This window comes from Candidatus Nanopelagicales bacterium (assembly GCA_030700225.1).
GTDB lineage: Bacteria > Actinomycetota > Actinomycetes > S36-B12.
This window is the reverse complement of record JAUYJT010000061.1, coordinates 1-57,671: the sequence shown is the minus strand read 5'-3', so window position 1 is coordinate 57,671 and position 57,671 is coordinate 1. Positions and strand designations below refer to the sequence as shown.

The 57,671-nt window shown below is 64.5% G+C and carries 50 protein-coding genes and 1 other RNA gene; 14 read left to right on the top strand and 37 right to left on the bottom strand.

All coding sequences use genetic code 11. The features are described from left to right. Positions 1–52: 52 nt before the first annotated feature. Complete coding sequence (gene glnA / locus Q8P38_09735; protein ID MDP4014882.1) at positions 53–1,477, bottom strand: type I glutamate--ammonia ligase; 1,425 nt, start codon at positions 1,475–1,477, stop codon at positions 53–55. 329 nt (positions 1,478–1,806) lie between these two features. On the opposite strand from glnA, the gene Q8P38_09730 reads away from it, so the two are divergent. Next, positions 1,807–2,871, top strand: coding sequence for an MFS transporter (locus Q8P38_09730; protein ID MDP4014881.1), 1,065 nt, complete (start codon positions 1,807–1,809; stop codon positions 2,869–2,871). 15 nt (positions 2,872–2,886) lie between these two features. Here Q8P38_09730 and Q8P38_09725 read toward each other — a convergent pair whose 3' ends face one another. Together Q8P38_09725 and Q8P38_09720 are read right to left on the bottom strand one after the other, a co-directional pair. Further along, entirely contained in the window at positions 2,887–5,862 is a 2,976-nt protein-coding gene (locus Q8P38_09725) for a bifunctional [glutamine synthetase] adenylyltransferase/[glutamine synthetase]-adenylyl-L-tyrosine phosphorylase (protein ID MDP4014880.1), read from the bottom strand. Then, the gene (locus Q8P38_09720; GenBank protein MDP4014879.1) at positions 5,859–7,196 is read right to left on the bottom strand and encodes a glutamine synthetase family protein; all 1,338 of its coding nucleotides are present in this window, start codon (positions 7,194–7,196) and stop codon (positions 5,859–5,861) included. The genes Q8P38_09725 and Q8P38_09720 overlap by 4 nt, the downstream gene beginning before the upstream one ends. Before the next feature lie 72 nt (positions 7,197–7,268). Between Q8P38_09720 and Q8P38_09715 the strand changes: the two genes are divergently transcribed. After that, positions 7,269–9,023 carry an NAD+ synthase gene (locus Q8P38_09715; GenBank protein ID MDP4014878.1) on the top strand — a complete coding sequence of 585 codons (1,755 nt, stop codon included), beginning with the start codon at positions 7,269–7,271 and terminating at the stop codon, positions 9,021–9,023. Here Q8P38_09715 and Q8P38_09710 read toward each other — a convergent pair. Then, positions 8,986–10,710 carry an MFS transporter gene (locus tag Q8P38_09710; GenBank protein ID MDP4014877.1) on the bottom strand — a complete coding sequence of 575 codons (1,725 nt, stop codon included), beginning with the start codon at positions 10,708–10,710 and terminating at the stop codon, positions 8,986–8,988. The two genes, Q8P38_09715 and Q8P38_09710, sit on opposite strands and share 38 nt — an antisense overlap. Positions 10,711–10,872: 162 nt before the next feature. Between Q8P38_09710 and panB the strand changes: the two genes are divergently transcribed. After that, on the top strand, positions 10,873–11,742 hold the full coding sequence (panB, locus tag Q8P38_09705; protein MDP4014876.1) for a 3-methyl-2-oxobutanoate hydroxymethyltransferase: 870 nt from the start codon (positions 10,873–10,875) through the stop codon (positions 11,740–11,742). Positions 11,743–11,753: 11 nt separating this feature from the next. On the opposite strand, the gene npdG is transcribed toward panB, so the two are convergent. From npdG to Q8P38_09690, 3 genes are read right to left on the bottom strand one after another with little or no spacing between them, the layout of a single operon-like run. Further along, positions 11,754–12,449 (bottom strand): NADPH-dependent F420 reductase, encoded by a 696-nt coding sequence (gene npdG / locus Q8P38_09700; GenBank protein MDP4014875.1) that lies wholly within the window; start codon positions 12,447–12,449, stop codon positions 11,754–11,756. A gap of 13 nt (positions 12,450–12,462) precedes the next feature. Beyond that, a complete protein-coding gene (locus tag Q8P38_09695) occupies positions 12,463–13,611 on the bottom strand; it encodes a CaiB/BaiF CoA-transferase family protein (GenBank protein MDP4014874.1) in 1,149 nt (382 codons plus the stop codon). Further along, positions 13,608–13,808 (bottom strand): hypothetical protein, encoded by a 201-nt coding sequence (locus Q8P38_09690; protein MDP4014873.1) that lies wholly within the window; start codon positions 13,806–13,808, stop codon positions 13,608–13,610. The genes Q8P38_09695 and Q8P38_09690 overlap by 4 nt, the downstream gene beginning before the upstream one ends. Before the next feature lie 67 nt (positions 13,809–13,875). Here Q8P38_09690 and map point away from each other — a divergent pair, with 67 nt between their 5' ends. The 6 genes from map to Q8P38_09660 all read left to right on the top strand — a co-directional run bounded on the left by map (position 13,876) and on the right by Q8P38_09660 (position 21,065). Beyond that, positions 13,876–14,748, top strand: coding sequence for a type I methionyl aminopeptidase (gene map, locus Q8P38_09685; GenBank protein ID MDP4014872.1), 873 nt, complete (start codon positions 13,876–13,878; stop codon positions 14,746–14,748). 1,484 nt (positions 14,749–16,232) lie between these two features. After that, entirely contained in the window at positions 16,233–17,444 is a 1,212-nt protein-coding gene (locus tag Q8P38_09680; GenBank protein ID MDP4014871.1) for a glycoside hydrolase family 16 protein, read from the top strand. Positions 17,445–17,567: 123 nt separating this feature from the next. Beyond that, positions 17,568–18,647 carry a glycosyltransferase gene (locus Q8P38_09675; GenBank protein MDP4014870.1) on the top strand — a complete coding sequence of 360 codons (1,080 nt, stop codon included), beginning with the start codon at positions 17,568–17,570 and terminating at the stop codon, positions 18,645–18,647. Then, entirely contained in the window at positions 18,644–20,524 is a 1,881-nt protein-coding gene (locus Q8P38_09670; protein ID MDP4014869.1) for a hypothetical protein, read from the top strand. Before Q8P38_09675 ends, Q8P38_09670 begins: the two co-directional genes overlap by 4 nt. Continuing rightward, complete coding sequence (locus Q8P38_09665) at positions 20,521–20,874, top strand: hypothetical protein (protein ID MDP4014868.1); 354 nt, start codon at positions 20,521–20,523, stop codon at positions 20,872–20,874. Before Q8P38_09670 ends, Q8P38_09665 begins: the two co-directional genes overlap by 4 nt. Beyond that, the gene (locus Q8P38_09660; GenBank protein ID MDP4014867.1) at positions 20,871–21,065 is read left to right on the top strand and encodes a hypothetical protein; all 195 of its coding nucleotides are present in this window, start codon (positions 20,871–20,873) and stop codon (positions 21,063–21,065) included. The genes Q8P38_09665 and Q8P38_09660 overlap by 4 nt, the downstream gene beginning before the upstream one ends. Before the next feature lie 29 nt (positions 21,066–21,094). Here Q8P38_09660 and Q8P38_09655 read toward each other — a convergent pair whose 3' ends face one another. Together Q8P38_09655 and Q8P38_09650 are read right to left on the bottom strand one after the other, a co-directional pair. Continuing rightward, positions 21,095–21,979 (bottom strand): glycoside hydrolase family 16 protein, encoded by an 885-nt coding sequence (locus tag Q8P38_09655; GenBank protein ID MDP4014866.1) that lies wholly within the window; start codon positions 21,977–21,979, stop codon positions 21,095–21,097. A 15-nt stretch (positions 21,980–21,994) separates the two neighbouring features. Then, positions 21,995–22,834: a glycosyltransferase family 2 protein gene (locus Q8P38_09650; protein ID MDP4014865.1), complete on the bottom strand. Its 840-nt coding sequence runs from the start codon at positions 22,832–22,834 to the stop codon at positions 21,995–21,997. 243 nt (positions 22,835–23,077) lie between these two features. Between Q8P38_09650 and Q8P38_09645 the strand changes: the two genes are divergently transcribed. Beyond that, positions 23,078–24,226: an ATP-grasp domain-containing protein gene (locus tag Q8P38_09645; GenBank protein MDP4014864.1), complete on the top strand. Its 1,149-nt coding sequence runs from the start codon at positions 23,078–23,080 to the stop codon at positions 24,224–24,226. On the opposite strand, the gene Q8P38_09640 is transcribed toward Q8P38_09645, so the two are convergent. Next, entirely contained in the window at positions 24,210–25,505 is a 1,296-nt protein-coding gene (locus tag Q8P38_09640; GenBank protein ID MDP4014863.1) for a hypothetical protein, read from the bottom strand. The two genes, Q8P38_09645 and Q8P38_09640, sit on opposite strands and share 17 nt — an antisense overlap. 93 nt (positions 25,506–25,598) lie before the next feature. Here Q8P38_09640 and Q8P38_09635 point away from each other — a divergent pair, with 93 nt between their 5' ends. Continuing rightward, positions 25,599–26,945 carry a glycosyltransferase gene (locus tag Q8P38_09635; GenBank protein ID MDP4014862.1) on the top strand — a complete coding sequence of 449 codons (1,347 nt, stop codon included), beginning with the start codon at positions 25,599–25,601 and terminating at the stop codon, positions 26,943–26,945. On the opposite strand, the gene Q8P38_09630 is transcribed toward Q8P38_09635, so the two are convergent. The 5 genes from Q8P38_09630 to Q8P38_09610 all read right to left on the bottom strand — a co-directional run bounded on the left by Q8P38_09630 (position 26,942) and on the right by Q8P38_09610 (position 30,364). After that, positions 26,942–27,160 (bottom strand): hypothetical protein, encoded by a 219-nt coding sequence (locus Q8P38_09630; GenBank protein ID MDP4014861.1) that lies wholly within the window; start codon positions 27,158–27,160, stop codon positions 26,942–26,944. The genes Q8P38_09635 and Q8P38_09630 overlap by 4 nt on opposite strands. Then, entirely contained in the window at positions 27,157–27,810 is a 654-nt protein-coding gene (locus Q8P38_09625; protein MDP4014860.1) for a hypothetical protein, read from the bottom strand. The genes Q8P38_09630 and Q8P38_09625 overlap by 4 nt, the downstream gene beginning before the upstream one ends. 89 nt (positions 27,811–27,899) lie before the next feature. Next, positions 27,900–28,282, bottom strand: an RNA gene (gene rnpB, locus Q8P38_09620) — RNase P RNA component class A. 220 nt (positions 28,283–28,502) lie between these two features. Continuing rightward, positions 28,503–29,219, bottom strand: coding sequence for a C4-type zinc ribbon domain-containing protein (locus Q8P38_09615; protein MDP4014859.1), 717 nt, complete (start codon positions 29,217–29,219; stop codon positions 28,503–28,505). After that, positions 29,216–30,364, bottom strand: coding sequence for a Nif3-like dinuclear metal center hexameric protein (locus Q8P38_09610; protein ID MDP4014858.1), 1,149 nt, complete (start codon positions 30,362–30,364; stop codon positions 29,216–29,218). The genes Q8P38_09615 and Q8P38_09610 overlap by 4 nt, the downstream gene beginning before the upstream one ends. Positions 30,365–30,425: 61 nt before the next feature. Between Q8P38_09610 and Q8P38_09605 the strand changes: the two genes are divergently transcribed. After that, entirely contained in the window at positions 30,426–31,067 is a 642-nt protein-coding gene (locus tag Q8P38_09605) for a LemA family protein (GenBank protein MDP4014857.1), read from the top strand. Positions 31,068–31,073: 6 nt separating this feature from the next. Further along, positions 31,074–32,873 (top strand): DUF2207 domain-containing protein, encoded by a 1,800-nt coding sequence (locus Q8P38_09600; GenBank protein MDP4014856.1) that lies wholly within the window; start codon positions 31,074–31,076, stop codon positions 32,871–32,873. A 19-nt stretch (positions 32,874–32,892) separates the two neighbouring features. On the opposite strand, the gene Q8P38_09595 is transcribed toward Q8P38_09600, so the two are convergent. The 4 genes from Q8P38_09595 to Q8P38_09580 are packed head-to-tail and all read right to left on the bottom strand — an operon-like array spanning position 32,893 to position 35,529. Then, on the bottom strand, positions 32,893–33,810 hold the full coding sequence (locus Q8P38_09595; GenBank protein MDP4014855.1) for an RluA family pseudouridine synthase: 918 nt from the start codon (positions 33,808–33,810) through the stop codon (positions 32,893–32,895). Continuing rightward, positions 33,807–34,373, bottom strand: a complete 567-nt coding sequence (gene lspA / locus Q8P38_09590) for a signal peptidase II (GenBank protein ID MDP4014854.1) — start codon at positions 34,371–34,373, stop codon at positions 33,807–33,809. Before lspA ends, Q8P38_09595 begins: the two co-directional genes overlap by 4 nt. A 41-nt stretch (positions 34,374–34,414) precedes the next feature. Continuing rightward, a complete protein-coding gene (locus Q8P38_09585) occupies positions 34,415–35,143 on the bottom strand; it encodes a TraR/DksA C4-type zinc finger protein (GenBank protein MDP4014853.1) in 729 nt (242 codons plus the stop codon). Positions 35,144–35,202: 59 nt separating this feature from the next. Then, positions 35,203–35,529 (bottom strand): DUF167 domain-containing protein, encoded by a 327-nt coding sequence (locus Q8P38_09580; GenBank protein ID MDP4014852.1) that lies wholly within the window; start codon positions 35,527–35,529, stop codon positions 35,203–35,205. Positions 35,530–35,618: 89 nt separating this feature from the next. On the opposite strand from Q8P38_09580, the gene ileS reads away from it, so the two are divergent. Beyond that, on the top strand, positions 35,619–38,792 hold the full coding sequence (gene ileS / locus Q8P38_09575; protein ID MDP4014851.1) for an isoleucine--tRNA ligase: 3,174 nt from the start codon (positions 35,619–35,621) through the stop codon (positions 38,790–38,792). Between the two features lie 35 nt (positions 38,793–38,827). Here ileS and Q8P38_09570 read toward each other — a convergent pair whose 3' ends face one another. The 18 genes from Q8P38_09570 to Q8P38_09485 all read right to left on the bottom strand — a co-directional run bounded on the left by Q8P38_09570 (position 38,828) and on the right by Q8P38_09485 (position 57,365). Continuing rightward, complete coding sequence (locus Q8P38_09570) at positions 38,828–39,121, bottom strand: YggT family protein (protein MDP4014850.1); 294 nt, start codon at positions 39,119–39,121, stop codon at positions 38,828–38,830. 2 nt (positions 39,122–39,123) lie between these two features. Next, on the bottom strand, positions 39,124–39,618 hold the full coding sequence (locus Q8P38_09565; protein ID MDP4014849.1) for a cell division protein SepF: 495 nt from the start codon (positions 39,616–39,618) through the stop codon (positions 39,124–39,126). Positions 39,619–39,744: 126 nt separating this feature from the next. Further along, positions 39,745–40,458, bottom strand: a complete 714-nt coding sequence (locus tag Q8P38_09560; protein ID MDP4014848.1) for a YggS family pyridoxal phosphate-dependent enzyme — start codon at positions 40,456–40,458, stop codon at positions 39,745–39,747. Next, complete coding sequence (ftsZ, locus tag Q8P38_09555; protein ID MDP4014847.1) at positions 40,455–41,630, bottom strand: cell division protein FtsZ; 1,176 nt, start codon at positions 41,628–41,630, stop codon at positions 40,455–40,457. The genes Q8P38_09560 and ftsZ overlap by 4 nt, the downstream gene beginning before the upstream one ends. A 229-nt stretch (positions 41,631–41,859) precedes the next feature. Beyond that, the gene (locus Q8P38_09550) at positions 41,860–42,654 is read right to left on the bottom strand and encodes a cell division protein FtsQ/DivIB (GenBank protein MDP4014846.1); all 795 of its coding nucleotides are present in this window, start codon (positions 42,652–42,654) and stop codon (positions 41,860–41,862) included. After that, a complete protein-coding gene (gene murC / locus Q8P38_09545; protein MDP4014845.1) occupies positions 42,651–44,096 on the bottom strand; it encodes a UDP-N-acetylmuramate--L-alanine ligase in 1,446 nt (481 codons plus the stop codon). The genes Q8P38_09550 and murC overlap by 4 nt, the downstream gene beginning before the upstream one ends. Next, entirely contained in the window at positions 44,096–45,181 is a 1,086-nt protein-coding gene (gene murG, locus Q8P38_09540) for an undecaprenyldiphospho-muramoylpentapeptide beta-N-acetylglucosaminyltransferase (protein ID MDP4014844.1), read from the bottom strand. Before murG ends, murC begins: the two co-directional genes overlap by 1 nt. Then, a complete protein-coding gene (gene ftsW / locus Q8P38_09535) occupies positions 45,178–46,362 on the bottom strand; it encodes a putative lipid II flippase FtsW (GenBank protein ID MDP4014843.1) in 1,185 nt (394 codons plus the stop codon). The genes murG and ftsW overlap by 4 nt, the downstream gene beginning before the upstream one ends. Then, positions 46,355–47,806: a UDP-N-acetylmuramoyl-L-alanine--D-glutamate ligase gene (gene murD / locus Q8P38_09530; GenBank protein MDP4014842.1), complete on the bottom strand. Its 1,452-nt coding sequence runs from the start codon at positions 47,804–47,806 to the stop codon at positions 46,355–46,357. Before murD ends, ftsW begins: the two co-directional genes overlap by 8 nt. Next, positions 47,791–48,870, bottom strand: a complete 1,080-nt coding sequence (mraY, locus tag Q8P38_09525) for a phospho-N-acetylmuramoyl-pentapeptide-transferase (protein ID MDP4014841.1) — start codon at positions 48,868–48,870, stop codon at positions 47,791–47,793. Before mraY ends, murD begins: the two co-directional genes overlap by 16 nt. Continuing rightward, entirely contained in the window at positions 48,855–50,249 is a 1,395-nt protein-coding gene (murF, locus tag Q8P38_09520; protein ID MDP4014840.1) for a UDP-N-acetylmuramoyl-tripeptide--D-alanyl-D-alanine ligase, read from the bottom strand. Before murF ends, mraY begins: the two co-directional genes overlap by 16 nt. A 5-nt stretch (positions 50,250–50,254) precedes the next feature. Beyond that, positions 50,255–51,766, bottom strand: a complete 1,512-nt coding sequence (locus Q8P38_09515; GenBank protein ID MDP4014839.1) for a UDP-N-acetylmuramoyl-L-alanyl-D-glutamate--2,6-diaminopimelate ligase — start codon at positions 51,764–51,766, stop codon at positions 50,255–50,257. Positions 51,767–51,774: 8 nt separating this feature from the next. Then, positions 51,775–53,601: a penicillin-binding protein 2 gene (locus tag Q8P38_09510; GenBank protein MDP4014838.1), complete on the bottom strand. Its 1,827-nt coding sequence runs from the start codon at positions 53,599–53,601 to the stop codon at positions 51,775–51,777. Then, positions 53,601–54,092, bottom strand: a complete 492-nt coding sequence (locus Q8P38_09505; protein ID MDP4014837.1) for a hypothetical protein — start codon at positions 54,090–54,092, stop codon at positions 53,601–53,603. The genes Q8P38_09510 and Q8P38_09505 overlap by 1 nt, the downstream gene beginning before the upstream one ends. A 152-nt stretch (positions 54,093–54,244) precedes the next feature. Continuing rightward, on the bottom strand, positions 54,245–55,225 hold the full coding sequence (gene rsmH, locus Q8P38_09500) for a 16S rRNA (cytosine(1402)-N(4))-methyltransferase RsmH (GenBank protein ID MDP4014836.1): 981 nt from the start codon (positions 55,223–55,225) through the stop codon (positions 54,245–54,247). Positions 55,226–55,414: 189 nt separating this feature from the next. Next, positions 55,415–55,846 (bottom strand): division/cell wall cluster transcriptional repressor MraZ, encoded by a 432-nt coding sequence (mraZ, locus tag Q8P38_09495; GenBank protein ID MDP4014835.1) that lies wholly within the window; start codon positions 55,844–55,846, stop codon positions 55,415–55,417. 138 nt (positions 55,847–55,984) lie between these two features. Next, a complete protein-coding gene (locus Q8P38_09490; GenBank protein ID MDP4014834.1) occupies positions 55,985–56,809 on the bottom strand; it encodes a class I SAM-dependent methyltransferase in 825 nt (274 codons plus the stop codon). Between the two features lie 19 nt (positions 56,810–56,828). Beyond that, entirely contained in the window at positions 56,829–57,365 is a 537-nt protein-coding gene (locus Q8P38_09485) for a MaoC family dehydratase (protein MDP4014833.1), read from the bottom strand. Positions 57,366–57,671: the final 306 nt, after the last annotated feature.

Here is a 57,671-nt window from a genome sequence, read left to right as displayed (position 1 = left end):
CCCGATCCCGCGTTTCCGCAGGTCAGGGGCCACTTCGGGTCTACGGCGTCTGTCACAGGTCGTAGTACATCTCGAACTCGTGAGGATGCGGACGCAGCCTGATCGGGTCGATCTCGTTGGCTCGCTTGTAGTCCACCCAAGTCTCAATCAGGTCTGAGGTGAACACGCCTCCCTCGGAGAGGAACTCGCTGTCCCCCTCAAGAGCGGCAAGCGCACCCTCAAGCGAAGATGGCACCTGTGGGATGCCAGCGGCCTCGTCCGGCGGAAGCTCGTACAGGTCCTTGTCGACCGGCGCCGCCGGCTCGATCCTGTTCTTGATCCCGTCCAGGCCCGCCATCATCATCGCGGAGAACGCCAGGTACGGATTGCTGGACGGGTCCGGCACCCGGAACTCGATCCTCTTGGCCTTCGGGTTCGCGCCGGTGATCGGGATCCGGATGCACGCGGATCGGTTGCGCTGCGAGTACACCAGGTTCACCGGAGCCTCAAAGCCGGGAACCAGGCGGTGATAGGAGTTCATCGTCGGGTTCGTGAACGCCAGCAGCGCGGGCGCGTGGGCCAAGAGCCCGCCGATGTACCACCGGGCAGCGTCTGACAGCCCCGCATACCCGAGCTCGTCGTAGAACAGCGGCACTCCGTCCTTCCACAGCGACTGGTGCGAGTGCATGCCAGAACCGTTGTCCCCGAACACGGGCTTCGGCATGAAGGTCGCCGTCTTCCCATTTCGCCAGGCGACGTTCTTGATCACGTACTTGAACAGCATCGCCTGGTCCGCCGCGTGGAGCAGCGTGTTGAACTTGTAGTTGATCTCGGCCTGACCCGCGGCGCCGACCTCATGGTGGGCCCGCTCAATCTCAATGCCGACCTTCTGCAACTCGTGCGACATCTCGTCACGCATGTCCGCGAAGTGGTCCACGGGCGGTACCGGGAAGTAGCCGCCCTTGTACCGCGTCTTGTATCCGCGGTTGCCACCCTCTTCGACCCGGCCTGTATTCCAAGCCGCTTCGATCGAGTCGATGTAGTAGTAGGAAGCGTTCTGCTTCGTCTCGAATCGCACATCATCGAACACGTAGAACTCAGCCTCAGCGCCGAAGTACGCGGTGTCGGCGATGCCGGTCGACGCCAGGTATGCCTCAGCCTTCGCCGCCACCTGGCGCGGGTCGCGAGAATAGGGTTCGTCCGTGAACGGGTCGCGGATTGAGAAGTTCATGACCAAGGTCTTCTGTGCCCGGAATGGGTCCACGAACGCCGTCGCCGGGTCCGGAATCAGCTTCATGTCCGACTCATGGATCGCCTGGAAGCCCCGGATCGATGACCCGTCGAACATCTGACCCTCGGTGAAGAACGACTCGTCCACGGTCTCGGCCGGCACGTTGAAGTGCTGCATGACCCCAGGAAGATCACAGAACCGAATGTCGATGAACCGGACATCGTGGTCTTTCACGAACTTCAGCGCTTCATGCGCGTTCTTGAACATTCAGTCTCCCTCACGGTGTTCAGACTGCCGACTCAGATCCGCAGACCCCTGGACGAAGTGTCCGGCCAACGCGGCCAACCACTAGTGTCCCCTCAGTGGCTGCGGTCCAATCTAGGAGGGCGGGGTTTCCCGGCAGTGTCCCGAATGTTTCCGTCGTGTTACGTGTCAGGCCCAGTTGTGATCCCCTCACGATTGGTGCGGGGGCAGGGGCGTTGATGCACCACAGGCGTCCACCGGCGGCGACTTGGACTAAGGGCAGCATCAGAGCCCTCCTGGCAGCCGTTGGGGTGAATCTCGCAGGTGTACTACCTCTGTTCCTCACTGGAGCGATGGCTGTCCAGATCGGCAAGGACATGGCACTCGGCCCTGGAGGGATTGGATTCGTTGTCGCGGCGTTCGCGTCCGTATCCCTGCTGACAAGCGCGCCGTTGGGTCGCGCAGTCGGATCGCTCGGCATCACTACTTCCATGCGCACGGCCGCCGCCGTGTCATGCATGGCCCTGACCGCCGCCGCGGCTGCGCCGACGCCTGTGCTGCTCGCCGCCGCGCTAGCGATCGGCGGCCTGAGCAACTCACTCGGGCAACCCGCCTCCAACGCGCTGGTCGCCGCGAGAGTGCCGACATCAAGGTTCGGCATGGCATATGCGATCAAGCAGTCCGCGATACCGCTTTCGATCCTGCTCGGCGGCCTGGCGGTGCCGGCCATCGCCCTGACTCTGCATTGGCGCGCCGCCTATGTCGCCGCGGCCTTGCTGTCGCTGCTCGCCGGGTTCCTTGTTCCGGCCAACGTCCAGCCTTCCGCTGGTCGCGCCGAGCGGCCCGTCGCGCCTGGGGAGCGCGGCGGAGCCTGGCTGCTCGCGGCGGGACTGGCCGCTGCGGCGATCGCGGCCACGTCAATAGGGGCTCACGCCGCTTCATCTGCCGTGGCGGTCGGCTTCTCGGAATCCACAGCCGGCTATCTGGTCGCCGCGGGAGGGGCCGCCGGACTGGCCGTCCGCCTGGCTGCGGGCTGGCGAGCCGACCGGGTCCAGGGAGGTGCGCTCATCGCGGCCGCCGCACTCTGCGCCGCCGGAGCGGTGGGGTGGCTGATGATGTCCACAATGTCCCCCTGGCCCTTCCTCGTCGGGCTCCTGGCAGCCAACGCGTTCGGCTGGGGTTGGCCCGGCCTGATCCACCTGGCCGTGGCCCGCCGCTTCCCGGAATCCACCGCCGCCGCCAGCGGTATCACTCAGACCGGGGTGTCGCTGGGCCTGCTGACCGGTCCGGTGCTCATCGGCGTTATCGCCACATCTCTGGGGTGGGGTCTGGCCTGGATGACCTCGGCTGCGGCTGCGTTCGCGGGCGCTTCGGTGATGCTGCTCGCCAGGCGAAGGCTGCGCAGAGCCCGCCCCTGACGCGGAGCGCTTGCTTCACTCGCCGTAGAAGATCCTCTCGACTACTCGACGAGCCCGCCGAGCTGTACGCCGGTAATCCTCAACGAGTTCCTGACTCTCCCCCGGGCCATAACCCATGACGTGCGCTGTCCTGGCCAGAGACCGGGCGTCGCCGGGCACAACGTCCCCCGGCCTGCCTGTTGCCAACATTATGGCGTTGCGCACTCTGGCGGCCAGAGTCCAAGCTGACGCCAACTGCTCGGCATCCTGTTCGGCGATCAAGTCGTTGTCCTTGGCGCAGGCCAACGCTTCCAGGGTGCTCGTTGTCCGAAGTCCTTCAACCGCGTAGGCGTGATCCATCTGAAGTAGCTGCACGGTCCACTCCACGTCAGACAGTCCGCCCCGCCCGAGCTTGGTGTGAAGCGTCGGGTCGGCGCCACGAGGAAGCCGCTCGGCCTCCACCCGAGCCTTGAGCTTGCGTATCTCCCGCCGCTGCTCGGACGCCAGACCGCCATCGGGATAGCGCAGCGGGTTGATCACCTGGACGAATCTCTTCCAAAGTCCCCCGTCTCCACATGCTCGCCCGGCCCGCAACAGCGCCTGGGCTTCCCATGTACTCGACCAGCGCGAGTAGTAGGCACGGTACGAATCGAGCGATCGGACAACCGGCCCGTTGCGCCCCTCGGGGCGCAGGTCCGCGTCCATGACCAGCGCGGGGTCGGCCGAAGGCAACGTCAGCAGTCTGGCCATCTCATTGGCCAAACCGAGCGCGATCTGACCAGCTTCCTCATCCTGGACCCCCGAAACCGCCTCATAGACGAACATGACGTCCGCGTCTGACGAATACGAGGCCTCACCCGCCGACATCCTGCCCATCGCCACGACTAGGAATCTCACGGCCGGCTTCCGGCCCTTCCCCGCAATCGACAGCGCCCCAGCCAGCGAGGCCATCGTCACGTCGGACAGTCCACGGCCCACCTGCTCCACATCAGTGAGCCGCAGGACATCGCCGACCGACAGCCGGAACAGTTCACGGCGGCGGATCCCACGAATCGCCTGGATCGCAGCCTCAGGCTCATCATGACGACTCGCGGCTCCAAGGGCCTCGACCTCCATCTGCTCCCGCCCGAACGGAACCAGCTCATCGTCTGACCCCAGAATCCTGACGCCTTCCGGAGCCCGCTGGAGCAGCTCGCTGGCGTATCGACTGCTGCCCAGGACCTTCGCCAGGCGTTGAGCGGTCACCGACTCATCACGCAGCATCCCCAGGAACCATGGCGATCCGCCGAGCGCCTCGCTCACCTGCCGGAAGCCCAGCAGAGCCGCATCCGGATCCGGACCGTCCGCGAACCAGGACAACATCACAGGCAACAGCGTGCGCTGGATGGCCGATCGCCTAGTGATTCCGGACGTCAGCGCTTCGATGTGGCGCAGCGCCGATGCTGGGTCGGCGAATCCAAGTGCCGCCAGTCGCTGGCGGGCGGCATCCGGCGTCAGGCGGGCCTCACCACTGTCGAGGCGGGCAACGGCCTGCAGCAGCGGCCTGTAGAACAACTTCTCGTGCAACCTGCGTGCGTCAAGGGCGCTAGACCCCCAGGCGGACTCCAACTGCGCCTGGGGGTGAGCGCGCATGCCCATCGAGCGGGCGATGCGCCGCAGATCCCGCTCAGACTCCGGCACGAGGTGTGTCCTCTTCAAGCGGTACATCTGGATCCTGTGTTCCATGGTGCGCAGGAACCGGTAGGCGGCAGCCATCTGTGCCGCGTCCTTCAGCCCCACGTATCCGTGGATGGACAACGCCTCGAGCGCCCTCATCGTGTTGGGGCTGCGGAGCATCACATCGCTGCGACCGTGAACCAGTTGCAGCAGCTGCACGCTGAACTCGACATCACGCAGACCGCCTGGACCCAGCTTGAGTTGGCGCGCAGCCGCGGCGCCCACGACGGAGTGCTCCACTCGTCGTCGCATCGCCTGCACGTCATCGACGAAGTTCGGCCGACCGGCCGCGGACCAAACGAACTGCGAGACAGCATCCGCGTACCGACGTCCGAGTTCCATGTCACCGGCGGCCGGGCGGGCTTTGAGCAGCGCCTGAAACTCCCAGGTTTGCGCCCAGCGTTCGTAGTAGCCAACGTGGCTGTCCAGTGTCCTGACGAGCGCCCCGGATTTGCCTTCTGGGCGAAGCGCCGCGTCGACCTCCCACAACGATCCTTCACGCGTAGTCGCGCTGCAGGCGCGCATCAAGGCGGTCGCGAGCCGAGTGCCGTCCCGAACCGCGCCATCATCGTCGCCAGACGTTGATGCCACAACGAACACAACATCCACATCGGACGCGTAGTTCAGCTCGCGCCCGCCGCACTTCCCAAGCGCTATTACGGCGAAACGGCACGGAGGGGAACCGGCTTCCGACTGCGCGATGGCCAGCGCCGTCTCAAGTGCCGCATCCGCGACATCCGACAGATCCTCCGCGACGCTGTCGAAGGGCAACCCCTCAGCCACGTCCGCGCACACAATCCGGATCAGCTGCCTGTGGTACTCCCGTCGCAGCGCGTCGAGCTGCTCTGACCCATGGCCCGCCGCGACGGGCACGGCGCGTTCCGGGTCAGCACCCACCGCCGTCAGAAGCTCGGAGCGGACTCGCCCGGCTCCGACCCGCTTCGCAGGGGCACTGAGTACCTCCCAGTCGCTGGGGTGCCGCACGAGGTGGTCGCCCACGGCCTCCGACACCCCCAGGACGCTCAAGAGTCGGTCGCGCGTGCCCGGGTCTGTCGCCAGCGCAGCGCGAAGCTTCGCGGCTACCTGATCATCGGCCGCGTCGAGCACGCGTGAAAGTGAGAGAAGAGCCAGATCAGGTTCAGCGACGTCAGCGATGGCTTCTAGGACCTCACTGCTGACGCAGTCCGCGAGCGTCGGCGACGCCAACAGTTGCTCCGCGCGATCGGGTTCCACGAAGCCCAGGCGGGCCAACATGCCCCCAGTCGTCGCTGCCCGGGGGTTGGAGCTGGCGTTCACAGCAACGGTAGGTACCTGTCCAACTCGAACTGGGTCACTTCACTTCGGTATTCGCGCCACTCGGCCCGCTTGTTCCGTAGGAAGAAATCGAATACGTGCTCGCCCAGCGTCTCCGCTACAAGCTCGCTATCCTGCATCTGGTCCAGCGCCTCCCCCAAACTCGCCGGAAGCGGCCGCATGCCCATGGCGCGCCGCTCAGCATCGGTTAGCGCCCAAACGTCATCCTCGGCGCCTGGCGGCAGCTCGTATCCGGATTCGATCCCCTTAAGACCCGCGGCCAACATCACAGCCAATGCCAAGTACGGGTTGCACGCCGCGTCCAGTGACCGCACCTCAACCCGCGTCGATCCGCCCTTGTGTGGCTTGTACATGGGGATCCTGACTAGGCCCGAACGATTGTTGTGGCCCCAGCAAACCCCAGCGGGCGCCTCCCCGCCGCCGTACAACCGCTTGTATGAGTTGACCCACTGATTGGTGACCGCGGTGATCTCAGTCGCGTGCTCGAGGAGACCAGCGATGAACGACTGCCCAACCCTCGACAGCTGATACTCCGAACCTGGCTCGTAGAACGCGTTGCGGTCGCCCTCGAACAGTGACAAGTGCGTGTGCATTCCCGATCCCGCGTGGTCTCGGAAAGGCTTGGGCATGAATGTCGCGAAGACGCCGTTCCTCAACGCCATCTCCTTCACCACGATTCGGAACGTCATGATGTTGTCGGCGGTGCTGAGAGCGTCGGCGTAGCGCAGATCGATCTCCTGCTGGCCCGGTGCCGCCTCATGATGGCTGAACTCGACCGAAATCCCCATCGATTCCAGCATGTCAATCGTTGCCCTGCGGAAGTTCTGGGCGACGCCGTGCGGTGCATGGTCGAAGTAGCCGTAGCGGTCGATGGGAACCGGCGCGCTGCCAGCTTCGTGCGGGCCCTTCAGCAGGAAGAACTCAATCTCCGGATGGGTGTAGAACGTGAACCCCAGATCGGCCGCCTTCGCCAAGGTCCGCTTCAGCACATGCCGTGGGTCGGCGTAGGAGGGAGACCCGTCCGGCATGTGAATATCGCAGAAGATCCTCGCCGTCCCACGCGATTCTCCGCCCCACGGCAGGATCTGAAACGTGGCTGGGTCTGGCCGCATGATCATGTCCGACTCGGACACCCTGGCGAATCCCTCGATAGCCGATCCGTCGAACCCGATCCCCTCCTCGAACGCGCCCTCCAGTTCGGCCGGCGCGACCGCCACCGACTTCAGGGTCCCCAAAACGTCCGTGAACCACAGCCTCAGGAAGCGGATGTCACGCTCTTCGATCGTGCGCAGTACGAACTCGGTCTGCTTGTCCATGGACCCATCTTGCCCGCACTACGGCCGGAAGTCGCTGCTCAACCCACTAATGGCACGCCCTAACCTGAAACCGTGCCAGTCCTGCGCCTCGCTCTCGCCCAGATGAATCCCACCGTGGGCGACATCTCGGGCAACTCCGGGATGATCGTCGACTGGTGCCACAGGGCACGGGACGCCGGTGCCGACATCGTCGCCTTCCCAGAGATGTCCCTGACCGGATACCCGATCGAGGACCTGGCCTTGCGGCCCTCATTCCAGGACGCCTCACGGGCCGCGGCGGAGGATCTGACCAGGTCTCTGGGTGGCCAGGGCCTCGGGAATCTGGCTGTCGTGGTAGGCCTGCTTGACCGTAGCGAGCCTCGACAGCGCACGCCGGGACGGCCTCGCAACGACCCGCTCAACGCCGCGTGGGTGCTGCACGACGGTGAAGTCCGTGGCCGGTACGCCAAACACCACTTGCCCAACTATGGCGTCTTCGATGAATACAGGTACTTCGTGCCGGGCGACTCGTCGTGCGTCTTCCGAACCGGGGGCGCTGACGTCAGCCTGGCCATTTGCGAAGACCTCTGGCAAGAGGGCGGTCCGGTCTCGCGGGTGCGCGAGAACAAGTCTGGACTACTGCTCGTCCTGAACGGTTCGCCATACGAGCACGCCAAGGAGGACATCCGGCTTGACCTCTGCCGTCAGCGAGCGGCCGAAGCTGATTGCCCACTGGCTTACGTGAACATGGTCGGCGGACAGGACGAGCTGGTCTTCGACGGGGATTCCATGATCGTGGGCGCCGACGGGCAGGTGCTGGCCCGCGCGCCCCAATTCGCCGAAGACCTGCTCGTCGCCGATGTGGAAGTCGCTCCAGCCACGGCGGATACCCGCCTCGCGGACTCTGGTGAAGTCATCGTGCTCACCGCAGCGCCGCGCCCGGGGACACTCGCGCCGCTGGCTGCGGCGCCGGTCGCGCCCCAGCTCTCGGGCGACGCGCAGGTGTACGCCGCGCTCGTCATGGGCCTGCGCGACTACGTGCGCAAGAACGGATTCGAGTCGGTGGTCCTGGGACTATCCGGCGGAATCGACTCGGCCCTGACCGCGGCTATCGCCTGCGACGCGCTCGGCGAATCGTGCGTCCACGGGGTGGGCCTGCCGAGCCGCTACTCATCGCAGCACTCCCAAGACGACGCCGCCGACCTGGCGACGCGTACAGGTCTGACGTACAGGCAGATCCCGATCGAGCCGATCGTCACACAGATTCACCAAGCGCTGCCCCTGGCTGGTCTGGCAGCGGAGAACATACAGGCCCGAATCCGCGGAGTGATCCTGATGGGAATCTCGAACTCCGAAGGTCATCTGGTGCTGGCCACGGGGAACAAGACAGAGATCTCGGTCGGGTATACGACGATCTACGGTGACGCGGTCGGCGGATTCGCCCCCATCAAGGACGTACCAAAATCAGCGGTGTGGCGCCTGGCCAAGTGGCGGAATGCCGAAGCCGTCCGCCTCGGCCTGACGCCGCCGATCCCGGAGTCCAGTATCGCCAAGGCCCCTAGCGCCGAGCTTCGGCCCGATCAGTTCGACACGGATACCTTGCCGGATTACGCGCTCCTCGATGACGTTCTCGACGACTACGTCGAACACGACAGGAGCGCGGCAGGACTCGTCGCCGACGGATTCGCCCCTGACCTCGTTTCCCGCGTTCTCGGCCTCACCGACGCGGCCGAGTACAAACGCCGCCAGTACCCGCCTGGAACCAAGATCAGCCTTCGAGCATTCGGCCGTGACCGGCGGCTGCCGATAACTAATCGCTGGCGGGAGCATCCGGCGCTAGACCCATGACATTCTCAATCTCCCGCTCGGTGACTTCCTGCGGCTGATCCCACGTGTCACGGGGACTGCGATCCCCCACACGCGGCGGACGGATGCGCGGCAATAGGAACGCCACTAGCAGCGCCGCGATCACAACCATCACAGTCGAAATCGCCACGGCGACTTGCGACGCGCCCAGGAACGCTTCGAACGCCCCCGCTCGGATGAGCTCGATCTGGTCGGTGGGAACGCCGCCCTGGCTCTCCCAAGCAGACAGAATCTGATTCGTGGCCACGACCGACTCCTCGGCTTTAGCCCTGGGGAACTCGGGAGGCAGCGCAGCGAACACCTCCGCGGAGCGGGACGCGTACTGGGTTCCTAGCACCGCGCCGACCGTCGCGACCCCAAGCGCCCCGAATACCTGTCGCACCGTGTTCTGCACAGCCGAACCCGCGCCGGCCCGCGACAGGGGCAGGATGTTCTGCATCACCGACGTGGATGGCGCGATGACGTTTCCCATGCCCAGCCCGAAAGCGAAGAACCCGACGAGGACGAGCACCATGTTTGTGTCCATGTTCAGCCGCGTCAGCGCGGCAAGCGAGGTCGCCACGATCGCCAGCCCAGTCGTCATCACAGCCCGGTACCCGAATCGTTCGACCATCCTGGCGCTGTTGGGAGCGGCGATTAGCTGACCAACGGCGAACGGCATGAACGCCAATCCGGCCTGGAGAGTGCCGTACCCCCGCAGCACCTGGAGGTAGAACGGCAGCGAGAACATGATCCCCGTCATCGCGAAGAACGTCAGGCTGACCGCGCCCAGGCTGACCGCGTAGCCCCTGTTCCGGAAGAGTCCGACATCGAATGACCGTCCAGAACTGCGCCACTCATAGACCAGGAAGCCCACGATCAACAACAGGCCCAAGCCGACCGGACCGAGCACCTCCGGGTTACGCCAACCGCCAACGGACGAGGCGTGAATGATTCCGTAGACCAGAGATAGCAGTCCCGTGAACGACAGGACAAGCCCCACGATGTCCACTCGCTGCCGACGCGGGTTCCGCGTTTCTGGGACGATGCGCAGTATCCCGATAGTGCCAACGATCACTATCGGCACGTTTATCAGGAACACCGAGCCCCAGCTATTCCCAGTCAGCCATCTGGTCCACTCTGGGTGCGCAAGCAACAGCCCGCCAAGCACAGGCCCAAGCGAGATCGCCGCTCCCACCGCTCCAGCCCATGTGCCGATCGCCCGGCCACGCTCGTGCGGCGGGAACACAACCGTGATTATGGCGAGAGTCGCTGGCATAACGGCCGCGCCGCCGACACCCATCAACCCTCGTGATCCCGTCAGCCAAAGCGGAGTCGCCGCGAAGGCCGAAAACGCGCTGGCGGACCCGAAGATCAGCAGACCGACGATCAGGATCCTCTTGCGGCCGAACCTGTCCCCCAGCACTCCCCATGTGAACAGAAGTGCGGCGAACACCACGATGTAGGAGTCAACCGCCCACGTCAGTTCGCTCTGGGTCGCGTGAAGTTCGCCCTGAATGGTCGGCAGCGCGATGTTCAGCACTGTGCTGTCCAGAACCACGACTAGCAAGCTGACGACGAGCACCGCCAGGATCGCCCAGCGGCGAGGGTGCCCTTCGCCGCTGATTGACCAATCCTGCGGCGGAGCCGAGCTATCCGCTACCTCGGGGTGGCGCGACTCAGACTGCATTCGGGGCTCGATTCTCTAGAGCGTGGCCGCCCGCGGCAGCCACCACAGGCTACTGCGCGCTCGGCAAGGCCCCTGCCACCCGACTGGCGCCAGTCAGAATCCGCGAGCGATGGCACAATAGAACCGTCGCGGCGACGATGCGTCGACGGCGCTGGAGGATTGATGTCATTATCGCGTGCCCCAAACCCGGGCGGTTCCGCTCGCGCCCCGAAGGCTCTCTACGGAGGGGTTCAGCAACACCGCATCACGGTTAGGGATCTGGCCGCAGCCAAACTGACCGGTGAGCGGTGGCCCATGCTGACCGCGTATGACGCCACAGTGGCAGGCCTGCTGGACGAGGCCGGGGTACCTGTCCTGCTGGTCGGGGACTCAGCCGCGATGGTCGTGCTGGGTCATTCGTCAACGCTACCTGTGACGGTCGACGAGCTGATTCCCCTCACCGCAGCGGTTGTGCGCGGCAGCACTAGGGCCATGGTTGTCGCGGACCTGCCTTTCGGCTCGTACCAAGAGTCGCCCGCTTTGGCGCTGCGTACCGCGACCAGGTTCCTGAAGGAAACAGGCGCACACGCGGTGAAGCTCGAAGGCGGCCGACGAGTGGTGCCCCAGATCCGCGCCTTAGTCGAGGCTGGCATCCCAGTGATGGCGCATTTGGGACTGACTCCCCAGTCTGTCAACGTCCTGGGCGGCTACAGAGTCCAGGGGCGAGGCGAGGCGGCCCACGATCTGCTCGATGACGCTCACGCCGTTCAGGACGCCGGTGCCTTCTCCCTCGTTCTTGAAGCGGTCCCGCACGATCTCGCCGAGCTCGTTACCAAGGAACTCCACATACCGACGATTGGCATAGGCGCCGGTAGCGGCACCGATGCTCAGGTGCTCGTGTGGCAGGACCTAATGGGACTCACCGCCGGTCCCCCTCCGAAGTTCGTCAAGCGCTACGCCGACCTTCGGACCGTCATGACGGAGGCTGTGGCAGCGTGGGCGGCCGATGTCGTCGCTGGGCGCTACCCGGACCTTGACCACTCCTACGACTGAGTCGGCGCGGGCTACCTCGGCAGGTCAGTGATACGGATTCCCGCGTGTGATTTGTAGCGCCGGTTGATGGAGATGAGGTTCGCCGTCAGCGCTTCGGCCTGACCGCAGTTGCGAAGCCGCCCGGCGTAGACACCACGCATTCCGGGGATCCGGTCCGCGAGCGCGCACACGACATCGGTCGCGCCGCGCACGTCCCCGAGAACCAAGACGTCTGACCGCACCTCGACCCGTTGTCTATCCAGCAGCACTACGGCACTGACGTTGTGGAACGCGCCCACGACGACGCTGCCGACGAGGATCTCCTGGGCCTGCTGCGCAGCTGACCCCTCGGGAACCGGGATCGCGAAGGCCCCGCGCTTGTCGAACCCCAGAGGATTGACGCAGTCGATGACAATCTTCCCCTCTAGAGCCTCGACCATGGTCCTCAGCAGCGACTCATGCCCGCCCCAGGGCACTGCCACTAGGCCTATGTCGCACTTCGCTGCCGCCTCCAGGTTCGACATCCCCGAAACGCCTTGCCCGACGGCTGTTGCCGCAGCCCGCGCCCGGTCCTGGTCACGGGAGCCGATGAGCACGGGAACTCCGGATGCTCCGAGTCGATACGCCAGCCCCATGCCCTGGTCCCCAGTGCCTCCTAGGATCGCGACGGTTGGTTCAAGTGGGAGTCGCCCAGCGATGTTCTCCCATAGCGTCGATGGCTGGTTCATGCCGGGGATCTTGTCACGGGCACATCTGGCTGGCTCGGTCGGCGTCGACGCCCCACGCGATCAGTGCCTCGGCACCGCTGGGCAGGGAGCCCCTCGGGACTGCCATCCCGGGAGTGCGCGAGAATCTCGGCGCTGGCGCTGGCTGAATGGGCGGGCCCTCAAGGAAGGTTCCGCGGGCAGTCATGTGGGGGTGAGTAGTCGCCTCAGCCATTGACCGGACACCGGCGACGCACGCGTCCTTGCCCTCGAAAGCACGATCCCACTCGTCTCTGGGACGCGACGCGATCACTCGCGTGAACACCCGTCTTAGTTCATCCCATCCGTCGGCGTCATACTGGGCGGGAAGGTCCTCATCGGCGAGCCCGAGCCCGGCGACGAACTCGGCGTAGAACTTCGGCTCAAGGCATCCGACCGCCAGGTACTCCCCATCCGAGCAGCGGTACACGTCATAGAAGGGCGCTCCGGTGTCCAGCAGGTTTGTCCCTGGGCGGTCCACCGCCCACATGCCCTGTGCTGCCATCGCGTAGATCAAGTTCATCAGATAGGCGGAGCCGTCGACCATGGCCGCGTCGATGACCTGACCCCGGCCGGAACGCGAGCGCTCGAACAATGCCGCCAGGACGCCGGTGACCAGGAACATCGCTCCCCCGCCGAGATCTCCAACCAGGTTCAGCGGCGCGACGGGTGTCTGCCCCGCCCGTGCGAAATGCCGCAAAGGACCAGCTACCGCTATGTAGTTGATGTCGTGGCCAGCTACGTCCGACATCGGTCCTGACTGCCCCCACCCAGTCATCCGGCCGACGATCAGGCCACGGTTCGCGGCGATGAGATCCGCGGGGTCAAGACCCAGACGTTCCATGACCCCCGGACGGAATCCCTCGAGAAGCACATCGGACGTGGCGGCAAGTTCCCTTACGAGATCAACAGCACTGGGTTCGCGCAAGTTCAGCCTCACCCAGGATCGTCCGCGCAAGTGGATGGCGGACTTCTCGTCGGCCACCCCGATCTCGGGACCGGGAGATTCAATCCTGAGGCATTCCGCTCCAAGATCGGCCAGAAGTCCAGCTGCGAATGGCACCGGTCCGATGGCACCCATCTCCAGCACGCGCAGCCCGACAAGCGGCCCGCATCTTTCGGGCGGCTCCTGGGCTGTCTCGGTCATTCAGACTGCCCCGTCGCGGGGCCCTGCTCCCACTCCTTGTCGCTGCGTTCCCACGCCTCGTTACGCTTCCTCGCCACTTCGAGAGCGCCGGCGGCGTCTCCTTCCGTGTCGAAGGGACCGAGTCGGTCCGAGTTAGGGCAGGCGGCGTCCGGCTCCACCCGGTCATGCTTCAGGCAGTACCACCAGCGCCCGGCCATCGCGATCTCCTCCCCACGGTCCCGCCACTGGCCGGAACCCGCTGGCCAAACTGTGCCACAATCCGGCATGCCCTCCAGCGCGGGTCCCCGTTTGCTCGTCCCCGGTCGCGTCGGGCCGACCCGTGCGGTGCCGCCGGAGATCGAGCGTCCCGAGTACGTTGGCCGTCGCTCCCCCGCCCGATTCCGAGGCTCAGAGATCAGGGACGCCGAGACGATCGAACGCATGCGAGTGGCCTGCCGGGTCGCCGCTGACTGCTTGTACGAGGTCGGACGTGCCGTACAGCCGGGCGTCAAGACCGACGAGCTGGACAGGATCGGTCACGACTACATGACCGACCACGGAGCATATCCGTCGACTCTGGGATACCGGGGCTTCCCGAAGTCACTGTGTACGTCGATCAACGAAGTCATCTGCCACGGAATCCCCGATTCCACTGTCTTGCTGGAAGGCGATATCTGCAACGTCGATGTCACTGCCTACATCGGCGGCGTCCACGGCGACACGGACGCGACGTTCCTGGTAGGTGAGGTGGATGACGAGTCCAGGCTCCTCGTCGAACGCACGCACGAAGCCATGATGAGGGGGATCAGGGTCGTGGCTCCCGGCAGACCGATCAACGCGATTGGGCGCGTGATCGAGAGCTACGCGAAACGTTTCGGGTACCAGGTTGTGCGGGACTTCACCGGCCACGGAATCTCAACGGCATTCCACACCGGCCTGATTGTGCCGCACTACGACGAACCGGGGCGAAGGCTCGTCATGGAGGCGGGAATGACGTTCACGATCGAGCCGATGCTGACCCTGGGGACCTACGACTACGAAGTGTGGGATGACAACTGGACCGTCGTCACCAAGGACCGCCGCCGCAGCGCCCAGTCCGAACACACCATCCTGGTTACACGCACCGGCTCCGAGATACTCACGCTGCCATCTGCCTGACGCGACCCCACCCAGCCCACGCCCTGAGTTGACGTTCGTTGCGGCCGTTTCCGACAAACGCGACCGTTGAGGTACAGGCGCGCCCGTTGCAACGGCAGTTTCCTTACCTAACGGGTGCTTCTTGCGTTAGCGGCCGCTTCTGACAGGGGGCGGGGCAGTGGCTGGACCCAGGCGGCCACGTGTCCACGCCACAGGTGCGACGGTGCAGATCCCCTCTTGACCACGCTCGTCAGCGGTCTTCCCAGCTAACTCCAGCGCCCGACCGAGATTGGAAGGGGACTGGAATCATCTGGTTGCCTTGAACCCGCCACCGTTGAGCTCGCTCCGACTGTCACCCCCGGCCATCTCGGAATTCCGCCGCGCCACCGGAACCACTAGCCCGCGGCGGAACGTTGTCTTCCGAACCAGCCCAGCCACACCTGCGGAACAGGTTAGAGCGCCCGGTACCAGGAGGTCTTCTTTCGGGCTCCCGGCCAATTCAGCGAGATATGCACATGATCGAAGTGGCACGCTGTTGCGTTCCATCTCGAGCCCCCACCGCGTGAGCAGCCCCGGTAGTCGGACCAGCCAGGTCGATATGACGCCCACGACCGGCCCCGCCAGATGATGTACATCACGCCCAACCTGCGAGCCATCTCGCCGCGTACTCCATGTCCGCGCTTGGTCAGCCATCTCGTGAATGCGTCACCCATCGCGGCCTGACGAGGTTTCCGTGAGTTGACCATCCAGTCGAGCGCACGCCCGTCATAGTGCTCACTCGTGTCACCCGCGCACCGACGCGAAATTCCGATGGGAATGCCCGACGCGTAGGTCCTTCGCAGCAAGCGAGCCAGTGCCCGGGTGCCCGGGCGCGCACCGCGCTGACAAGAACGCTGGCCCTGGTATCCGGGGACGCGGTCGACCTTCTTTGACAAGAGTCCCGTTGGTACTACGGGCGCGAGTTGGCGGAGCTGGGCCACTCTCATCGAGCGCACGGCCCGCTTGGCCCGCTTCATCCGCGACGTGGACCACTTGGCGGGGCCCTGATAGGCGGCGGACACTGTGATCGGTCCTTGAGCGGACGCTGGCGCCAACGGAACGCCCGGCAGAAGTGAGGCAGCCATTACTGACGCGGCCGCGGCGGACAGGATTTTCGACTTGCTGGGCATGTTTTCCCTTGGGTCGACGTCCCGGCGGCCATCTGCGACCACCGAGTGCCGGACCGGACTGCGGCACGGCAACTTGAGCAACGTAGGCCAATTCCTGCGACACATCTGCGACCATTCGATGACCAGCTAGAGACATGAATCACACAGAACTACGATGTGTGAGCGAATCCCCCTGGTCGCTCGCACCGAGTCATGTGGCGCCGTTCGTGGTTAGGGTCACCTAACCCACGATTTCCCATCCGCTCTCTCCCCCTGACGTGAATCAGGCCTCAGTACCGGAACTCGATGGGTGCATTGCGCTCAAGAACCCAACCGCACACTGCCGATTAGCCATGCGTGAGCGAGAAACTACGGATTGCGACAGCGTTGTTGGCGAGCACCGCCATCGCGTTCCCTGTTGTGGGGGCCAGCGCGAGCGCGGCGGCTGTGGCGCCAACCCCGGCTGCGGCTGTATCAGCGGACCTATCCGCTGCCAGTCCCACCGGTCGGCGGGTCTACCTGCTCAAGGGCAAGATCGGGCGGGGCAAGTCAGCCAAAGCTAGCCGTGTGGCCGCGAAGAGCGCCGTGTCCAAGCGCAAGACGAAGCGTCGCGTGGTGGCCGGAACGGTCTCGGCGACCGCGAAGTTCGCGAAGGACCGCTGCGCCCCCGTGTCCGTGCGACTTGGGCAAAACGGGACCAAGGTGGCCCGGGAGGCGGGCAGCGGACAGTTGAAGGCGAAGGCCCGCGTGAAGAAGGGAAAGCTCAACGTGGCCGTTACTTCCGCGTCCTGCCGAACGAAATACAAGGTGAAGCTCGTCAACGTCAAGAGGAAGCCAAAGAAGGCGCCACCGGTGCCATCGGGCATGCCGGTAGGCGATCTGCCCGGCTGGAAGAGCGTTTTCGCCGAGGACTTCAACACCACGGCACCGCTCGGTTCCTTCTTGAGCACATACTCCAACTTCGGTGCGTACCCGTACCCGTGGACCGACACCAGCCGCCAAGAGCGCTCCAACCCCGGCTACTACCACCCGGGCAAGACGCTCTCCGTGGCTAGTGGCGTTCTGGACGCGTGGCTGCACTATGACTCGGAACTGGGCCGCTACCTTGTCGCCGCACCGACTCCTAGCCTCCCGGAGATGACGTATGGCCGGTTCAGCATGCGCCTGCGCGCCGAGAAGATCCCCGGGTACAAGATTGCCCCGCTGCTTTGGCCGGACTCTGAGAGTTGGCCGGACGACGGAGAGATCGACTTCCCCGAAGGAGACCTGACCGGAGATCCGCTAAAGGCATTCCACCACTACGCTCGCGCGGCTGGTGGGCAAGATCAGTTCAGCGCAGGTGTGAAGCCGGGCGCCTGGCACGTGTACGAGACGCTTTGGTCGCCGGGCAAGGTCGAGTTCCTGGTAGATGGCAAGTCCATCGGATCCAGCACGAAGTACGTGCCGTCCAAGCCGATGCACTGGGTACTGCAGATGGAAACCCAGATCGAGTCGACCGCTCCGTCGAAGTCGGCCGAGGGTCACGTGCAAGTGGACTGGGTCAAGGCCTACACGTACTCCCCTGCGTAGAGGGGAACGCTCCCCCAGGAACGGGGGCGGCTCTAGCTGTCGCCGTTTCCCATGTGCGGATGGTGGCTTGGCTTCTGTAAGTTTGAGCAAGGCCACGAGTCCCTGACGAGAGAACGGCCAGCCATGAGCGCTGCGGATGCGGGCGATGCCGCGGACGGCTGTTCCCCCGCGAGCGCGGGCATCCCCCCTGTAGAGAACCCACTGAGCAGCTTGACGGCGGGGATCATCGTCTGCGCCTACACCCAGAAGCGGTGGGACGAGCTCGCCTCTGGGGTCAGCGAACTGACAGCGCAGCTCGAGACGGGCGATCAAGTCATTGTCGTGATCGATCACAACGACGCTCTCCTGGCACGCGCACTCGCCGAGCTCGCCCCTCAGGGTTCGAACGTGCTGAGCAGCCAGGGAGCACCCGGACTGTCGTCGGCGCGCAACACGGGAATCGACGCGTGCGGGAACGATCTTGTCCTATTCCTGGATGACGACGCCTTCCCACAACCGGAGTGGATCACCGCCTATCGTGAACGCTTCGCCGAGTCGCCGGACGTAGTGGCCGTGGGCGGCGCGGTCGAACCAAACTGGGAAGGAGGATCGGCCCCGCAGTGGTTCCCGCCAGAATTCGGCTGGGTCGTGGGATGCGACTACACCGGCATGCCGAAATCCGGCGAGTCGATCCGCAATCCAATTGGAGCCAGCATGGCAATCCGGCGGACGTCCTTCGACGTGGTTGGCCGTTTCCGGTCGCAGATAGGCCGTGTCGGCGAGTTGCCCGTTGGCTGCGAGGAGACCGAGCTGTCGATCCGGCTCAGCCAAGCCCTTCCCGGTAGCCGGATCCTGCGCGACACGCGACCCGTCGTGAAGCATCTTGTCCCGAAGTCTCGGCAGCGTGTTTCGTACTTCTGGAGGCGCTGCTATCACGAGGGTCGCTCGAAGGAAGCCGTAGCGGCCCTCGTTGGGACGCAGTCCGGTCTTAGTAGCGAGCGTTCATACGTGGTCAAGACACTTGTGCGGGGCGTCGGGATACACCTCCTCGCGGCTGTTCGTGGCGACTTTTGGGGGGTAACGAGGGCCGCGATGCTGCCCGTTGGACTTACCGCGACGGTCTTGGGGTACATGGCGGGCAAGATCCAGCGGCTTCGGCTCGAGCGGCTGCACGCGAGGGCCGACCGCCGCGGTGGCCGACCGACCGGGACGGGGACTTCTTGAAACGGGATACTGACCTCAGCGCCCGCATGAAGTGGGCGTCGCTGGGCACAGTTCTGGCGGCACTGGGCGTGGGAATTGTCGCACTGAGCTTCAGCGACGAGAGCGCCATTGGCCCGTACGGACTCATCCAGGCGCTGCCCCTCGCCTACTACGTCGCGATTGCGGTCGTGCTCGCCGTGCTGGCCAACTCGCTGCGGTGGCACCGGCAGTGCACGGAAGTGATGGTCACTGGCGTCGTCGCACTGACCGTCCTCGTTCATGGGGCCGCGAGCTTTGTGGAGAGCGAACCGCGTTTCCCGGTGGCCTGGCTCCACTCGAGCTTCACCGAATCGATCATCTCTCTTGGCCATCCCAGCCCATCAATGGATGCCCGATTCTCTTGGCCCGGATTCTTCTCCGGATCCGCGGCTCTGACGGACGCGACCGGAGCGTCCAGCCCGGTCGTCTGGCTGAAGTGGGCTCCAATCATCCTGCTCCTCGCCTACCTGGCGCCGCTGCTCGCGATTGGCCGCGCGACCTTGAAGGGATGGCGCGCCCCCTGGATCGGCGTGATCGTCTTCGTAATGGCCGACTGGGTTGGGCAGGACTACTTCTCGCCCCAGTCCGTCGCGTTCGTTCTCTACTTGACGTTCATCGCCATCGTGCTGACGTACCTGCGTCACCGGGATCCCGACATGTGGTCGATCAGAATCCAGGCCTGGGCTGTCCGCACGCCTCGGCGCGGCTTGGCGTGGCTCAGTTCCCTCGTCCGGTCCGCCGACCGCGGTCACGAGCCACCCGAGACAGCCGAGAGTCACACGACGCGGCTGGCGCTGCTGATCTTGCTGGCCGGCCTGACGTTCGCTCTCGTCGCGACCCATCAGTTGACGCCGCCGGCCCTTGCCGTGCCCCTGACGCTGCTCGCAGTGGTCGGAAGGTTGCGCCCATGGCCGATCGTCGTCTTCATCGGCGTGGCGATGGTCGGGTGGCTCAGCTATGCCGCGGAACCGTTCTGGAGCGGACACTTGGACCAGATTTTCGGGGGGATCGGTCGCGCCGATGCCGTCGTTGAGAGCGGCGTGGGGAATCGGCTCACGGGAAGCAGCGCCCACCTGGAGGTTGTCAACGCTCGACTTGTCTTCTCTCTGCTCGTGTGGGGTCTGGCGGGACTGGGCGCGATCCGGCTTTGGCGCACCGGGAAGGCCGTGAGCTTGCCGCTACTGATCCTCACAGCGGCACCAGCGTTCATCGTCGTTTCGCAGGAGTATGGCGGGGAAGGCATCTTGCGACTGTTCTTCTACTCACTGCCCGGGGCGTCCATGCTGATAGCGGCCCTGGTGTCGCCAGGACCGCCCGCGTCTCGCCCTTACACTTGGGTCGCGTTTGTGGCTGTGATCGCACTGTCATTCCCGATCTTCCTTCTCGCGAAATGGGGGAACGAGTCCTTCGAGCGGATCTCGGACACGGATCTTCAGCTTGACCAGGAGTTCTCGCTGCTCGCACCGGCCGGCAGCACGATCGCCTCGCTGGGGTACGGCGGGCCGACTAGCTACCGTGACATCACCTCGTACAACGAGGCGCCAAACCTGCTCGATTCATGGCCTCTGACAGACGTCAAGCAGGTCAACAAACTCATCGGAGACAACCCGGTCGGAACCTACATCGTCATCTCACGGCCACAGGTCGAATACGGGGTCGAGAACGATGGCCTACCGTCGGACTTCGCGAACGTGTTTGTCGAGATGCTGACTTCCTCGGGCCAGTACAAGATCGTCTACCGGAACCCATCGGGCGTGATCCTCGTGCGTGTGGGTGACAAGTCACCGTCCGTGTCTCCGGGCGGCCCGCCCCAGGCCGCCGCAGCCGGAAGCGCACAGACACCTGGGAGGCAGTCATGAGCGCGGAATCGACGCAGAGGGCCGCGCTGGCTTTGGTCATGTGGGCAGCGGTGTCCGTCCTTCTCGTTGTGATGCAGGCGCCCGTGTGGCTCAGGATGCCGGTTGTGGGCCTGTTCAGCCTTCTCGGTGTCGGATTCGCGACGCTGCTCGTGGTGAGCATCCGGACGGTCGCGCTCGCGATCGCCGTCGCCGTTTCGATCGGGCTTGCCTCCCTCATCCTGTGCAGCCTGATCGTTCTCTACGCCCGCGAGTCGTCGGGGCTGGGTACGCTCGTGCTGCAGGCGGTCATCGTTTGGGCGACGTCGGTGTGGGTTCTGCGCCGTGGAGCGGCGCGAGAGGCGGCGCGATGACAATCCTGATCTCGGAACCGCTCGGTGTCCTGATCACATTCGCCGTCCTCGCGCTTTGCTTCGCCTCCACCGCAGCCGTGGAGGGAGGACTCGGCCGACCGGATCAGCGACGCCAGCTCCTCATCGCCACTGCCTGTTCCGTGCTTGTCTGGGGCGCGATCGTCATCATCCGGTTCATCGAGATCGGCTAGCATGAGCGCGCCGACCTATCAGCCGACTGCTAGCCGTCCCATTTCCAAGCCTCTACCCAGTCCACGTAAACGTGAGCTTCGGCGCTGCGCGACGGAGACTCCGTGTTCAGCAGCGTTTCGAACTGCAACACCCAGTGCATCGGCTTGTCGGGTACGGCATGAGTGCTGGCCCCGATGCTCTCACCGTCGACGAAGAACTCCACCTTGCCCGGCGACCAGGCGATCTCGTAGACGTGCCAATCCTCACCATTCACGCCAGTCGGGATGATGTCCTGCGTCGGCCCTGGAGTCCCAGTCGGCTGGGCGTAGTGAGCGTAGGCGACGAACTCGCGGCGCGCCAGCCCTCCTTCTGGCATGTTGATCTCGCCGTCGGTGGGATAACGATCGGAGTCCGGCCAGAGCATCGGTGCGATTCGGTACCCGTGAACGGCTGGCGCACGCAGCCTCAGCGCGAAGCGTCCATACCTCATCTTGGGTAACTTCGGGTACGGGGCCGCGACCAGCACACGGCCGAGCTCAGCGTCATAGTGCAACCAGGCATCCATGACACCGTCAGCTACGGACAGGGTCTTCCCAGGGTGGTAATACCCGGGGTCGGAGCGCAGGCTCCGGCTGGTGTCAGCCCAGGGATACGGGTACGCGCCAAAGGTGGATCCGTAGGTGACCAGGAACGAGCCCAGCGGCGCGGGAGTATCGAAGTCCTCCCGGTAGATGGGTGTCCAGCCGGTCGTCTCGCTGGAGACCTTGCCACCACCGGATACCGGTCCCGCCACCCCAGCGAGGTTGATCACTCCCACAGACTGGAAGCCACCGGCCAAGATCAGAACCGCTGTCAGGACAAGCAGAATCGCCCACGATCTGGGCAACCCGGTCTTTCTACTGCCGGTGTCGGCGACCCTTCGATCTTCCGCCATCTTGAGTGGCGGCGTTCAGCTTCTGACCCAGCCCGGAATGGCTGGGGCCGGACGGTTCTGCGACTGCCTGCGGTGCGCGAGCCTGCGGATGCGCCTCGCGTACATCCTGTCCTCGAGGATCGTCCGCAGAACCCTGACGCCATCGCGAACCGAGTTGAGGTTGGATGTGCCGTAGTGACGTACACGCTCGAAGCTTGGAACTTCCGTGATGTTCGCCGAAGACAGGGCGAACCGGCCGATGATTAGGGACTCGATCTCGAAGCCGTCGCCGGGCAGCATTGGTTCGTCGGTCTCGGCGTTCGTATCGGGCAGGTCGATCAGGTACAGCTGATCAGCCCAGAACGCGTTGTAGCCGTAGCAAAGGTCGGTCATGTGCCTGCCTATCAGCACATTCGCGAGAGCGTTCAGGCCTGAGTTACCCAACCGGCGGAAGCGTGTGATGTCTTCACTGCCGCCGCCGTCCAGGAAGCGGCTTCCCTTAGCCAAGTCCGCCCCATCCACCAACGCCTGAACGAAACATGGAATCTCAGCGGGATCGGCGGAGCCATCGGCATCGAACATCACGATCACCTCGCCAGTTGCCACCGCGAATCCGCAAGCCATGGCGTTTCCCTTGCCGGTGCGGGTCTGTTCGATGACACGAACGCTTGGCAGAGCCAGGCGCGCAGCTTCGACAGTGCCGTCGGTCGAGTGGCCGTCGACCAGAATCACTTCGTGATAGTCAGCAAGGGCGGGCAAGACGGTGGGGATGTTGGCGGCCTCGTTCATCGCTGGCACGATCACACTTACGCGCGGATTGGAGGGCCGCCTTACGCGCGCCGGACGCCGGCGCTCGTACTTCGGCAGTGCGGACACGGTGTCACCATCCTGTCCAGGTTCGCCGCGTCGACGCCTGGCAGATTTGCGTTTTCCGAACATCTCACTTCTCCAGTTCGATCGTCAGCGATCGGGCGATCCGCCTACGATGAGTCACGTGCGGCTCACCCACAACCAGCGTAGGTGAGCACAGCCTTACAACGCCACCCCTCAGATGTTGCGCTCATCACCGGAAGTTTCGGTTTGGACAGAGCGCGCCGGGACTCGGAAGGGACCGCCTGAATGTCGCGCGAGAAGCCCGCAGTTCTGTTCGTCGACGGACACACGTGGGAAGCGTTCTCCGCTTTGGCAGGAGTCCTGCGTATGCGTGGCTTCGCCGTGCGCCACGTGACCGCCCGCCCGGGCGGGGCCCGCCTGCGCGCACAGCAACAACTCGACGTGCCTCTCTACGGCCGACCGCGCAGACTCGTGGTGCCGGGATCTCGTCCGGGGCAGGCAGCAACGATTCCGGACGCTGATCTTCCCGCGCTAGTGGGGACCGACGTGGTCGATGTTCAAGCGCATGATGATCTGGCGCGAGCGGTGGCCTCGGCGCCGAATCCGGTTGCCGCTCTGGGTCGACGGGTGGGAAGCCAGATCGACCCCGCCGTCTTGTACGACAAGTGGGTGATGGCTGAGACAGTCGCGAGATTCGGCATTCCCACTCCCCGAGTTTGGGACCGGCCGACGGCACGGTCCTTCCCCGTCGTGGTGAAGGCTAGGACCGGATTCGCGGGCACCGCAGTGCGTGTCGCGGAAGACGCTGATCAGCTCGCGCGCGCTTGGGATGACCTGACGTCCTTGTCGGGCGACACGCCTTTCGTCCAGGCGTTCCACGGCACGGGCCTGGTCAAGTCCGGTGGGGTCGCCCGGGAAGGAGACTTGATCGTCTCCGCGGCCTACCTCTCACATCCAGAGCCAACCGATCCCAAAGGGCCGCCGCTTCTGGCGGCTGTGACGTCTCACCCCAGCATCGAGGGTCTAACGCGGCGACTGGTCGAACAGATTGGCTACACAGGCTTCTTCAATGCCGATTGGGTGATCGACGACCGCGGCAACCCCTACTTGATCGATCTGAACGCCCGCGCGTTCGGGTCCTGGCCCGCTTTGCAGGCCTGTGGCGTGGACTTCGTCGGCGCGTACCTCCACATCCTGGACATGGGGCCGCGCCCGGTGCCCGCCCAGGTGCGCCATGGCGAGTACCACCGAGTGCTGCAATTCCCTTTTCCCTGTTCGCCGTCCAGGTCAGCGCTGTTGCTGCGCCGACGGCAGTCGCTCGAGATCATCGAGTACAGACGCGGGTGGCTCGGCAACCGCTGGGCGTCGGTTTCACGAGCGAAAGTGGAGTTGGCGACAGCGCAGGAGTGGGCGCGGCTCAGGATGAGGGCGTAGGCGGACGGTCACCAGTCCAGACCCAGTCGTCGCCGTGACCTGCCTTCACGCGCCGAACTCTGCATATCAGCGGCACTATGCTCACCAGCGCCAGAGAGCCGAAGCCAGCCAGACTGCCCACGCCGGCCGACGCTATTCCAAGCACCGGAGCCAACACGAATGTGCAGCCCATGGCGATAGCCGCGATCGCTCCACTGCCGATCGCCAACCAGCCGATTCGGTCCTCCAACCACAGGAACGCCGCCATGGCCAACCAGATCGCCTGAAGCGGCACGGCGATACCGATCAGACGCAGCACGCCGGTGCTGGCCGATGCGTAGCCGGGCGCCATAATGTGGAGGATCAGTGGGGCGGCGATCACCGTGATCGCCCCTCCGCCGATTCCTATCACGCCGAGCATCACCGCCAGACGCTTCAGGGCCACCATCGTGATCGCATGGCCCTTGCGAACGTCCTGGCTGAAGGACTGTGTGATGTTGACGATGAGGGCGCCGAACGCGACCCCGATCAACCACGCCATCGTCAGGTAGCCGTTCTGCTGCGCACCCAGTGTGGAGATGATGACCAGCGGAATGGCCAGGACCGTCAGCTGACTAGCGACGTAACTCAGGTAGAGCTTGATCATCTGCGGCCAGAGATGCCGCCTGGGCGGAAGCTCGATGCTCTCACCCGCCCGCTCCTGGCGCGGAACCAGCTTGCCAAATGTGAAATACGCGACGGCGACCACGACCAGGACATTCGGAACAATCCACGAGGCGAAGATCCCACTGGCCAAAGCCAGGCCCGCGAATACGGGCAGCAGGGCCATCTTGGCGATCGCGAAGACAGCGTTCTCGACGGTGACGGCAGGGCCCGCCCCCATCGCCAGAAGGATCGCCGCCTGCTCCATGAAGATCGCGAGCGACGGGACCGCGACGATGAAGACCGCGATCGACACTGGATCGGACAGGTAGTCCTCGCCGAGTCCCAGCACCACGAACAGTGCGCCCGCTACGAAGCTCAGTGCGATGACGACGACATGGGCACGAACCAGTATCCAGCGGGTGTGACGGCCAGCCCGGGGAAGGTAGAGCAGCAGCATGCTGCCCAGGTTCAGCGAAGCGAAGGTCGCGACCAGCGTCGCGGACGAGATCTGAGCATTCGCTAGCCCAATCCCGGCCGGATCATAGAGCCGCGCCGCGAGTGCCCAGAACACAACGCCCAGCCCGGAAGTCAGAATGGTCGCCGATGCCAGGCTCGCAGCGTTGACCAGCATTAGCGGTCTGGCTTCCTGCTGCATGGTCGTATCCTGGCACCGCGAGCGGCATCCCGGCGGGCCAAGATACTAGTCAACTGGGTTCGTAGCAGGCTGCGTTCAGCGAGGAGTTCGGGAATGACTACTTCAGCCGGTGCGGGATTTAGGCCCTTGCTCTGTGCAGACCTGGAGCTGTCGAATCCAAGCCAACCTCATGGTGTCCCGGTCGGCGCTGGACTACACCTGACCGTTCGGCTTCATTCCGAGCCGCTGGGCGGGCTACTTGTCGAGCCAGATCGCGTCCCCGCTGGACCGGACGCCTGGCGTGAGGATGCCTGCGGGATGTTTGGCGATGAGATCGCCGAGCACGTGAGGGCGGACGAAATCGAGTGTGCGGACGACCTCGTGACTGCATGCCGGGCGCCGATCAGCGCGTGCGCGCGCAGGCTGGATATCGTAGGCCCAGCCCCAAGCGCAATCGTCGTGGTATGCACTCTGGGACAGCATCCGATGCTGCCCGCCAGCATCCGTGCGCTCTTGGCACAGGACTACGTCGGCGACTTCTCGGTCGTCGTAGTGGACAACGCGCCCTCGTCGGGCGCCGCTGCCCGAGTAGTGGCCGAGATCGCCGACACCCGGCTCCTCCTGCTTCCTGCGCATCGGGTTGGGCTGTCGTTCGCGCGTAACGCAGCACTGTGGTCCGCGCTCGCAGCCGACGTCGATCTCATCGCGTACACGGACGACGATGCCATCGTGGACCTGGGCTGGCTCCGCTCGACGGCGGCCACGTTCAGCGAGGACCTGGGAGTCACCTCTGTGACGGGACTGGTCTTGCCTGGCTCGCTGCTGTCGGAGGCTGAGCAACTCTTCGAGGAGGGCTCAGGATTCACCAAGGGGTACAAGCGCACGGTCTGGAGCACCGCAACGACCGACTCAAGCGTTTGGAGACTCGGGCCCCAAGGCGACGGAGGCGGACTGTTCCCGTTCTCGGCTGGCCTGTTCGGTAGCGGCAATAGCATGGCGTTTCGGACCGAGGCTCTGCGGGCACTCGGCGGATTCGATGAGGCTCTCGGCGCTGGCACTCCGGCTGGCGGCGGCGAGGACCTCGACATGTTCCTGAGAGTGATCGCCAGCGGAGGAACGATCGTCTACGAGCCGCGAGCCATGGTGCGCCACTTCCACCGGCAGAGCGTAGACGCACTGAGCCAGCAGATGTCCGCGTATGGCTCAGGCCTGTCGGCCTACCTGTTCCGCGAGTTCCTACACCTGCGCGGCGCCAAGCTGCGTCTGCTGCGCGTGGTTCCCCGGGGCATTCGGCGTATGTTCTCGCTCAACTCGGAGAAGAACCAATCTCGCACGAACGAGTACCCCAGGGAGTTGGTCAGGGCCGAACGTAGAGGCTTCGTGGCAGGCCCCTGGCTCTACCTGAAGTCACGCCGCCGGGTCCGAAAGTTGGCACGGACGGCCGACATCCAGGCGCCCTAGGCGGATTCTGTGCTCGCGCCGTCCGCGGGCTCCCTGGCCGGTGCGATGTATGCCAGCACGACACCGATGACGGCACCCGCTAACGCGACGAAGCCAAGCCACACCACAGTCATCGGAAGCACGCCGTAGACGAACAGCAGCAGCGAGATACCGATCGCGAATACGAGCCCGGAGAAGAAGCCCAGGATTGGGCGGCGTCGAGTTTTCGTGTTCATGCGACTGCTCCAGGTCCGGGCGGCGGCGGAGGCGGGGGCGGCGGGGGAGGCGGGGGCGGCGAGGCTGGAGCCGCTGCGATGCCAACGACCTTCGTCCCGGCGAACATCGCCACAAGCCCGAGGAAGCCGAGGAGCGCCATCGTGATACCCGCCAGGAACAGCGGCGAGAATGTCGCAGAACCTGATCCGGAGATGTACATGCTGGCGGTGCAAGTGCCGCCAGATCCGCTCACGGTGCCCGAAACCGGAATCCGTGCGGAACCCATCAGGAACCACTTCACAGGAGCTGGGAGCACGGACAAGTCCTGCACACCGCTGGAGCTGTCGTCACCGGCCTCGTTGTCAAACGTGCCGCTGCGGAACGGTATCCCCATGATGGTCACCGACCAGGATCCGCCGGTGATCACGCTCGCGGTCTTACCCTTCCAAGCGACCGAACCACTGGAATCCACTCGGAACGGGTCGTCCTTCGTTCCGCCGGGGCCAGGCAGGGTGACCGTGTCGATTACTCCCCGATCAGCGCCGGAGGAGACCACCTCACCCGAGCAACCGGATGCATCAGCGGCCTGAGCGATCGCTCCAGCTGGGATCAGCAGGGCCACGGCTATGGCAGCTGACACAGCAGCGTTGCGAACTACTCGATATGACATTCGCTCTCCCATCGCCATCGGCTCACGGTAGTTGATGATGACATCGTCGCAGATCTGGCCCCCATCACACCTAGTCAGAGCGTGTTTGGGGGATGAGCCAGCCTATAAGCCGGATCCTGTGCCGACCGAAGCCGACGGCAGCCATCCATCTGCGGCCTCCGTTACCGGAAACCTGATGCGGCCCACCCGCGAACTCGGACGGGACGCCCTCATCGTTCGCGCAGTCAGACCTCTCGGTCTTTCCTCTTGGCCTTGCTCCGGGTGGGGTTTACCTAGCCGACTGAGTCACCCCAGCCGCTGGTGGTCTCTTACACCACCGTTTCACCCTTACCGGCCTAACGGCCGGCGGTTTGATTTCTGTGGCACTGTCCCGCGGGTCACCCCGGGTGGGTGTTACCCACCACCCTTCCCTGTGGAGTCCGGACTTTCCTCGACGCCACGTTTAAGGCGCCGCGACTGCCCGGCTGGCTCATCCTTCGCCAGGATACCGCTCCTGGGCCGTGCCACCACCCCGCAGCGCGGCTCCCCCACTGCGGAAACGGCCGTTCCTGACAAACGCGCCCGTTACGCAAGGAAACTACCGTTGCAACGGGCGCGCCTGTACCCGAAAGGGCGCGTTTGGCCGGAACGGCCGTTTCTGCGGCGGAGGGGATGGAGGGACCCGGACACCGCGACAGCCTCAACGCACAGGTTCACCGCACGAGAACGCAGCCGCATTCCTCACAGAACTCCACCTCGTCGGGCGAGGCAGACCTGATCCGTTCAGCTTCCATGGGCGCGAGATCCAGTCGGCAACCCATGCACCGATTCCCCTCAAGCTCGGCCGCGCCAACTCCCCGTTCAGCCCTGACTCCTTCGTACGCGCCCACCAGCTCGGACGGAATCCCAGACACAAGTTCAGCCCTGTGCGCCGCCAACTCGCGCTCGTCACTGCCGAGCCGGGCCAGTTCGGCATCTCGTGCCTCGACAGCCTCCTTCAGCTCTAGACCCAGCTTCTCGAGCTGCCCGGTACGCTGCGCGATAATCGTGGCCAGGTCCTCCTGCCGTTGCATGAGCTCCAGTTCGGCATCCACAAGCTCGCTCTCTCGCCGCGCCAAGGTCGCCAGCTCGTGTTGCAGATCCTGTTGCTGGCGTGCCCCCACCCCCGACGACGCGATCTCGCGGTCCCGCTTCGCCCGCTGCCGTACTCGGGCCGTCTCATCCTCCGCCCTGGTGACCAGGCGGACAAGGTCCTGGGCCTCGGCGCCGACACGGACCAGCTCGTTCTTGATGTCCCCCTCACGCCCCGACAGATCTCGGACGCGCGGATCCTCCCGCAACTGACGCACCCTGTGGCGTAGCCGCAACAGACTCCCGTCGATGTCCCGCAGATCGAGTAACCGCCGTTGAGCAGACGGATCAGCCTTCATACGGTGCTCCCAACGTGCAGTGTCCAAGGGTCGGTAACAATGTCCGAGACCCGACATTCCAGGTTCACGCCCCCAGATGCCGCCTGCGCACGCAGTAAGTCCGCCGCGTGGCGGAGCCACAGCCACTCACCGGCCCAGTGCGAGATGTCCACCACGGGACAACCTCCATCGGCGAGATGCTCTGTAACGGGATGGTGCCGCAAGTCACCGGTCACATACGCGTCAGCGTTGATCCGGCGCACTTCACCCAGGAGGGAATCCCCGGCCCCGCCGCAAACGGCCACCGTGCGAACTTCCGCGTCAGGGTCGCCCGCGACTCGCACGCCATGGGCCGTCAGGGGAAGCACGGCACTCAGTCTCCTGGCCAAGCCGGTAACCGTCATCGCTGACTCCAGCGTGCCGACCCGCCCGAGTCCCCGGCCGCCAGGCAAGTCGACCAGATCGATGACATCGAAGGCCGGCTCCTCGTAGCTGTGTGCCTCTCGCAGAGATTCGACGACCGCGGGCACCAAGTCGGCATGTGCGACCATCTCGACCCTCCTCTCCGACACGAGCTCTGTCTGACCGACGCTTCCAACGTGCGGGACGGCACCGGGGAGCGGGCGGAACTGCCCTGCCCCGTCAACCCAGTAGGCACACCGGTCGTAGTCGCCAATTCGGCCAGCTCCAGCATCTGCCATCGCATCGATCACGGCCTCGGCATTACCCGGAAGCGCATTGACAACGATCTTGACCATGCTGCGGTCCGGAATCGGACGGATCGGGCGCCTCGAGACGAGCCCGATCGCATCTGCGATGGCATCGCTAACCCCATCGGTGGCAACGTCCGCGTTCGTGTGAACGGTCAGCAGACCACAACCGGCGCGAATCAAGTCATGCACGATCTTGCCCTTGGCGGTAGTGGCAGGTACTCCGTGGACGGGCGCCAAGAGCAGCGGGTGATGGGTCACCAGCAGCTGGGCCCCCGACTCAATTGCCTCGTCGACGACTGGCCGCAATGGATCTACCGCGAACATCACCGACGTCACGGGCTGATGGGGATCTCCGCAAACAAGCCCAACGCGGTCCCATTCCTCGGCGACATTGGGGTCGAAGCGTCTCTCAACAACAGCGACTACTTCGGCGAGCGTCCACACGTCAGTCACCGGGCCACCCTATGCGAGCCGGAACTCACAAGCTCCCAATGCGGCATCAATGTGCTCAGCGGTGGAGAATGACTCACAGAACACCAAGCGTCGAAACCTGGAGGAAGCCGTGGTTTGGGTCATTGTCCTGCTGGCGATCGTGGTGTTGATCGTGATCGTCGGCGTGATCATCTACAACTCACTGATATCGGTGCGCAACAAGGTCGATGAGTCCTGGGCGCAGATCAGCGTCCAGCTCAAGCGGCGGCACGACCTCATTCCCACACTCGTTTCTACGGTGAAGGGCTACGCGACTCATGAGAAGGGCACGCTCGAAGCTGTGACTGAGGCCCGCAACACCGCGGTCCAGGCCGCTGGCTCGCCCGCAGCGGCCGCGGGGGCGGAGAACGCTCTGTCGGGAGCCCTGAAGAACCTCTTCGCACTGTCCGAGGGGTATCCAGACCTCAAAGCCTCAACGAACTTCAGCGAACTGCAGCAGCAGCTCGTGGACACAGAAGACCGCATCGCTTTCAGTCGGCAGTACTACAACGACGTCGTCCGCCAATGGAACACCAAGATCGAGACGGTCCCGTTCAACATCGCGGCATCGGCCATGCACGAAAGCAAGCGCGAGTACTTCGACATACTCGACGTCAGCGGCACTCGTGTCATCGAGACGATGGCGGCTGAGGAGACCATCAAGCCCCCGACTGTCGAGTTCTAGCCCGCCATGGACTGGCTCTGGGTGGCGGTACCGGCCGTCGTAATCGCATACCTGGCATACCGCTCGCGCGTACTACGCATCCTCGCGGTCATCGCTGTGTGGATCGCAATCCTGGCGTTCCCGGCCCTAGTGAACATCACTTCGCAGATCACTTCGTCAGCCAGCACTAGCGACACTTCAATCATCTCGCGCTACGACGTTGCGTATGACCTGTCCCCGACCGGGGATCTGAACTCCGTCGAGACGCTCGACGTCAGGTTCACTGAGACGAAGCATGGCATCTTCCGCTTCTTCGACGAGAAGAACAGCGTCGATCCGAACGTGCGCCACCCCGTCACCATCAAGAAGATCGAGCTGTGCTCAGAGGCGGGGAAGTGCGCCCCCGAGCCGTACACGACCTACTACGAGAACGATTTTCTGGTGGCGAAAATCGGCAGCGCGGCCGTGACGTACAAGCGCGGCACGGTGAATCACTACCGCATCACGACGTCGGCGAAGGGTGCCATCACGACCATCCCCGATTCCCCCGACTACCAGTGGTACTGGGACGTCATTGGGGTTGGGTGGACCATGCCGATGCAGTCGGCAACGATCACAGCCAAGCTGCCGGCTCCGCCGACCGGGTTGCGCTGCATCACCGACACCGGAGAATGCACCCCACAGCTCGCGGGGAAGGACACCTACACGCAGAAGCTTGGTCCGCTCCCCCGCCAGTCCCCCGTTACATGGAAAGCCACATTCGCGCCGACCGGCCTCACCGCGACCCCGGTCGCCGACGCACAGAGACCGCTGGCTCAGCCTCTTGTGCAAGCACTGCTGATCCTTCTTGGCTTCGGAGCGGCGGCACTGCTCTACTGGCAGATCCGCAAGCGCAAGGAACCTGCAGCGAGCCAGGCGCCGTCGTTCGTCGCACCCGGTCCCGACATCCTGCAGTTGACGTGGACCGCGGATGAGAAGCCAGTGGATGACGCTTTCCAGGCTCTGCTCTTGCAGTTGTCAACAGCCGGCGTGCTGAAGCTGACTGTGGACCCAAGCAAGATGAACACCAAGAAGAAGCCTGACTGGATCAACATCGAACGCACTGAAGCCCCCATGCCCACCGACATGACGGGCGCGCTGACGCTCCTGACCAACCTTGGCTTAGGAGTTCCGGGTAGCTCGCAGCGCATCGAGTCGAAATCCGTGGCCATGGGGCAGATCATTCAGTCCACCATGTCCGCGGTTAAGAGTGAATCGACCGCTGCGGCCATCGCGTCCGGCCAGGCCACCAAGTCGGGATCCGGCCAAGCCTTGCACGTGATCTCGGCGCTTCTTCCGTCGATCGCGTTCGTGGCGCTAGTCGCCTCGCAATCCCAAGCCCTGGGCGCGCTGTTCGCGATTCCGGCCATAGCGGGCCTGTGGTCAGGTCGCGACCTCGCCACGACGCTAAGCCCCGAGGGATTGCACAACCGAGACGCGGTTTGCGGACTGCGCACTGCCCTGTCGACCAAGGCTTCAGTTGAGAGATTCGACTACAGCCTGAAGGTTCAGTACTTCCTTCAGTACCTGCCCTGGGCAGTCGCGCTCGGCTGCGCGGACACCTGGGCCGAGGCCTGTAAGCCCGACGTGGGAATGGCGACCGACGATGTTGGGTACCGCAACGCCATGAGCACGTACTACGTGGGCCGAGCGCTCTCCTACGGAGTCGCGTCAGTGTCGACCGGCGCGGTCGCCGCTTACAGCGCGACACAGTCCTCGTCCGGCGGCGGTGGAGGGGGATTCTCATCAGGTGGTGGGTCGGGAGGCGGAGGGGGCGGCTCCTGGTGACTCGGCGCCGCCCGCTGTGTCAGTCCGAGAGACGACGGAGCGCTTCGGCCAGATCATCGGGATAGTCGGACCGGAAGGTGAGCTCCTCGCCGCTCGATGGCTGTCGCAGGGTCAGCTCTGCCGCATGCAGCCACTGCCGAGTCAGCCCGAGACGCGCGGCCAGTTCCGGGTCAGCTCCGTAGGTGAGGTCACCTACGCACGGGTGATGAATCGCTGACATGTGCACCCTGATCTGGTGAGTCCGGCCCGTCTCCAGCCGAACCCTGAGCAGACTGGCGAATCGGAACGCCTCCACAGTGTCGTAGTGAGTCACGCTCGGCTTGCCGCCAGCGACGACGGCGAACCTGTAGTCATGACGTGGGTGCCGCCCGATCGGGGCGTCGATCGTGCCTGACGAAGGGTCCGGGTGCCCTTGGACAAGGGCGTGGTAGATCTTGACCACGGTTCTGTCCCGGAACTGGCGTTTAAGGTCCCTGTACCCGTTCTCGCTGCGAGCGACAACCATCACCCCGCTGGTTCCAACGTCCAAACGGTGAACGACGCCCCGCCGCTCCTCCGCGCCCAACGTAGACAGCTGGTACCCAGCGGCAGCCAGTCCGCCGACAACGGTTGGCCCTTCCCAGCCGGGACTGGCGTGCGCCGCCACTCCGATCGGCTTGTCCACGACTATCAGGTCACGGTCTTCGTAGAGAACTCGTAGTCCCGGTACGGGCTGGGCCTGCTTGGTCGGCGCTGGCTCATCCGGGATCTGCACCTCCAGCCAGTCCCCTGCCTTCATCCGGTCAGACTTCCCGCAAGCCGCGCCGTCCAGACGTACCAGCCCGCGGCCGATCAGATCCACGGCTTTCGATCTGGACAGCCCCAGAAGGCGGGCCAACCCCGCGTCGATGCGTTCGCCCTCTAGCCCTTCCGGCACCGAAAACCGGCGCTCGGTCACCCTGCTTCTCCGTCCGGCGCGGTCAAGACGCCGCCCAGTCCGTCCTGGGCAGGCTCTGGGTCTGAGCTCGCCGGAGCTGCGGGCACCCCGAATACCGTCAGAGCCACCAATCCGCACGCAGCTATGACGACGGACATGTCGGCAACGTTAAAGACGGGCCAGTTCGGAAGCTGGATGAAGTCGACGACGTGACCAATGCCGAACCCAGGGGGTTGGGTCGCGCGGTCCACCAGGTTCCCGGCCGCTCCCCCAAGCAGCAACCCCAGGTCGACTAGCCACAACACTGAAGTGACACGCGTGGCCGCGAATAGGATCCCGATCGCGACGCAAACAGCGATGACTGTGAAGATCCAGGTCTGCCCCGTCCCTATGCTGAAGGCCGCCCCAGAGTTGCGCGCGAATGACAGCCGCAGGAAGTCGCCCAGGACTTCCACTGGCTGATGGCCTTCCAGGTGCTTGATGGCGAGCCACTTGGTGAACTGATCTACACCCACGACGACTACCGCTACGGCCAGGACCCAGGCGAGACCGCGCCGGGTTACTTTGGTGGCCGGGGTGATCATGACTCATCAGACTACGTCAGTTGGCGTGTCAGCTCCGGTGCTCAGCGCCGTTCCTGCTGGCGCTTGCAATCCATACACATCGTTGCCCGCGGGAACGCGCGCAGCCTCAGCTTGCCGATCGGCTCACCGCACGACACGCAGATCCCGAAACCGCCGAAGTTTAGGCGCTCGATAGCCATGCGCACCTGATCGCGCATCTCCCGGACGTTGTCGGCAATTGCCATCTCGCTCTCGCGCCCGTACGACTTGCTTCCAGCGTCCCCGGGGTCGTCTCCGGCCCGGTCCAATCCCTCCGAGATCAACTCGGCTAGGTCGGCGTCAAGCGCCTCGATTTCCTCGTCCAGCCCGATCAGGTCATCGGCCAGTTCCTGCCTCATGGCCTCGATCTCCGCCTTGGTCCATGGCTTCTCGCCCGGACGAGTCGGCAGGAGACCTTTTCCGGCTGGGGCTTTCTTTACCTGTGCGGCTTTCTTGGCGGGTGCGGGTGGGGCTTTCTTCACCGGCGCGGCCTTCTTGGCGGGCGCGGCCTTCTTGGCGGGCGCGGGCGCGGCCTTCTTGGCGGGCGCGGCCTTCTTCACGGGCGCGGGCTTCTTCACCGGTGCGGCCTTCTTGGCTGGTGCGGGTTTCTTCGCTGGCCTGCGCTTCGTGGCCGGTGCTTTCTTTACCGGCGCGGCGGACGTCGTTTCGGTGGCGCCCCGACCACGTGACGCGACCCGGCTGGCGGCACCAGACACCGCTCGGCGCAGACGACCGACGGTCCCGTTGGCCATGACTCTCCGATTCGCCGAACGCAGCAGACCCCGTAGTGTAGGAACTATCTGCCATCCGATCAAGCGGGCGCGCACGATTCCCCGCCCCCGGCGACGCCGCCCGGCTTGCCGGTCAGGTCCTGTCTGCGCAGAGCACGCACCCTGGCCACAATCTCGCCTGGCTCACAGTCGACCTCCCAAAGCTTGATCTTCGACCGTGCTCCGCGAGCCAATCGCACGCGACTGGGCGCGACCCCGAGCGCTCGCGCCAGCGCTTTCCGCGCGGCCTCGCTCGCCTGACCGTCGACGGCACGCTCAGTGACCGCGATCACAAGCTCGCCCTCCGAGCTCTCCCCGCCAACGCGAGCACGTGCCGCTCCCGGCTTCACGCGAGTCGCGATCTTCATCGGTCCGCCTCCTGTGGAGTAGTCTGACCAGTCTGACCGACGCGCAATCGGACCACTTCGCGGGCCGCGATCGGTCTGTGGAGGAGAGCATGTATCGCGAGATGCCCGCGCGTATCGATGACGTGGCCGCCATGGAGAAGGGGATCCTGGACTTCTGGCGCCAAGAAGACATCTTCCGCAAGTCACTGGCCAAGACATCTGGAGCGCAGCGTTGGGTGTTCTACGAGGGACCGCCTACAGCCAACGGAACTCCAGGCACGCACCACGTCGAAGCTCGTGTCTTCAAGGACGTATTCCCGCGTCATCGCACGATGAAGGGATACCACGTTCCGCGCCGGGCTGGCTGGGACTGCCACGGGCTGCCGGTCGAACTCGCGGTCGAGAAAGAACTGGGTTTCTCGGGCAAGGAGGACATCGAAGAGTACGGAGTCGCCGCGTTCAACGCCAAATGCCGCGAATCCGTCCTGCGCCACGTGGACCAGTTCGAAGCCATGACCCATCGGATGGGCTACTGGGTCGACCTCGACGCGGCGTACTGGACCATGGACTCCTCATACGTCGAGTCGGTGTGGTGGTCCATAAAGGAGATCTTCGACAAGGGGCTGCTCGTCCAGGACCACCGGGTCGCGCCCTACTGCCCGCGTTGCGGCACAGGGCTTTCGGACCACGAACTCGCGCAGGGCTACGAAACGGTCGTCGATCCGTCCGTCTACGTTCGCTTCCCCGTGCTCGACGCCAAGTGGCAGGAGCGATTCCCAGGGCTCAACCTGCTGGTGTGGACGACGACCCCCTGGACCCTAGTGTCGAACACCGCCGTCGCCGCGAAGCCGGACGCGGAGTATGTGGTCGTTCGCACGACCGATGGCGAGGTGCTGCTTGTCGCCGCCGCCCTAGCGGATCGGGTAGTCGCAGACACCGCCACCGAGCTCGCCCGGTTCCGGGGCTCTGAACTGGAGCGCATCAGATACCAGCCCCCCTTCTCGCTCGTCGACGTGCCAGACGCGCACTACATAACCAACGGCGAGTACGTCACTACCGATGACGGAACCGGATTGGTCCACATCGCCCCAGCCTTCGGAGCGGACGACCTCGCCGTCGCCCGGGACTACGACCTGCCCGTCGTCAATCCCGTACTGCCTGACGGTCACTTCCGCCCAGACCTGCCGCTTGTGGGCGGCGTCTTCTTCAAGAAGGCGGACGCCCAGCTCGTCGCTGACCTGGACGAGCGCGGCCTGCTTTTCGCCCACGTCCCCTACGAGCACGCTTACCCCCACTGCTGGCGCTGCCACACGCCGCTGCTCTACTACGCGCAGCCTTCCTGGTACATACGCACGACGGCAATCAAGACTGAGCTCCTGAACCAGAACGAGAACACGAACTGGTACCCCGAATCGATCAAGTGGGGTCGTTACGGCGACTGGCTCAACAACAACGTCGACTGGGCACTGTCCAGGGATCGGTACTGGGGCACTCCTCTGCCGATCTGGCGGTGCCCCGATGCGCACATGGTCGCGGTCGGCTCACTGGCCGAACTATCCGAACTATCGGGGCGAGATCTGTCGTCACTCGACCCACACCGCCCCTTCGTCGATGAGGTGACGATCCCGTGCCCCGACTGCTCAGGTACGGCTTCGCGAGTGCCCGAAGTAATCGACTGCTGGTACGACTCCGGCGCGATGCCCTTCGCCCAGTGGGGGTACCGCCCGCTCCCCCACGAAGTGGGGGAGAAGGGGGAGGGGTATCCGCACCGGCAACGGTCTGAATTCTCCGAAAGCTACCCAGCGGACTTCATCTGCGAGGCGATCGACCAGACCAGAGGCTGGTTCTACACGCTCATGGCCATCGGAACCCTGGTGTTCAATCAGTCCCCCTACCGCAACGTCCTGTGTCTCGGCCACATCCTCGATGAGGAAGGCCGCAAGATGAGCAAGCACTTGGGCAACGTCCTGGATCCGATCCCGCTCATGGACGAACACGGCGCGGACGCCGTGCGCTGGTTCATGCTCGCCAGCGGCTCACCGTGGCAGGCCCGGCGCGTCGGCCACAAGGCCATAGCCGAAGTTGGGCGCAAGACCTTCGCGACGTACTGGAGCACGGTCTCATTCCAGGTTCTGTACGCACGCGCCTCAGGATGGGATCCGGCTTCGGCTGACCAGGCGCCACCTGTCAGCCAGCGCCACGTGCTCGATCGCTGGGCCTTGGCCCGGGCGCACCGCATGACTGCTGAGGTGGACGCAGCGCTCGAACGATTCGACAGCCAGTCCGCCGGGCGGGAATTGGCCTGTTTCATCGACGACCTGTCCAACTGGTACGTCCGGCGCTCCAGGCGGCGATTCTGGGTCGGCGACCCGGCGTCCTTGTCCACTCTCCACGACTGCCTGCGGCTGCTGACACTCGCGATGGCGCCACTGGCACCTTTCATCACGGAGCGCCTCTGGCAGGACTTGTTCCGGCTCCCAGGCCACCCCGAGTCAGTACACCTGGCGCTCTGGCCGGAAGTCGACAGATCCGCACTGGATGACGAACTGATAGCTCACATGCGACTCGTGCGCAGGCTCGTGGAGCTCGGACGGACCGCCAGAGGGGAATCGGGAATCGGTACTCGCCAACCTCTGCGCACGGCTTTGATTGGCGCGGCAGGATGGCATGACCTTCCCGACGAACTGCGTGCTCAAGTGGCCGAGGAACTGAACTGTGTTGGCATCGGCGCGCTGTCCGACGCTGGCCAGGATCTCGTGCGAACAACCATCAAGCCGAACTTCAGGTCCCTCGGACAACGCTTCTCCAAAGACACGCAAGCTGTGGCCAATGCCATCCGATCCAGCGACCCTGCGGCGCTCGCCAATGCGCTTCAGACAAGTGGTCAGGCCGAAGTCAGCGTCGAGTCGCTTGGCCCGGTCGCGATCACCGCTGATGACGTCATCACAACCGAAACCCCGCTCGAAGGCTGGGCCGTGGCCTCATCCGATGGGGACACCGTCGCGCTGGACTTGCGCCTGACCGGTGACCTCATCCGCGCCGGCGTGGCACGGTACTTCATCCGAATGGCCCAGGAGGCACGAAAGTCCAGCGGTCTCGATGTGAGCGATCGCATCACCTTGGTGTGGAACTCCGACGACCCAACAGTCGCGGCCTCGGTCGACGAACATCGGGAGAACATCTCGGCAGAAGTTCTCGCAACCGACCTGAAGCAGGGAACGTGTGAGGGCCCGGGATTCCCTTCAACCGAACCTGAATTCACGATCTGGGTCCAGCGGCAGTAGCGGCTGATCCACGGGTGGCGACGCGCTGCGATCCGCTATGCGGCGGCGAAAGCCGACAGGACCGAAACGACGACTCCCAGCAGCACGATCAGCACTAGGAACGACAGATCCAGGGCAACCTGACCGATTCTAATCGGTGGAAGGAACTTGCGAATCACTCGCAGAGGTGGGTCGGTCACCGTGTAGATAGCCTCAGCTATCACTAGCAGAACCCCGCTCGGCTTCCAATTTCGCGCGAAGACCTGAACCCACTCGAAGATCAATCGGCCTATCAATACCAACATGTACAGCCACAGCAGTGTGGCCAGAAGGCCGGCGATCTGTGGCAAGGTCAGCTCTGGTTGAAGAAGCCATCCCGTGCCTGGCGCACAGCCGGGGCATCTCGGACATCCACGTTGGCTGGCGAAAGCAGAAACACCTTCTGAGTGACCCGCTCGATGCTTCCTCGCATCGCGAAGACCAAGCCAGCGGCGAAATCGACGATGCGCTTGGCGTCGGAGTCATCCATCTCGGTGAGGTTCATGATCACGGGTGACCCGGCGCGGAACTCCTCGCCGATCCGCCGCGCGTCATTGTATGAGCGCGGATGGATCGTGTGAATGCTGTAGGGGTCGACCGGAGCGACAGCCGGGGACCTGGCTGGCTTGCGCAGATCGACCGGTTCCAGACTCTGCGTCGCGGTCGCCAACGCGGCGCTAGCCGAGCTAGACCCGGAATCGGAGTAGCCGAACCCGCGGCCATCCTGCCCGTTGTCGTATCCGTCGTAGCCAGGCTCGTCCTCGACAAGTCCGAGGTACACACCTAGCCGCTTCATCGCTGTCGCCATGATCCCGCTCCTCGCGTGGGGAAGTGAGGTGCCACGGTTGCTCCCCGGCCAAACCATAGTCGAGACCTGGACTGACTCAGCCCCGGCCCACCTATGGGGAGGTCGGAAGGATTCCGTGCCACGACGTTACCTGACATTCTCTCGATACCCGCACACCGCCGTGCCAACCCGCACGTGTGTCGCACCCGCGCGGATCGCCAACTCGATATCGCTACTCATCCCGGCCGACAGGCACGCCGCCTCCGGAAAGTCCCGCAGAACCGACTGCCGCAGAACAGCCAGACGCTTGTACGCATCCGCAGGGTCCTGACCCAACGGCGGCACGGCCATCAAGCCGATCAGATCCAGGTGCTGCGCGGACCGCACAGCGGCGCACACGCGCTCTAGATCATCGGCGTTGGCGCCACCCCGTCCGGTGCGGGCTGACTGCGGGCCAGCCTGCAGATTCACCTGCGCGAATACCTTGATACGTCGTCCAACCTTGGCTGCGGCCGAGTCGAGAGCCCGGCACAGCGGTACCCGGTCGACCGAGTGAACGAAGTCCGCGTACCGAACCACCGACGAGGCCTTGTTGCGCTGCAACTGTCCGACGAAATGCCAGTTGATGTCCAGATCGGCACACGCCTCGGCTTTCGTGCGAGCCTCCTGGTCCCGATTCTCCCCGAAATCGCGAACTCCCAGCCTCGCCAGGTGTCTGACGTGGCTAGCGGACCAGGTCTTGGTGACAGCGATCAGTGTCACCTCCCCCGCATCTCTCCCGCACGCATTGGCGGCGGCCATGATACGGCTCCGAGTACGCTCCAGGCCTACTGCGAGATCATCTCTGACATCAAGCGTCACTTCAGGAAGTCAGGGATGTCCAGGTCATCATCCACAGCGTCGAACACGATCCGCCTGGGCTCCACGGGTGTCCCGCCGCTTCCCGCTGGCACCCCAGTGGCATACGCCGGCTCCCGCACCTCGCGGGCGCCAGACCGGGAAACACCGACCGTGTCTGAGTCCGGAAGACTGATCCTCTCGGACGCGACTTCGGAACGGGACTTCGGCATGCCGCCGTCGAATCCGGCTGCGATCACTGTCACTCGGACCTCGTCGCCCAAAGTGTCGTCGATGACCGTTCCGAAGATAATGTTCGAGTCCGGATGCGCTGCCTCGGCAACGAGGCGAGCCGCCCCATTGATCTCGAACAGCCCAAGATCGCTTCCGCCCGCTATCGACATGAGCACTCCGTGAGCTCCCTCGATGCTCGCTTCGAGCAGCGGGCTTGAGATGGCACACTCGGCGGCGGCGATCGCGCGATCCTCGCCCCTGGAAGAACCGATCCCCATCAGCGCAGATCCCGCACCCTGCATCACCGACTTCACGTCCGCGAAGTCGAGGTTGATCAGTCCGGGCGTCGTGATCAGGTCCGTGATTCCAGAAACTCCCTGCAGAAGAACGTGGTCCGCCTGGCGGAAAGCGTCGATGACGCTGATCTGACGATCCGTCAGAGACAGCAGGCGGTCATTCGGGATGACTATCAAAGTGTCGACTTCACCGCGAAGCGCCTCAATGCCGGTCTCGGCCTGGGTGCTGCGCCGCCTGCCCTCGAACCCGAAGGGACGGGTCACAACTCCGATGGTGAGTGCCCCAAGACTGCGAGCGGTGCGCGCGATAACTGGGGCGCCACCGGTACCGGTTCCACCGCCCTCGCCGGCGGTGACGAACACCATGTCGGCGCCCTTGAGCACTTCCTCGATCTCGTCGGCGTGATCTTCAGCTGCCTGCTGTCCCACAACCGGATCAGCCCCAGCCCCGAGCCCCCGCGTCAAATCACGCCCTATGTCCAACTTGACATCAGCGTCACTCATCAGCAGTGCCTGAGCATCGGTGTTGATCGCGATGAACTCAACGCCCTTGAGCCCAACCTCAATCATCCGATTCACGGCGTTGACGCCACCGCCCCCGATTCCTACGACTTTGATTATGGCTAGATAGTTCTGCGGAGCTGCCACGACGAAGTCCCCTCCCATGCCGCCATCAAGCGGCCAAGTTAATCCGAAATCCCCAGGGCCACCTCTCGACCTACACCTCGACTTGAGGTCGATGCTTGGTCTACCTGCGGCCTTGGTCGAAGGTAATGCGCGTCACACCACACCGCAAGACCCCCCGCAACGCAATCTGGCGATTTCTTGAGGAAAAGTCTCAACGTCAACCTTAGGTTTGCATCGATCCTGGGCTCGCGCCGCCCGCTGACCGGACTCAACGTCGATCTAAGGCCTGCGGCTCCCGATTCTCCTTGGGCAGGTCCAGGCTCCCGGTCATCGCGGGCCTTTCTGGCACAGACACGTTGTATGTCTTCGCCTTCCGGGGCAGCAGCGCGGCTAGGACCGCCAACTTCTCCTCAGCCTGGCTTGCGGACCCCCAGATGACTGTGGCTCCGCCCTGGCGCAGTTTCAGGACCGCGTATCCGCCCTTGTCGATCTGAGCTGAGGCGATGCCGCGCCGGAAGTCCTCAGGCAACTCCCCAAGTATCGACAACAACAGCGGCATCTGCTCACTATCGCCCTGCGCCACTGGGAGGCGTTTGGGGGCGCCTCGCGCCGTGCGGATCTCATCGCCGAACTCGTCTATGACCGAGTAGCCCTCGTCCATGGCCACGACTGCGAACGGATGCCGCTGCACCACGCGAATCACGATCGACCAGGGACGGGAGATCTCAACATCAACCTGTTCGATCCCAGAGATCGCAACGACCCGCTCCGCGATCCCGTCGGTGTCGACCTCATTGATGCGCGTTCCCTCCCGCAGGGCCGCCACCTGGAGTATCTCCGCCTTCGACGCCTCGTCGCTCCCCTCAACCACGACTTCGCGCACAGGGATCGGCGAATTCCACGACCCTAGCCAGCCTATGGCTACTAGGGCTAGGGCCAGCAGACTCGCGTAGATCGCAAGGCGCAGCCTTGAGCGCTTCGGCTTGCTGAGCTTGACCTGAGGATCCCCTGGATCTTCGTCCTCAGCGATCAGTTGCGACAAGACGTTGATTGTGGATCTCACCGAGGATCCCGCCCAGGTTGAGCCTCCTGGCGCTCTCGTAGCAGCGCCAACACTTCCGGGCCCAGTAGGGCAACATCTTCTGGGCCAACCGTCATGATGATGTCCCCCGGCCGGACTAGCGAAGCCAGGCGCTCGGGCGCATTGGACCAGGAGGGCTCGAACACGACGTGACCGGCTGGAAGCGGCACTTTCGCGACCAGCGACTGACCGCTCGCGCCGGGGATAGGCTCCTCCCCGGCCCCGCACACCTCAAGGATCACTAGCTCATCCGCGAGTCCGAGCGCCTGACCGAACTCACGGCCAAACATGGCGACGCGGTAGTAGTGGAGCGGTTGGAACGCCACGATGACTCGCCCCGACCCGACGAATTCCCGCGCGGCCGCCAACGTGGCGTGAACCGCTGTCGGGTGGTGCGCGAAGTCGTCATAGACCCTCACCCCCCCGGCCTCTCCCTTGAACTCGAAGCGGCGCCGGGCGCCCGCGTACTCGCTAAGACCCCGCATCACGACAGAAGTGTCGTAGCCGAGTCCGTCGCAGATGGCCAAGGCGGCAGTCGCGTTCAAGGCATTGTGGCGCCCAGGCACCCGCAGCGTCACATCCCCGAGGCTCTCGCCCTCTCGCGACACGTTGAACTTGTAGCCGGCGCGTTCACTGCCGAGGATCTTCACCCTGTAGTCAGCGTCGGGAGACTCTCCATAGGTCAACACGTTCACGCCCTTGTCGGTGGCGCGTGCCGCCAGGGCCCGGCTGGCTGGCTCATCGCACCACACGACGGAGAACCCGTCGTTCTTCGCCGGCAGTGCGACGAAGTCGTCGAAAGCTGCTTCGAGGGCGTCAAAGGTCCCCCAGAAGTTCATGTGGTCCGGCTCCACGTTGGTCACCGCGACCGCCACGGGATCCATCAGCATGAAGGCCCCGTCGCTTTCGTCGGCCTCAACGATGAACAAATCACTGGAGCCAGTGTGTGCGTTGCTGCCCAAGTCGTGGACTTCACTGCCAATGGCGAACGACGGATCAGCGCCGCACTTGTTGAGGCAGACGGTGATCATCGATGTCGTCGTCGTCTTCCCGTGCGTACCGCTTATTCCGACAATCCGGCTTCCCGCGATCATGATCGCCAGCCCCTGTGCTCTCGTCAGAATCCGCAAGCCTCGGTCACGGGCCTCGACGAGCTCCGGGTTGTCTTCGGCGATAACCGAGGTGACTATGACGGTGTCCGCTGACTCACGTCCTGATCCAAGATGCGCTGCGTCGTGACCGACGTAGACCTTCACGCCCTCGCTGGCCAGCGATCGCATCCGGGCGGCGTCGCGCACATCGCTGCCCGATACGGCAATGCCGCGATCAAGCATGAGCCGAGCCAGGCCGGACTGGCCAGACCCGCCGATTCCGAGGATGTGAACCCGCCCCAGATCGCCAGGTCGCGGCTCCGGCGTGGGCATCAAATCACCCCCGCAGCGTGCTCCACCATGTCCGCCAAACGTGCGGCCGCGTCTCGGATTCCGTAGGACGAGGCATGGCTTGACATGGCCTCAAGTCTGGCTGGTTCGCGCAGCAATGGCAGCGAAGCACGTAGCAGCGTGTCGGGGTTCATCTCGGAGTCCAAGACCATCAGGCCCCCACCGGCTCGAACCACGGGCTGCGCGTTGAAGCGCTGCTCCCCGTTTCCCACCGCGTAAGGGACGTAGATCGCAGGCAACCCAACCGCGGTCAACTCGGCGCAAGTCATTGCCCCTGCCCGGCACACTGCCAGGTCAGCCGCCGCGTATGCGATATCCATGTGCTCAATGAAAGCAAGAGGCTGGTAGCCCGGCTCAGTCGGCGGCAACTCGTTTCGTTGCCCGACCGCGTGGATTACCTGAATACCGGCACCCAGGAGAGCTGGCAGCGCCCCAGCCACAGACTCATTGAGCCGCTCCGCTCCCTGGGATCCGCCGAACACGAGCAAAGTGCTGCGGTCTGGATCCAAGCCCAGAGACACGCGGGAGTCCTCACGACATCGTGCACGGTCCAGCGACGCTATGGAGGGGCGCAGCGGGCAGCCCAGAGTGACCGCTCCCTTGAGTGACCCCGCGTAGTTCTCCGCGACGAACGGGGTCAATCTGGCGCCAATCCGGTTCGCCAGACCCGCCTTGGCGTTGGCTTCGTGGACAACGAACGGGCTGTGTTCACGCCAAGCCGCCAGGTATGCCGGGATGGACGTATACCCGCCAAACCCGACGACGACGTCAGCATCGAGTCTGGCCAGGACGTCGCGCGTGGCACGAACGGCCCGAACGAGGCGGACGGGCAACGTGGCCGCGTCCCTTCCCGGGCGCCTCGGCAGCGGCACTGCCGGGATCAACTCCAAGTCGTATCCGCGCCGCGGGATCAGGTCCACCTCAAGACCCCGCGCTGTCCCAAGAGCCGTGATCCGCAGATCCGGGCGCCGGGCACGCAACTGCGTCGCGAGGTTTAGAGCCGGTTCGATATGGCCGCCGGTGCCCCCGCCAGCCAAGACGACATGGAGCAGCTCAGCACCGCTCATCCGTCGGCTGCCAGCTGACCGGACCCAGCGGATCTCCCGCGTCGGGAGTGTCCTCGGGCAGCGCCGAGCAGTAACCCAATTCCGACGAGTAGGGGTATGAGCGACGAGCCGCCGTACGAAACCAGCGGCAGAACCACGCCTGTGATCGGGAGCATCTTCAGTGCCGCGCCCACGTTCGTGATCACTTGGATCATCAACCACACCCCGACGCCGACGCCGAGCAAGCGGACGTACAGATCAGACGTCACGCAGGCGAGCCGCAACAGCGCGTATACGAGCACCGCGAACAACCCAAGTACGGCCAGCGTCCCGAACAGGCCCAGCTCCTCGCCGATGACGGGAAGGATGAAGTCGGTGTGGGCCGCCGGAAGACTGCCCCACTTCTCGCGGCTCGCGCCCAGCCCCACTCCCCACCAACCACCAGTCCCGAGCGCATAGGTGCCCTGAGTGACCTGCCACGCCCCGTCGAGCGTGTCGGCATCCTGGTCCAGGAACGCCGTCAAGCGCCTTATCCGGTGCTCCGCCATGAGGCTTACCACGACCACGCCTCCGGCAGCGACCACCGCCGCCCACCCGAAGAGTCGCAGCGGGGCCCCGAAGGCGAAGAGCATCCCGATCATGATCACGCCGATGATCATGGCGTTCCCGAAGTCTCCCTCGGCCACGACCAGGAACATCAAGACCCCGCCAACGGGGACGACTGGAACCAGCAGGGTCTGCCAGTCCATGACATCGCGACGCTTGCGCGCCAAGACTCCAGCCGCCCACACGATGAACGCCAGCTTCGCGATCTCCGATGGCTGCAACCGGAACGGTCCGCCAAGCTCAAGCCAGTTCTTCTGACCGAACACAGAAACGCCAACGACCAACACTAGGACAAGCAGCGCCAACGTCACGCCCATGAACGGCCATGCGGCGGCGCGAAGCGTCGACACCGGCAGCTTGGCCGCGAATAACATCGCGACCAGTCCGAGGGCGGCGAACAGCGCCTGCTTCGACACCAGCCCGGTACTGCTCCCCGATTCCCGAATGGAGTCGATGGCCGACGCGGACCACACCATGGTCACGCCTAGCAGAAGCAAGAACAGAGTCGAACCCAACATCAAGTAGTAGATGCTGGCCGGGTGCGTCCGCAATCGATCACGCAGCGTCGGCCCTTCCTGAACTGACGTATCAATCACGGCTCTCCCCACGGGCCTCGCGAAGGTTCACGACCTCCTCGGCGAATCTGTCTCCGCGCTGGGCATAGTCATCGAACATGTCCCATGACGCGCATCCTGGAGCCAACAAGACCGTGTCCCCAGGTTGTGCCATGTCAACCGCCGCCGCGACGACTTCGCCAACCGCTCCAGTGTCCGTCGACCGGACCTCAACTACGGGTATCCCCGGCGCGTGTCGTCGCAGAGCTTCCAAGATGAGGCCTCGGTCGGCGCCGAGCAGGACGACGCCACGCATCCGGTCGGCGCAATCGCGGACCAACTCGTCGAAGTCCTGACCCTTAGCGGTCCCACCAGCGATCCACACCACGGGCTCTTGCGCCATCAGCGCGGTCCGAGCGGCGTCGACATTGGTCGCCTTGGAGTCATCCACGAAACGGACGTCGCCGACCATCCCCAGATCGGCCATGCGATGCCGCGCAGGGACGAATTGACGTAATCCTTCACCGACGGCCTCCTCGTCGATACCGAAGGCCCTGGCCAATGACGCCGCTGCCAGAGCGTTGGCGACGTTGTGAGGGGCGAAGGGACGCACATCGGAAAGCGACGCGATCTCCACCCCGTCCGCGGCGGAGCCACCGAAAGCCCGGTCAACGAGGTGATCGTCAACAACCCCGAGTTGCCCAGGCTGGGGCGGCCGCGGCCCGAACCCGATCACGCGGCACCCCGGCGCCAGCGCACCGGCCTCGGCCATTCGCCTTGTGGCCTGATCCGCGATGTTGTACACGGCCGCGATCTGACACCTGTCGAACACTCGCGCCTTGGTCGCGATGTACGCATCCATCGTGCCGAAGTGGTCCAAGTGGTCCGCGGAGACGTTCAGGCAAACCGCGGCCAGCGGGCTCACCGTGTGCCAGAACGGCAACTGGTGCGAGGAGACTTCAACAGCTATGACATCGAGTCCTCCGCGCACTACAGCGCCCACGAGGGACACGCCAATGTTGCCGGCCGCGATGGCCCGGTGACCGGCGGCCCTGAGCATGGATTCCAGCATGAGGCACGTCGTTGTCTTGCCGTTCGTTCCCGTGATAGCCAGCCAAGGAGCAGCGCCCGGTCCCCTGAGCCGCCACGCCAGCTCCAACTCACCCCAGACCTCGACGCCGCGCTTCAACGCTTGGGCGATGATTGGCGCGTTTGGCGGGAACCCCGGGGAGACGACCAGAAGATCCACGCCCTCGGGAAGGGAATCACCGTCGCCGAGCCGAACTTCCGCGCCAACGTCACGCAGTCTGGTGGCCAGGAGTTCGTGCTCAGCGCTCGTGCCGCGGTCAACCGCGATCACACTCGCCCCAGCCAGGGCCAGAGCCTTCGCGCTAGCGAATCCAGCGACGCCTATCCCAGCCACACACGCGCGCACTGCCGACCACTTCGGTGAGCCGTCCAGATCCAGCGTCACAGCACGACCCACTCGGCGAAGAAGACAGTCACCGCCGCGCCGATGAACAGACCCTGGATGATCCAAAACCTGACCACAATCAGGGATTCCGGCCACCCCTTCAGTTCGAAATGATGATGCAAAGGAGCCATTCGGAAAATCCGCCGCCTGGTCAGCTTGAACGAGGCGACCTGCAAAATCACCGAAGCCGTAACCAGCACGAACAGCCCCCCGACCAGCAGCAGCAGAAGCTCGGTGCGGCTGAGAATCGCCAGCGCGGCGATGCCACCCCCAAGAGCCAGGGAACCGGTGTCGCCCATGAAGATGCGGGCCGGATGAGTGTTCCACCACAGGAAGCCGAAGCACGCACCCGCGCACGCGGATGCCAGGACCGTCAGGTCAAGCGGATCGCGGACCTCAAAGCAGGCCTCAACTGGTGACCGCCCGCACGACTGGCCGAACTGCCACCCCGTGATCACGATGTAGGTCACGAAGGAAGCCAGCGCTGCTCCGGTCGCGAGCCCGTCCAGCCCGTCCGTCAGGTTCACGCCATTGGTCGTGGAAGTTACGAGGAACCACACCCACAGCACGAATATCGCGACCGGAAGCACTAGCGGGGTGTCCTTCACGAACGAGATGGCCTGCGAGGCCGGAGTGATCCCATTCGCGTCGGGAAACTGCACGCTCAACAGGGCGAAAGTGACCGCCACGAATGCCTGCCCTATCAGCTTGGTGCGCGCCCTGACCCCGGTTGACCTCCGCTTGAATATCTTCAGATAGTCGTCGGCGAGCCCAACGGCCGCCAGGCCGAGAATGAGCCACAGGGCGAGTAGCCCGGACGCCGAAGGCGCTGACCAGAAGACCGCGTGAGTGCCCAGGTACCCAACCAGGATCGCCAGGATCATCGCCAGCCCGCCCATCGACGGAGTGCCCTGCTTGCTGTCATGCGCCGGGTAGTTGATCTCGGCCGTGGATTGCCTGATCGCCTGCGCGTACCCTCTGCGCCGCAACCTACTGATCAACAGGGGCGTGCCAAGAAGAGAAACCAGGACGCTCAGGCCACCCGAAAGGATTATCAGCGTCAAGAGGCGCCACACCGCCCCTCGCTGTCAGCCATAAGTCCCTCAGCTACACCCTCAAGGCCGACGGCGCGCGACGCCTTGACCAAGACAATATCCGTGGGTCGCAAACCCTCAACCAGGACACCGAGTGCCGAGGCCGCGTCTGGCACCCATGCCGATTCACCCGACCAGGATCCTTCGTGCGAGGCCGCCTGATGGATGGCGCGAGCCCCCGGCCCGACTGCGATGAGCTTCGGAACATCCAGCCGGACCGCCAGGCGACCGATGGCGTCGTGAGCTTCGGCCGAACCTGGACCTAGCTCCCTCATCTCGCCCAGCACCGCCCAGCACCGCACTCCACGACTCCGCGCCATCGAAACCAGCGCCTTGAGGCCGGCGGCCATCGATTCAGGGTTCGCGTTGTAAGCGTCGTTGACGACGGTCACACCGCCGGGCGTGACTTGCACCTGCATCCGCCACTTCCCAGGAGCCGCCTCCCCGAGAGCCTGTGCCACTTCCGACAGAGGCAGACCTAGCGACAAGCCAACGGCTGCGGCAGCGGCCGCGTTCATTACGTTGTGCTCGCCGCTCAGACGCAGCCGGACCGCTGCTCGCTTTCCTCGGTACTCCAGGTCGAACGTAGGGCGCGCGCAGTCGTCCAAGCTCACGTCAACGACTCGGACATCACTTCCGGCCGAAACGCCGAATGTGACTACATTCGCCGTGGTCATCTGCCTCATCGCCAGCACAGCGTTGTCGTCAGCGTTGAGGACCGCTGTGCCCTCTGGCGGCAGACACCCGACCAGCTCCGCTTTGGACGCCGCTATGTTCGCGCGACTACCGAACTCACCTAAGTGGGCCGAACCGACGTTCAGCACTACGCCCACATCCGGGCGCGCGATCCCGCACAGATACTCGACGTGCCCTGACCCCCGGGCTCCCATCTCCAACACGAGAGTCCGCGTACCAGCGTCCGCGGTCAAGACAGTAAGGGGTAATCCGAGCTCCGTATTGTAGGAGCCAACCGGAGCGACTACCGGGCCGCGCCATCCCATGACGGACGCCATCAGGTCCTTTGTCGTGGTCTTGCCGGATGATCCGGTAACACCGACTACCTTCGCCTCCGGCAGGCTCCCACGCACGTGTGACGCGATCTGGCCCAGTGCCGCGAGCGAGTCGGGCACGATCACCGCTGGGGCAGGAACTTCGCGTTCCGCTAGGACCCCTCGAGCTCCGAGGGACATCGCCTGATCCACGAAATCGTGGCCGTCTACGCGATCTCCGGCGATGGCGACGAACAAGTCACCGGGTGAAACCTCGCGCGAGTCCGCTACTACGCCCAAGACCGGTTCACCAGCCCCGTCGTCCTGATGGAGTCGCCCTGAAGTGATGTCCGAGATCTCCCGGAGCGTCATGGGGATCACGCTTCGTTCCTCCCCTCGGCGGCCAGTTCCGCGAGAACCTCGCGGTCATCGAAGGGATAGACCACGCCCGAGACCTCCTGTCCTGACTCGTCACCCTTGCCCAACACGAGCACGACGTCTCCCCGCGACGCGCGCGACACCAGGAAGCCTATTGCGGCCCTGCGATCAGCGATCTGAACCGTCTCCGGCCGGGATGAGCTGGGAACTCGCGCGACCCCGTCAAGCACGGCAGCGCGGATCGTGCCGGGCTCCTCTGACCTCGGATTGTCGTCTGTCACGACCAGAAGGTCAGAACCAGCGGCTGCCGCCCTACCCATGTCGCCGCGCTTCGCCGAGTCCCGGTCCCCCCCACAGCCGATAGCCACGAGAACGCGACCGGTAGATAGATGCCTGGCCGTCTCGATGGCCCGCGCGACCGAGTCCGGGGAGTGGGCGTAGTCCACGATGCCGCAGTAGTCGCCGGTTACGACTACCTCCATGCGCCCTGGGACCCCTCGACATTCCCTGATCCCGTCCGCGGCCACGGCCAGGTCGATACCAAGGGCGGCGCAGCACGCCAGGGCGCCAAGTGCATTGGCTTGGTTGAACCGACCCGGCAGGCCCGAACCAAGCCGAGTCCGAACTCCGCCCGGTCCGACGGCGATTCCCTCCCAGGCTCCTGACTCCGCGACTTCAAGATCCCCGATGGTCCAGTCCGCATCGGCCACCAGGGAGTAGGTGCGGGCCGGTATCTGGCAACCGGACGCCAACCGCCGACCCCAGTCGTCGTCAACGCAAATCAGGGCCGATTCCGCGCGACCGGGATCAAACAGACCCGCCTTGGCCGCGTAGTAGTCCTGCATGGAGGCATGGAAGTCCAGATGGTCCTGGCTGAGATTCGTGAAAGCGGCAAGATCGAACACGACACCGTCAAGGCGGCCCAGCGCAAGTGCGTGGCTGGATACCTCCATCGCCACGTGAGTCACGCGCGCATCCCTCATCACGCCCAACAGCGCGTGAAGATCTGGCGCCTCTGGTGTCGTGCGCGCACTGGGCCAACGATCGGGGCCGACGTGGACGCCAGTAGTGCCGATGACGCCAGTGAGTAGACCCGCCGCCGACAGGCCAGCCTCCAACAGGTACGTGGTCGTGGTCTTGCCATTCGTTCCCGTGACGCCGATCATCGTCAGATCGTCGGCGGGGTTGCCGTAGGCCCACGCGGATAGGTCCCCCAGAATCGCCCTTGGTCGGCTCACCTGGATGACGGGGATCCCCGGTGGCACTCCAATGCGTGCGCCCGCCTCATCGGTCAGGATCGCGACCGCGCCGCGAGTCTCGGCCTGCTCACAAAACCGCGCCCCGTGAGTTCGCGCACCAGGCAACGCGACATACAGGTCACCAGGCCGCACCCGACGGGAGTCATGAGTGATGCCGGTGACCACAACTTCCAGGCCCTCCACGGACCGCGTTCCACACAAGGACGGGGCGTCGGCGATCCGGCGGGCAACCACCGAAGGACGCTGCTCCATGATGTGGCTCAGCGGGGCCCATCAGCGCGCAGCGGGAAGTGAGCCGGCTTGCCACCCGTGGCCGGGATGTTTTGAGACGCCAAAGCAGCGGTCATTATCTTCTTCACCACTGGAGCGGCGAGCTCGGAGCCGTAGTACCCAGCCCGTGGATGGTCGAACCAGGCGCCGACGGCCAGTCGGGGTTCATCCGCGGGCGCCATCCCAAGGAACGAAGCCGTGTAGCCGCTGTAGCAGCCACATTTCTCGTCGTAGCGCAGGGCCGTGCCGGTCTTGCCTCCCATCAAGTAGCCGGGGACCCCTTCACCAGCGGCTGTACCGCCCTCCTGAAGAACGAGCTGCATCATGCGCTGCATTGTCTGAGCCGTCTTGCGCGAGATGACCCGACCCTGCTCCACAGGCGCCGTAGCTGTCGAGGTCCCGTCGGGGCGGACCATGCCGTCAATCAACCTGGGCTGAACCCTGACCCCGTCGTTCCCAATCGTCGCCACGATGTTCGCGATCTGTAGAGCCGTCAGCGACATCCCCTGGCCGAAGGCCAAAGTCGGAAACGTGCTGTCAGACCAGTCGCTAGGGGCGGGCACATAACCGGTCTGTGCCCCGGGATAGTCCACTCCGCTCGGCTCTCCAACCCCATACGCCTTCAGGTAGTCGTAGAGCTTGCGTCCACCGATCTCCTCCGAGGCGAGGATCGTCCCGATGTTGCTCGACTCAGCCAGCACCCCCGCGAGGGTCAATTGCTCTATTCCGTGAGCGTGGGAATCGCGGAATACTCTGCTGCCCCGGGTCAACAAGCCCGGGACAACGACTTTGCTGCGCGGATTCAGCGCACCTTGGTCCAGTACCGCTGAGATTGACATCAGCTTCGCCGTGGACCCAGGTTCCATTCCCCATGTCACTGGCCGATTGGTCCAGCGTTCCGGCTTTACCTTGCCTGGATCGTTGGGGTCAAAGCTGGGAGCCGTCACCATGGCCAGGACGCGGCCGGTGCCGATCTCAATCACGACGGCCATCCCGAAATCGGACTTCGATTTCTTGACCATGGCGGCTACGGCATTCTGGGCAGCCCACTGCAGATCCGCGTCCAGCGTCAGGCGCACGTCGGTCCCCGGCTGGGGGTCGACGCGCTGAACGTCCGAAGTCGGTATCTCGGTGCCCTCGGCCGACCGTTCGTAGGTCACCGATCCCGGAGTGCCCGCCAGCTCGGCGTCGAGGCCGTACTCAAGCCCGACGGCCCCCCGCCCTTCGTCGTTGACGAACCCGACAACACCCGCGGATAGTGACCCGTTCGGGTAATCCCGGATCGTGCGCCGCTCGCTGAATATTCCCTGCAGAACTCTGCCGGTGTTGTTCGCGTCGGCCCGCCAGGTCTGAATGTCGCGCCAAACCTGCGGCGGAACGGCCTTCTTCAAGTAGATGAACCGCTTAGTACCGGTTAGCAAAGGCTCCAGTTCGGCAGCTGGCATCTCCAGAATCGGCGACAGGACTTCGGCGGCCGCCGGCCCATCTGGTCCAACCACCTGTTGATCCGCTGTGATGTCACGCACCTCAACCGAGACAGCCAGGGGCCTTCCCTTGTTGTCGGTGATCTTGCCCCGCGTAGCGGGAATCGGCGAAGTCACGATGCGCTGACCCAAGGCGGAAGCAGCCAGTTCGTCGCCCCTGATCGCCTGCAGCTCCAACAGCCGAGCCCCGAATAGGCTCAGCAGAAATCCGAAACCGACCAGCAGCACTTGGATCCTGCGCCGTGAGTCAGCGAGTCTGAACGGACGGTTCCGTGGCGGCACAGCGGCTGGCCCGGGGCGCGTCTTCGGTCGAGTGGGTGTACGAGTGCTCATCACCCTCCACCGCTCACTACGGCCCGGTCGTAGGCGGTTCCACCGGAGATAGTCGCGCCGTCGCCGCTACCCGATTCTGGTTCCACGCTGGAATCTGTCGTCGCGGAATCGATGGCCGGGTCAAGTGAGCCTGGCGCGGCCTCTGGTGCGTCTTGGGCGGGAACTGTGTCTTCTTGGGTCTGCGCGGTCGCTGCGACCCCGGCCGCGAGCGGCACTCCCAAGATCCTGCCTGACGCCACGTCCAGGTATGCGATCGTGGCAGCCGGAACCAGGCCGAGCGCTTTGGCCCGCTTCGACAGATCCCCCGGCGATGACAGTCTTTCAACTTCCTGGCGCATGGCCTGTTCCTGTTCGAACAGCCGAGTGCTCTCCGCCCTCAATCTCGCCTGATCGAAGGAGCCTTGTGCCAGAGAGTTATTGATTACCAGCAGCGCGATCAGTCCTCCGGACAGGATCGCGGCGACCAGAAGCACGAATGACACCGTGCCCATTGATCCGCGTGGCGTTCCCTCATATGACCCAACGCGCCGACTCCGCGGCCGGTTTGCCCGCCGTCTGTGCGACCGATGCGACCGAGGCGAGTCGTCCGCGTCAGTCTGCCCAGCTTCCGGGCTAGAGACAAGGCGGGGTCGCAACAGAGTACTCATGCGCCCACCTCCACTCCGATGGTCTCCCGAATCTTTACAACGGCCCGTAGACGCGCCGAGGCAGCTCTCGGGTTTCTGGCGACTTCGGTCTGGCTCGGCCGCTCAGCTCCACGAGTCAGCGCCTCAAGCCATGGTTGAGACTCCTGCGGTATCACCGGCAGGCCAGGCAACACTGCCGGCTTGATCCCCGCCGCGAACGCTCGTTTGACGATCCTGTCTTCCAGCGAGTGGTAGGACAACACCGCGACACGCCCCCCGACTCTGACTACTGCCAGAGCGGCAGCCAGCCCGGCGCGCAGCGCGATCAGTTCCTCGTTCACCTCAATGCGCAGCGCCTGGAATACGCGCTTGGCGGGATGTCCGCCCTTGCGCCGCGCCGCGGCCGGGAGAGCCTGCCAAATCACGTCGGTCAACTCACCGGATGTCTGGATCGCGTGCTCGTCTCTGCGCCGTGCGATAGCGGTCGCGATTCTCCGTGCGTGGCGTTCCTCTCCGTACTGGAAGAACACCCTCGCCAACTCCCCTGTGCTGTAGCTATTCACAACATCCGCCGCGCTCATAGAACCTTCTGAGTCCATGCGCATATCCAGGCTTGTGTCACGAGAATAGGCGAACCCCCGCTCGTCGCTGTCCAACTGAAGGCTTGACACGCCGAGGTCGAATAGCACCGCTGACGGTGCTCCAGCATCAAGGTCACTGAGGATCTCGCGCAGGGCGTCGAACCTGGAATGCACGAGATCCAGATGTGACGCCGTCCCGATGAATTCGCCAGCCGCGGCAAGCGCCTGACTGTCTAGGTCGATCCCTATGACCCAAGTGCTAGGCCGCTCGCGCAGTATCTCCGCGCTGTGACCGCCGAGCCCAAGGGTGGCGTCGACGAACACATCTCCGGCACCCAAGGCCGGAGTCAGCAGTTCCACGATCCGTTCCGGCATCACTGGCTCGTGCGGGCGCGGCGATCGGGCTGCGCTGCGCATGTGCTCACCCTCTCAGTCACGCCGATAGGGCAAACCCTCAGGCTCTACCAGAGACTCAGCCGTGATATCAGGTCCCCTCCCGCCGGGCGCATCAGCACTTCAGGTCAGCCGACGTCGATACGTCGTCCGATCAACATTCTGACGACGGGGAAGAACGTCAGATGCCGCGGGCGGAGGCCTCATGTCACGTCAGAAGAGCCCTGGCACCACCTCCTCGGCGAGATCAGAGAAAGACGCTTCCTGACCGGACACGTAGTCCTGCCAGGCTGGGCCGTTCCAAACCTCGGCGGTCGAGCCGTTACCTGTGATCACGACGTCACGGTCCAGCGAGGCGAAATCCCGCAGAGCGGCTGGCACGGAGACCCTGCCCTGCTTGTCCAGGCTCTGGTCGAAGGCGCTGGAGAACAGGACTCTCAGATACGACCGCACAGCCGCATTGGAGCGTGATGCCTCGTTGAGGCGCTCTGAGTACTTCGAGAATTCAGCGCTGGGCCACAGGACGACGCAGCGGTCCTGCCCCTTGGTCATCACGACGCCGTCGGCGAACTCCTGGCGGAACTTGGATGGCAGAACCATCCTTCCCTTCTCATCCAGCCGGGGCTGGTGCGTGCCAAGAAGCATGGACCCACCTCCCTAGCCTAGCTAGTCCTCCATTTCCCTCCACTCTAATCCACAATGCCCCACTGTCAACCAATTCGAAGCCCTGGCTTTCCCGAGTTCGGATTCCCAACGTGACTAGCGGCCGTCTGACTCCCCCGGTCAGGGGCGGATCACTCCCGCCACGGTGTGGCGCCAACGTTCGGGGATCGCTCGATCCAGCAACGTGTCAGCGGACGCCGCGAAGCTGATCAGCCGTCGCCACGGGACCCTCCCAGCCGCTGAAGGGGCGTGGCCGTGCAAGACATAGGACGCCGTCATAACCAGCGTCTGGCTGAACCCGGTCGCTGCCAGCGACACGCGCGTGAACCCAGCCGCGACGCACATCTCGACCAACTCCGGCTTGGTGAAGGTGTGAAGATTCGCCGCCATGGCGGCCATCTCCCAGAACTCCTGCTCTTCGGATAGCCCGCCCCGAAGGCCGGGCATGGCGAGCAAGTGCCGGACAAGTACCGCCCCAGCTCGGTCGACCGCGGGTGTCGGCTCACTGGCGAGCAGCACCGCGCCATCCGGCTTGACCAGCCGCCGCCATTCGGCCAGTGCCGCGCCAGGGTCGGGGACGTGGTGCAGCACGCCGCGGCTGACAACAGCATCAGCACACGAGTCCGGCAGTGGAACTGCCTCGCATTGAGCCTGGATGAGTCTGCTTGCCCCGGCCCCGGCAGCCTTCGACAGCATTCCCGACGACAGATCCAGTCCCAAGACGACAGTTTCCGGCGCTAGTCGCTCCAGACCCGCCGCGAACCATCCGGTACCGCAGCCGACATCCAGGACTACGTGATCAGTCGCGAGATCGCGGCCCAGAGCCGACTCCACGTCCGCCAGCGCGGCCCGCGCGTCCGCCTCATCATGGGCGATGGCGAAGCGTTCGTCGTAGTAGGAGCACTCATGATCGTGGAATACCTTGTTCAGGCTGACTGTATCCACGCCAACGGTTCTCGCCCGGTCAGACGGGGTCAGGCAGTTGCAGCGGACCGCCCTTAGCCTCGGGGAAGTAGTTCTGCCCGATACCCGACTCCAGTTTCGGGATCATGACTGAGCGCTTGTAGGAAGCCACTTCGTCGCCGTCCTGGTTCAGAGCCCGCGTCTTCATCGTGATGATCCCCATGTTCGGGCGCTTCTTCGACTCTCGCTTGTCCAGCACGATCGACTCGGCGTAGATCGTGTCCCCGACATAGACGGGATGGGTCAGCTTGATGTCTGTCCACCCAAGATTGGCCACCGCGTTCTGGGACATGTCAATGACGGACAGTCCCAGCACCAGGGCCACAGTCAGCCCCGAGTTGACGATTATCTTGCCGCCGCTGATCGGGTTGCTCTGAGCCAGATGCGCGTTGAAGTGATTCTGGTTCGTGTTGCACGTGAGCAACGTGAACCACGTCGAGTCAGCCTCCGAGATCGTCCTACCGAACGGGTGCTGGAATACGTCACCGCACTCGAAATCCTCAAGCCACCGACCGAGTTTGGCCTCGTGAACGGTCATGTCGTGCCCTCCTGGATGTCCCGTAATCGAACCGCCTGGACCCCGTGACGGTTCCACACGAAGTCTGCCAAGTTGTAGGAAACCCACCACCACGGGGGCGGAGTCTGTTCGCTCACGACTAATCCTGAATCCGCTGGGCCGCCGTCATTCGCCCCTGCGGAGGCCCAGATGATGCAAAGGTGAGTAGCCGGGGGGAGTTGCACCCCCCGGCTCTCGCAGAACCGGACGTGACGGTCTCCTGTCATCCGGCTCCCACGGGTCAGCGTGTGGGGATAGGGGTTAGTTGCCAGTGGACGAACAGGGCTG

Coding starts and splice junctions, on each gene's coding strand:
- Q8P38_09645 (MDP4014864.1), top strand. CDS start 23,078: ATGTCGCGCGAGAAGCCCGCAGTTCTGTTCGTCGACGGACACACGTGG.
- Q8P38_09675 (MDP4014870.1), top strand. CDS start 17,568: ATGAGCGCTGCGGATGCGGGCGATGCCGCGGACGGCTGTTCCCCCGCG.
- panB (MDP4014876.1), top strand. CDS start 10,873: ATGTCATTATCGCGTGCCCCAAACCCGGGCGGTTCCGCTCGCGCCCCG.
- murF (MDP4014840.1), bottom strand. CDS start 50,249: ATGACGCTCCGGGAGATCTCGGACATCACTTCAGGGCGACTCCATCAG.
- map (MDP4014872.1), top strand. CDS start 13,876: ATGCCCTCCAGCGCGGGTCCCCGTTTGCTCGTCCCCGGTCGCGTCGGG.
- npdG (MDP4014875.1), bottom strand. CDS start 12,449: ATGAACCAGCCATCGACGCTATGGGAGAACATCGCTGGGCGACTCCCA.
- Q8P38_09710 (MDP4014877.1), bottom strand. CDS start 10,710: ATGCAGTCTGAGTCGCGCCACCCCGAGGTAGCGGATAGCTCGGCTCCG.
- Q8P38_09485 (MDP4014833.1), bottom strand. CDS start 57,365: ATGACCGTTCACGAGGCCAAACTCGGTCGGTGGCTTGAGGATTTCGAG.
- Q8P38_09505 (MDP4014837.1), bottom strand. CDS start 54,092: ATGGGCACGGTGTCATTCGTGCTTCTGGTCGCCGCGATCCTGTCCGGA.
- Q8P38_09660 (MDP4014867.1), top strand. CDS start 20,871: ATGACAATCCTGATCTCGGAACCGCTCGGTGTCCTGATCACATTCGCC.
- ileS (MDP4014851.1), top strand. CDS start 35,619: ATGTATCGCGAGATGCCCGCGCGTATCGATGACGTGGCCGCCATGGAG.
- Q8P38_09565 (MDP4014849.1), bottom strand. CDS start 39,618: ATGGCGACAGCGATGAAGCGGCTAGGTGTGTACCTCGGACTTGTCGAG.
- Q8P38_09730 (MDP4014881.1), top strand. CDS start 1,807: ATGGCTGTCCAGATCGGCAAGGACATGGCACTCGGCCCTGGAGGGATT.
- Q8P38_09635 (MDP4014862.1), top strand. CDS start 25,599: ATGACTACTTCAGCCGGTGCGGGATTTAGGCCCTTGCTCTGTGCAGAC.
- Q8P38_09600 (MDP4014856.1), top strand. CDS start 31,074: ATGGACTGGCTCTGGGTGGCGGTACCGGCCGTCGTAATCGCATACCTG.
- ftsZ (MDP4014847.1), bottom strand. CDS start 41,630: ATGGGAGGGGACTTCGTCGTGGCAGCTCCGCAGAACTATCTAGCCATA.
- lspA (MDP4014854.1), bottom strand. CDS start 34,373: ATGATCACCCCGGCCACCAAAGTAACCCGGCGCGGTCTCGCCTGGGTC.
- Q8P38_09655 (MDP4014866.1), bottom strand. CDS start 21,979: ATGGCGGAAGATCGAAGGGTCGCCGACACCGGCAGTAGAAAGACCGGG.
- murG (MDP4014844.1), bottom strand. CDS start 45,181: ATGAGCGGTGCTGAGCTGCTCCATGTCGTCTTGGCTGGCGGGGGCACC.
- Q8P38_09580 (MDP4014852.1), bottom strand. CDS start 35,529: ATGAAGATCGCGACTCGCGTGAAGCCGGGAGCGGCACGTGCTCGCGTT.
- Q8P38_09695 (MDP4014874.1), bottom strand. CDS start 13,611: ATGACCGAGACAGCCCAGGAGCCGCCCGAAAGATGCGGGCCGCTTGTC.
- Q8P38_09515 (MDP4014839.1), bottom strand. CDS start 51,766: ATGGAGCAGCGTCCTTCGGTGGTTGCCCGCCGGATCGCCGACGCCCCG.
- mraZ (MDP4014835.1), bottom strand. CDS start 55,846: ATGCTTCTTGGCACGCACCAGCCCCGGCTGGATGAGAAGGGAAGGATG.
- Q8P38_09625 (MDP4014860.1), bottom strand. CDS start 27,810: ATGTCATATCGAGTAGTTCGCAACGCTGCTGTGTCAGCTGCCATAGCC.
- Q8P38_09640 (MDP4014863.1), bottom strand. CDS start 25,505: ATGCAGCAGGAAGCCAGACCGCTAATGCTGGTCAACGCTGCGAGCCTG.
- Q8P38_09630 (MDP4014861.1), bottom strand. CDS start 27,160: ATGAACACGAAAACTCGACGCCGCCCAATCCTGGGCTTCTTCTCCGGG.
- Q8P38_09720 (MDP4014879.1), bottom strand. CDS start 7,196: ATGGACAAGCAGACCGAGTTCGTACTGCGCACGATCGAAGAGCGTGAC.
- Q8P38_09665 (MDP4014868.1), top strand. CDS start 20,521: ATGAGCGCGGAATCGACGCAGAGGGCCGCGCTGGCTTTGGTCATGTGG.
- Q8P38_09690 (MDP4014873.1), bottom strand. CDS start 13,808: ATGGCCGGGCGCTGGTGGTACTGCCTGAAGCATGACCGGGTGGAGCCG.
- glnA (MDP4014882.1), bottom strand. CDS start 1,477: ATGTTCAAGAACGCGCATGAAGCGCTGAAGTTCGTGAAAGACCACGAT.
- Q8P38_09585 (MDP4014853.1), bottom strand. CDS start 35,143: ATGGCCAACGGGACCGTCGGTCGTCTGCGCCGAGCGGTGTCTGGTGCC.
- rsmH (MDP4014836.1), bottom strand. CDS start 55,225: ATGCGCAGCGCAGCCCGATCGCCGCGCCCGCACGAGCCAGTGATGCCG.
- Q8P38_09510 (MDP4014838.1), bottom strand. CDS start 53,601: ATGAGCACTCGTACACCCACTCGACCGAAGACGCGCCCCGGGCCAGCC.
- murC (MDP4014845.1), bottom strand. CDS start 44,096: ATGCCCACGCCGGAGCCGCGACCTGGCGATCTGGGGCGGGTTCACATC.
- Q8P38_09615 (MDP4014859.1), bottom strand. CDS start 29,219: ATGAAGGCTGATCCGTCTGCTCAACGGCGGTTACTCGATCTGCGGGAC.